Consider the following 57,671-nt stretch of genomic DNA (forward strand, 5'->3'; position numbering starts at 1 on the left):
ACTGACGAAATTGATGCCTTTGTCATCGCTGATTATTTACGATTTGGGCGAAATCAAATGTCCATCGTGAAAGAAAGTCAATACGTGGCATTACAGCAATTAACAAGAGCTCGTTATCAACTCGTTAGAATGTTGACAAAGGAGAAACAACATTTTCTACAACACCTAAGTTATAAATGTAATACGTTCTCACAAGAAGTCGATTCTTCTATATTTGGTAACGCCATGATGGAATTGTTCCTTGAAAAATTCAGTCTAGAAGAGCTAGCTGACATGCCTTTAGAGGAACTCGCTGAGTTCCTACAGGAAAAGAGTAAAAATCGATTTGGTGACCCGAAATGTGTCGCATCAACCATTCAAAAGGCTGTTCGCACGTCGTACCGTTTAGATAAGGTGGTAGAAGACTCAATCGATATTCTTTTAGGAACATCAATCGAAATCATTCGTACCTATCAAAGACAAATTAAAGAACTAGAAAAATCTATTAAGCGGATCATGGCTGGATTAACGCAAACATTAGAATCCATTCCTGGAATCGGGCCTATATATGCCGCTGGTATTATCGCTGAAATTGGCCAAATCGAAAGATTTGACGATGAAACCAAAATCGCAAAATATGCCGGGTTATATTGGCGTACATACCAGTCTGGCCGGTTCACCGCTGAAAATACTTCATTATCTCGTAATGGGAATCATTACTTGCGGTATTACTTAGTTGAAGCCGCCAACTCTGTAAGAAAGCATGTATTGGAATACCAAGAATATTACGCAAAAAAGTATAATGAAGTACCAAAACATCAACACAAACGTGCACTCGTTCTAACCGCAAGAAAATTTGTGCGATTGGTGGATGCGCTACTACGTAATCACCAACTCTTTACGCCTGAAAGGTGTGTGAAAGTGTGACATAAAACTTGTCATCGCTACCTTTCAATCAATTCCAGTATTTTACATGCGGTGCTGGTCTAGTTTCGTGATGTCTTTTTTAAGCAATTTGTCCTTTGATAACTTCAAAATATATTATTTTTCAGTTGACATACTACCGCAGGTCTTTGTATGAAAATGAAATTTCTATAATAAAACTTTATAAGCTTTATATATCCATTCTTCATCTTTGTCTTCTTCCACATAAAAGATTTCTATTTTTATTTCCATACCATTTTCCATTAAAACGTGCGCTTCATATTTCCCATCTACATAACTAGCACAATCAATATTGTCTGCTACTATTTCTCTCCATTTATCAGGTAAACTATCATAAAAACGTTCAATGGCCGCTACTAAAACTAAATCTTCTAAATGAGCAGTTTTAAGGTTGTTTATTTTTAAAAACATCAAAAATGCCAAATCCCTTATATCACAAAGGATTTGGCATTTTTAAGTATTTAGAACACCTGCTAAATTTAAGGAGAAATTAACAGACATGCGTCCGGTATAATGCCGTGTCCACACCCAAGGATCGGTTACATAAAATAACGTATCTAACCTGGGAAGTCTATTAGTCTTTTCCCCTTATAGTAACACTCTCTTCTACTAAGACCTTTTCTTTCTAGGGCCTACAATTAATTTAATCGCTGTTCTCTCTTCATTATTAATAGAAATCTCTTGAAACGCTGGAACAAAAGCTAAGTCAATACCACTTGGAGCGACGAACCCTCTTGCAATCGCAATTGCTTTAATCGCTTGATTTATAGCTCCAGCCCCAATCGCTTGAATTTCCACATTACCACTTGTTCTTAGTACACCTGCTATTGCACCTGCGACTGAATTTGGGCTTGATTTTGAAGATACCTTTAATATATTTTCCATGTAAGTTGCTCCTTCTATTATTTAATCTCTCTTTCGTTACAATTTTAAATATTTTAGCGTATCTTTAATTACTATTCACACCAAAAACAAACGATGCTTCATATGTACATTTATTCTATTTTTTCTGACTTCTTCCTGCCCAGCTACACAAATAAAAACAAAAAATAAATAATCTAATATACATACGATTAAATATCATAGCTTCACCAAACGATAACATCCATACAGCAAAAGATAATATTGCTGTTTTGTCATACGAAATTAATATAGTAAAGTGAAACTTTACTCAGTGGGGGGTTTTGTTCATCCCCACCTAACTTCTTTGCTTTCGCTGAATTTTGAGGTGGGAGTCTTACTGCTCGGAAAATAGCGGGATAAACGTTTCCTCGTTACTTCAATCCATTTAGAAATCCCATTCATTTTTCTATCAAATTCTGAACCTTATCATCTTCAAAAAGTGTTAAAGGTAATACCCCAATACTACATTTCATCATTTGACCACTTTATATTCCAAATCTATCTCCTTTTATAGTACAAGCATACACGCCAATTGTGATTCATTTTCATAAACTATTATGTGTTTTACATTTATTAAGAATAGGAGGTAATATATTGGGTTCATACTATCATTCTTCAAACTCGTATAAAAAATGCTCATGCAAATCTTCTTCCAGTTCAAATAAAAAATGTTCATGTGACCATTCACATAAACGAAGCTGTCCTGCATACGGAACTTTTTGGCAAACTGAATTTATAACTGTTCCTTTTGGCAACCCTTTTCCATTTAATCACGTTGGACCTTTAGCAGGAGGCGTTTCCTTACTAAACCCTACTACTATACAATTTAGACAAGCTGGTGATTATAGAGTTTCGTTCATTTCCAGTATTAATACTACTTTAAATCCTGTATTTCCACATATCCCAGTCATAACTATATTTTTAAATAACAATCCACTTGCTAATAGTCAAGGTGACTTCGCTATTCAAATGAATACTTCATCAAATAACGAATGTCTTCAACTCGTTGGCGAAACGATTGTTACAGTGCCAGCTAATTCAACTCTTCAACTTAGAAATAATAGTGGCTTTAATCGTCAAAGTATTGTAACTTGTGACAATGGTATAAATTCAGTTGAATTAACAGTTACAAAACTAAGTTAATATTATTTCTTCACATTCAGATGCTATTTCAGCATCTTTTTTTATTGAATAACAGTTTTCTTCGACTTTTATTATCTCTCATCACGCAAAAAAAGTGCAGAATTCTTTCTAACACAAGATTTCTGCACTTTTATATTATGCTTATTTATTCTTCCTTATTTCTCTACATAAACCGACTTAACAATCGTACGATTATATGGTTTTCCTTCTTTATTCATCCCTTTTATATCCATCGTAACGTTATATACTCCCGGTTGTTTTATATCTTTCAAAGCACCTGTAAATGTATTCGTATTAACATTTTGTAATTCATTAAATTCAGAGACTAACTTACCTTCTTTATTAACGACTCTTACTGTTATGGAAAGATCCCCTTTCATTTCAGGTGCCATTGGTGATTTTTTCAGTTTATACTCAGGTTTATTTACTTTAACTTTTGTAGGTATTTGAAGAACAAATGGTGCGTCATTCTTGTAATCGCTTACAACTAAATATGCATCTTTCGACTGCTTCGCCATCATTTTGATTTTCCATTCGCCTACTTCCAATTTATCAAACTTAAATGTTCTAATTGTCGCCCCATTAAAGAAAGATTCGCCTTCACCAGTAGTTATAGCGCTATCTTTATTTGCATATATTTTTCCTTTTGGAGATACCATTTGTACTTCTACATCAGAAGAAGCAGTTAGTACAGAAACGATTCCTTCCGCTTTTTTATCAACTGTAACGGTTTGCTCTATCCACTGATTTTGTGGTAATTCGCCTCCTAAAATATTTTGATTTGAAGTTGTATTTAATTGTTCTAGATTTTCATTTGAACTAGTGCTGGATGCTACTAAAGCTGGTAATTCCACATTTGTCGTACGTAAATATGGTTCGATTCGTGTAAAAACAGCTGATCCTTTTCTTATATTGTCATGATCAAATCTGGAATCTGTAAATAAATGTGTACCGTACGATAGCTTCGCACTCCATTCATTTACTAGTCCATCATTTGAACCGTACGATGATAAATATAACCCGCCCATAGATAATGCAGAAAATGTTGGCCCCCAGCTAGTCCCAGTAGCCGTATAGTAACGGTTTAATTTAGCTGCTGGGTTATTATCTATTGTTGAACGAAACTTTGCCATTTCACCTATTTGTAACGAGTACGTACCATCATCTTTTTGACCTAATATAGAAGCTAGCCACCCTGCCCACCAACTATATGACAAATCTGCTAAATTTGAGCCGTGATGCGGTGTAGCAAGTGTAATAACATTTCCAACAAATCGATTCGCATCATATTCAACTAATGCGGCTTGTGTATCAATACCACCTTTACTATGCGCTACAATATTAACTTTTTTACCGAAATGATTATATATTTCTTCAAGTTTTTGTGCTAACAGTTTTCCGTTATCCCACTGACTAGCCGAACCTTTCCCCGCAGCATCATATAATTGTATAAACACTGTTTGATAGCCTGCTTTCAAAGCATAATCATACATATCATTTATATCATGATATACTGTCTTTCCATACCAACTATCCGCATTACCATTTCTTCCTTGTACAAAGAGAATTGGTGGTTTATTCTCATCATAATTAGCAGGTTTTTGGCCTAAAAACCATTCCCCAGGTGTAAATACTTCTGTGTCAGGAAACCCCTTTCCAAGCTCTTTTACAACTTCTGCCTGTACATTTGTGCTAATCGTTGGAGCCATGATAAAAAATACAATTAGTAAGGCCACACATCTTCTCATCAGTCTCATATTACTCCCCCTATTTTTTTGAAAGAAGGTGTTCTTTATAATATTTTATATTTTCCCTTCCTTAATAATAGCTAATCTTTGATTTTAAAAAGATGTTAGCCCTATTTTTAGAAGGTTACTAGTTGTGTACCCTCTTCCTTAACTCTCGTTATTCTCTTTGTTTCTACCTCTTCCTTTTGATAGAATACGACAAAAAAGTTTCTCAATAATTGTTAACTTCGCTACATCCAGATATTTTTTAAATCATTATTGTTTATATAAAGCATACAAATCTTGAAAAAATTTTAGTAAAAAAACATTTTATTACTAGTTAGTTATTTAAAAACATAATAAAGATATGTACTTTCTTTTCATTAAATACAAAATAATTTTAAAGGACCCTATATTGTAAGGCTTTCCTACAATTAAAAATCAAACTGAAATTTCCGAATAAACAATCATATTTCCAGAAACATATATTATGATAATTTCCGCGCACTTGAATTAACCTTGTAGAAGTACTAACCTATCGGTGAGCAGAAGAAAATTCTGTAAAAAGAAAGGAGAATACTTTATGATGACCAATTTACAAAAGGAGTTTTTTGAACGCTTAAAAATTCCTGCAAAAGAAATAACATTTGATGATTTAGATGAAATCTTATTAAAAATGGGAATGATTCTCCCCTATGAAAATCTTGATATTATGGCTGGTACTATTAAAAATATCTCAAAAGATAACTTAATAGAAAAGTTACTTATTCAAAAACGAGGTGGACTTTGTTATGAATTAAACTCCTTATTGTATTATTTTTTAATTGATTGTGGGTTTCAAGTATACAAAGTAGCCGGTACTGTTTATGATCTTTACGATAATAAATGGAAGCCCGATGATGGTCATGTCATTATCATATTAAGTCATGAGAATAAAGATTATGTTGTGGATGCAGGTTTTGCATCTCATCTCCCTTTACATCCAGTCCCTTTTAAAGGAGAAGCCATCTCCTCTCAAACAGGAGAATATAGAATTCGTAAACGAAATACTCGAAAAGGTACGCATATTTTAGAAATGAGAAAAGGAGCTAACGGAGAATCTACAAGTTTCTTACAATCTGAACCTTCAAATGAATGGAAAATAGGTTATGCTTTCACTTTAGATCCAATAGATGAGAAAAAAGTGAATAACATTCAAAAAGTGATTGTAGAGCATAAAGAATCTCCTTTTAATAAAGGAGCTATCACTTGTAAATTAACTACTTATGGTCACATATCGTTAACAAATAAAAATTACACAGAAACCTTTAAAGGCACCAAAAATAAACGACCAATAGAATCTAAAGATTATGCTCGCATTCTTCGTGAATCTTTTGGAATAACGCAAGAGAAATATGTAGGAAAAACACTAGAAAGAGGTTAGTTGACTAGAAGTATTTCATAATAAAGCAGATTCTATATTTAGAATCTGCTTTATTTTATATTTTGTTATAAACTAATTTAATTTTGTTGTTACCCTTTAATTTTCAATTATATACTCATCATCATATTTATCGTATTGTAACCCTTTCCCTATCTTTGATTCTGTAACTTGATCTCTTAAAAACGGTGCAGCACCCATTTTGCTAGTTGCAATTTCAATTCCATATTTTTTCGTTAAATGAGCTAACTCTATTAAAAACCACTCTCTTCGCAATGTAACTGGAATATCAAATGTTTTTCTTTTCATATATAATGGCACCTCTTTTATTTTCATAGCTTAAAAACATCACTGGATGCACTTATTAAAACTACCTTCCACCCCTAACATCCAATGAAACATTATAGTATATGCATGTCCATTTCAAACGTGCTATCACAAATATGATATTAAAGTTTACATAATTATATTATGTAATAACAGAAGAGAAAGGCATGTCCCTTCCTCTTCTATTATAGATATTTAAATTAAGAACATCTTGGTACACCTAAAGCTAAAAATAAACCTGCTACTCCCGCAGTAATCGGTACTTTTAACGTAATAACATCGTCTACCTTCGTTACTAAAAAGTAAGCATTACCTTCTTGTAATATACAAGTTACCAACAATTGAAATTCCATTCAAATCTCCTCCTTTCAATCGATATACTATAATTTATGAAATCTCTTTCAAAAAGTAATAGTAAATATATCTATTTTCCCTTATATGCAAATAAATGTTTATAAGTCTAGTAAAAATATTAATTTTCTAAATTTATATAAAACGTGTAATATCCAATAAGTTCCTATATAATCAATAAGAAAAATCTTACAAATGGAGGTATGAAAATGGCGATTTTGAGTAATATTGGTGCAGCTTTATTTTTTATTGCTTTTATTCTTTTAATCTTATGTATCATTTCATTCTTTAAAAAAAATGGAAAAGCAAAACAATATGGACGTCCTACCGTTATTCTTTTTATGATTTCAATTATATTAATAGTGACTGGTACAACAAAATCTGAACACCCAGTCATCGAATTTTTTGCTATTTTAAGTTTCATTCTATTTATATTCTTCCTTGTACTTGCAATATTATCTGTTATTAAGAAAACAGGTGTAGCAAAAAAACAATTTATTATTACAGCCGTATTATTTGTCATTTTTGTTGCGCTATTAGGTATTTCAGCTCCTTCTTCTGAAAAAACGACAGCAACTAGTACAAAAGTTGCCTCTAACAATGAAGAACAAAAAGATAGCGAAAAGAAAAAAGAACTAGAAAAGAAAGAGGCTGACGAAAAAACTCAAAAGCAAGAAGATGAGAAGCGTCAAGCCGAGGAACAAGCTCGTAAGCAAGAAGATGAAAAACGTCTAGCCGAGGAACAAGCTCGTAAGCAAGAAGATGAAAAACGTCTAGCCGAGGAACAAGCTCGTAAGCAAGAGGATGAAGAACGTCTAGCTGATGAACAGGCTCGTAAACAACAAGAAGAACAAAAACGTCAGGCTGATGAACAAGCTCGTAAGCAACAAGAAGAACAAAAACGTCAGGCTGATGAACAAGCTCGTAAGCAACAAGAAGAGCAAAAACGTCAGGCTGATGAACAAGCTCGTAAGCAACAAGAAGAGCAAAAAGCACAGCAAACTCAAACACAACCTACCTCAGGAAATACTAGTAGTGCATATTACAAAAATTGTGATGCAGTTAGAGCTGCGGGGAAAGCTCCTCTATATAAAGATCAACCAGGATATAGTCGTAAACTAGATAGAGACGGCGATGGAGTTGCATGCGAATAATAGTAATAAAAAAGTAGCTTAGTAAAAGCTTCTTTTTTTACTGTAATGCCTTACATTTAATATCCCTTTCTCTTATTTAGATGTGTTCTTAAATAAATTTCATACTATTATTCTCAAAAATGACACATAATAAGTGATTTCAATCACCACATTGATTTTCATTTATCGCTATTCTTAATTTAGTAATTACATTCAAACTTTATGGAGGCGTTCATATGAAACATACATTTACTGAAACTTCTATTGTCGGTGAGATCGTTACACAATTCCCGAAAGCTAGTGATCTTTTTAAATCATATAGAATAGATTTTTGTTGTGGTGGCAATAAACCGCTTATTGATGCAATTCATGAAAGAAATTTATCAGCTACTGAAGTGCTTACAGAGTTAAATACGCTTTATAATAATATGAAACGATTAAATGAATCTGAAATTGATTGGAAAAATGCTTCTTATCGCGAATTGATTGATTATGTTATAAATAAGCATCATCGCTATTTAAATGAAGAGTTGCCACAATTAAGTCCGTATGTGACAAAAGTATTACGTGTTCATGGGGCAAGTCAGCCTCATTTAGCTCAAATTCATAAGCTATTTCATGAACTAAAGATGGAACTAGAACAACATTTAATTAAAGAAGAAACAGAAGATTTTCCATTAATTTTAGAATTTGAACAAAATCCAACTGAAGAAAACTATGTGAAGTTACGTAAAGTAGTAGATGAGTTGGAAAATGAACATAACCACGCAGGCAACATTATTAAAGAGCTTCGTAAAGTGACGAATGACTTTACTCCTCCAGAAGGAGCTTGCGGCACTTATCGACTTGTTTATCAACGCCTTGAAGCACTAGAGTCTGATTTATTTGAGCATATTCATTTAGAAAATAACATTTTATTTCCACGTGCAATTACGAGAGTGTAAATTAAGTGCAGGACATGAGTGTAAATACTTATGTCCTGTTTTTTCATTTGGTAAAGAATATACACATCCCTCTCGAATAAGTCCGAATTTTAACAATTTGTGAATCATTGTAAAAATGTGATAAATATCACATCTCCCTCTTTTTAAATTTTCTATAATAGAAATATAATCCTTTGTTCAACACTTCACATAAAAAAGGGGAAACGAAAATGAAAAAACGTTTAGTTATGATCGGAAATGGTATGGCTGGCATACGTTGTATGGAAGAAATATTAAAACATGATAGTGATTCATATGAGATTACTATTTTTGGAGATGAACCACATCCAAACTACAATCGCATTATGCTCTCTCATGTTTTACAAGGCAAAACAAATATGCAAGATATCATTATGAATGAATATAGTTGGTATGAGGAAAATGAAATAACTTTGTATACAGATGAAAGGGTTCAAAGTATTAACCGAGAAGAAAAAATAATTATCACAGAAAAAAATCGTACTCTTACATATGACAAACTAATTATCGCAACAGGTTCTAGTGCTTTTATTTTGCCCGTTGAAGGTTCTACTCTTCCTGGCGTAACAGGATTTCGAACTATTGAAGATACACAATTTATGATTGATACCGCTAATGAAAAGAAAAAGGCTGTTGTCATTGGTGGTGGATTACTTGGCTTAGAAGCTGCAAGAGGTCTTATTGATTTAGGAATGGACGTATATGTCGTTCATTTAATGCCAAGCTTAATGGAGCAACAACTAGATGCCAAAGCAGCTTCTCTATTACGCGAAGATTTAGAAGCGCAAGGCATGCAATTTCTAATGGAAAAGAAAACTGTAAAAATTCTTGGTACAGACCATGTTGAGGGCATTCAATTTGAAGATGGTGAAGTTGTAGATTGTGATTTAATCGTAATGGCTGTCGGAATACGCCCAAATACGCAAATAGCAAAAGATGCTGGTTTAATTGTAAATCGCGGTATTGTAGTCAATGACTATATGCTAACAAATGATGAATCCATTTATGCAGTTGGAGAATGTGCAGAACATGACGGTATCGCATATGGACTTGTTGCTCCTCTTTATGAACAAGGTGCGATATTAGCAAAACATATAACGAATTTACAAACTGATGGATATACGGGCAGTATCGTCGGTACGCAATTAAAAGTTGCAGGTTGTGATTTATTCTCTGCTGGCCAAATTTATGAAGATGACCAAACGAAAGCAATATCCATCTTTGATGAATGTAAACGTTCCTATAAAAAAGTATTAATTCGTGACAATAAAGTCATCGGTATCGTTTTATATGGTGACACAGCTGACGGTACACGCCTCTTTAGCATGTTAAAGAAAGAAGAGGATATACAAGAATATACAGCCGCTTCCCTTCTCCACAAAGCTGGTGAAGAAAGTGCACTTGACGTTGCTACAATGAGTGCGGATGACACGATTTGCGGATGTAATGGTGTTACGAAAGGTACAATCGTTCACGCCATTTTAGAACAAGAGTTAACGACTTTTGAAGAAGTTAAGGGCTGTACGAAAGCCGCAGGTTCTTGTGGTAAATGCCGTCCGCTTGTGGAACAAGTTTTATCTCATACACTTGGAGATGCTTTTGATGCCTCAGCGCAATCTGCCGGTATGTGTGGATGTACAACTTTATCCCGTGATGAAGTCGTAGCGGCCATTCACGAGAAAGGCTTAAAATCTCCAAAAGAAGTACGAAATGTTCTTGGTTTTATACATGAAGAAGGCTGTTCAAAATGTCGTCCTGCTTTAAACTACTATTTACGTATGGCGATTCCAGAAGAATATGAAGATGATAAATCGTCCCGTTTCGTTAATGAAAGAATGAATGGTAACATCCAGCACGATGGTACATTCTCTGTTATTCCACGCATGTACGGAGGCGTTACAACAGCTGATGATTTAATGAAAATTGCTGAAGTTGCGAAAAAGTACGATGTTCCTCTTGTGAAAATTACAGGTGCAAGCCGAATCGGCTTATATGGTGTTAAGAAGCAAGATTTACCTAACGTATGGGCTGACTTACATATGACTTCGGGATATGCATATTCAAAATCGCTTCGTAATGTAAAATCATGTGTTGGTTCTCGCTTCTGCCGTTTCGGTACGAAAGATTCATTAGGACTTGGTATGTTGCTTGAACAATCATTAGAAATGGTAGATACACCTCATAAAATGAAGATGGGTGTAACGGGCTGTCCGCGTAACTGTGCGGAAGTACTGACGAAAGATTTTGGCGTTGTTTGTGTCGAAAATGGCTACCAACTTTATATTGGCGGAAATGGTGGTACGGAAGTACGCGAAGCTGATTTTGTAATGATTGTCCCTACTGAAGATGATGTCCTTCGCATCGCTACAGCTTATATGCAATATTATCGTGAAACTGGTATTTATGGAGAGCGTACTGCCTACTGGACAGAACGTTTAGGCTTCGATCACATAAAAGAAATACTGCAAGATGCAAATATGGTCACTAAGTTAAATGAACGTTTCCAAAAAGCTCGTGGCACATATAAAGAAGCATGGGGACAAGCACTAGAAACGAAATCATTAAAAGCGATGTATGAAGTAGAAACTGTGAAATAAGGAGCTGTGATCTATATGATACAAACGAAAGAAAAAATAAAAGTTATGCGTGCGGAAGACCTTCCTATTCAAATCGGTAAAGAGGTGCAAATGAATGGTATGTCTATCGCCCTATTCCGCCTTTCAAATGGAGATATTCGAGCTGTAGAAAATCGTTGTCCTCATAAAAACGGACCGTTAGCAGAAGGAATTGTATCTGGAGAATTCGTCTTTTGTCCACTGCATGATTGGAAAATTTCATTACTAACAGGTGAAGTGCAAAAACCTGATGACGGCTGTATCCAAACATACGAAGTAGAAGTTATTGATGGTGACATTTATATAAACATGTAATTTACGAAAGGAAGCCTCCTCTGGCTTCCTTTTACATAAAAATAGAAGAGGTGCGATTATGAACGGATATGTATATTTAGTTGGTGCAGGACCAGGTGATGAAGGGCTTATTACAAAGAAAGCGATAGATTGTTTAAAGCGTGCAGATATCGTTTTATATGACCGTTTATTAAACCCTTTCTTTCTTAGTTATACAAAAGAAACATGTGAACTTATGTATTGCGGCAAAATGCCAAAGAATCATATTATGCGACAAGAAATGATTAACGCCCACCTCCTTCAATTCGCACAAGAAGGAAAAATCGTTGTCCGATTAAAGGGCGGAGATCCATCTATTTTTGGCCGCGTTGGTGAAGAAGCAGAAACTTTAGCAGCAGCGAACGTTCCATATGAAATCGTACCAGGTATTACATCTAGCATCGCCGCTAGTAGCTATGCAGGTATCCCCCTCACCCACCGTAACTACAGTAATAGCATCACTTTATTAACTGGGCATGCAAAAGGCCCTTTAACCGATCATGGAAAATATAATTCATCCTATAATAGCGACACGATCGCCTACTACATGGGTATAAAAAACTTACCTACAATTTGTGAAAACTTACTACAAGCAGGAAAGAAAAAAGATACACCAGTAGCCGTCATTGAATGGGGTACAACTGGTAAACAACGTGTAGTCACAGGGACACTGTCCACCATTGTTTCTATCGTCAAAGACGAAAATATTTCTAACCCTTCTATGACAATTGTTGGTGATGTTGTTACTTTACGGAATCAAATCGCTTGGAAAGAACGTAAACCATTGCACGGCAAGAAAGTTTTACTTGCATCTGCAACAAATAAAAAAAGCGCAATAAAGCAAATGTTACAAGAGTCCGGTGCAGAAATATATCAAATTCCAATTTTCCAAAAGAAAGAATACACATTAACCTTTGAACAAATTAATAAGATTTTTAACGTTGATCGTCTTGTATTTTGTTCCGCTGAGAGTGTAGACATCTTAGTGCAATCATGTAGTAAATATCATAAAGATATTCGCTCCTTACAGGCAGAGCTTCAGTATATGAACCTTTCTATTCAAGAAAAGCTTATGCAATATGGATTGTTAAGTAAACCTGCGCAATTTTCTTCGAATTCAACGATTTATTTAGGACGAAACATTAACCGAATTGCTGTTATTCAAGAAAAAATTGGTGCTGGTTCCTATATGTTGACTCATGAGTACACAATTGATCATCGCTTCGATGAAATTCATTCCCGTATGCTTTCTGAATTCTCATGGGACAGCATTGTATTTGAAGGTCGTGCTTCTATTGATACGTTTCTAGCAGAAATAAAACGCCTAGGCTTTATCAATATTCTTACTCTCCCATTCTCGTATACCGACGTTCCAACTTTACACTATGCGAATAAAGTCGGTTTTCATAATGTAGATGAGCAATTACAAGACATGATTATGAAGAAAGATTTGGTGGTACGATGAAAGGAATTGTATATGTTGGACACGGGAGCCGCTTGCAAAAAGGTAACGAACAATTCATTCACTTTATTCAATCTGTTATAAAAGAACGTAACGAACGGATTCAAAAAATAGCTTTCCTAGAACTAACGACACCTACCATTTCGGATGCAGTTACAGAAGCAATACTAGAGGGTGCAACTGCAATAATGATTGTACCTGTTTTATTATTTGCAGCAGCTCACTATAAACGTGATATTCCTTTTGAGATAGAGAAAATACAAAAGCAATATCCACATATAACATTTTCAGTTGTACAACCTTTTAGTACACATCCACATATGGTTGAACTTGTAGTAAAAAGAATACGTGAAACTATGCCAATGCAAGGTAGTAGTGTTTTACTCGTAGGGAGAGGCAGTAGTGATCCACAGCCGTTACATGAATTACAACAAATCGGAGCAGTCGTCGAACGAAAACTCAGTATGCCAGTATCGTGCTCCTTTTTAACGAAAGGAACTCCCTCTTTTACTGCTGAGCTCAAGGCTATAACATCGACTTCATCCCATGTATATGTCATGCCGTACCTTCTCTTTACCGGATTATTACTTCAAAAAATTAAATTGCATGCAAAAAAATACGATCACGTTACAACTTGTAACTGTCTTCAGTTTGATAGATACATGAAGTTAACATTATTAGAACGAATGGAGGAATGCATATATGTATAACATGTACCCTCTTATGTTTAATTTAAATAAAAAAGTGGTCGTTATAGTTGGTGGTGGTAAAATCGCATATCGAAAAGCGTCCGGATTAAAGGATACAGGCGCTTTTGTCACCGTTATCAGCCCAGAAATTTGCGAGGAAATGAAGGAACTTCCTTATATTACTTGGAAGCAAAAAGCTTTTAGTAATAATGATATTAAAGATGCTCATCTTATTTATGCAGCTACAAATCAACATGCTGTAAATATGATGGTCAAACAGGCCGCCCATGATTTCCAGTGGGTTAACGTCGTAAGTGATGGTACAAAATCATCGTTTCACACACCTGGTGTCATCCGACATGATGAATATGTTGTCACTATTTCAACTTCAGGTAAAGATCCATCGTTTACGAAGCATTTGAAGCAGGAACTAACATCTATATTTCCTAAACTTATAAACAAGCTTTCTCGTACTCATAAAATGTAATCTATCACTTAGCTAAAATAGTAATTAACTTTGAACAAACGTTTTTTAGAGGCGTTTATTCCTTTTGCTTTAGTTTCGCTTTTTAGGATCAGACAAACAATTGGACAAGAATCTGTGAAGAAAAATAGCGGCAACAATTACGGACAAAAAAAGCAGTTGCTTGAGAGCAACTGCTTCAATACAGGTTTTATATTGGATATTCATTCAACCAAATTAGCGCTTGTTCATAATCATCAAAAAATCTCACAGATTCTTTCGTATTAGATTGTTGTAAATAATCCATTATCTCCCCCTCTTCAAGGAGAAATGCAATTGCCTTACTGTTATTCAAAATGATTTCATTGAAGAACTTCTCTTTCCATACTTTTTGAACAGAAAAATGATTTGGCGTGTATCCTTTTCTATCCACCAACAATTTGTATTTCCGCCCTTCAGAAATGAATTGCTGACAAACCTGCTCAAAACCATTAAACCATTCATACACATCATTTGTTTTTATATTTCCAACTAGATGGGTAACAATTATATCTCCTGAAACTGTTGTGCTGATATTCTGTTTACTCAACTTGGAATCCCTCCTTAGTTACAATTTTGCGGAAAAACCGCATAAAATCAATAAAGAAAAAATTCTTACTTGACACTCCCACCCCATCGCTATCAAACTAAGCTCATGTAACGTCAATTATAAGCGAAATTGTGTCTTTTTTCGCAAGTCTATATGTAGATGCTTTAAAGATTTGCATCCGAAATAACCCCTAATGCGTTTCCTTTTTTTGAATTAAACTGCTTGATTATCAGACATGGTACAATTGTAAACGACACCCAATATATCTAAGACTGTTTTCTTCTCATATCGATGGGATTTCCGTCCATCATTTACCGCCTCAAATCTATTCGTTTTTGCACGTATATTCAAAACAAAATATATGACAAATAAATAACGACAGTTACTGTAACAATGCTGAAAAGTGTTGAAAATAAAACGATTTGTGCATGTAGTTCAGGCTCTATTTGATACTCCATAGCAATGGTTGATGTATTTCTTGAAGTAGGAAAAGAACTTGCAATAAATAATGATTGTGCAACAATACCATCAATGTTTAGTAGATAGATCATGGCAAGTGCTAATAATGGTCCTATCAGTAACCTTCCAATTAAAGCCCATGTTATGACTCGATGGAAAAAATTAAGCTTAATGTTAGATAATTGCGCTCCTAGCAATATGATTGCTATTGCAACAAAACTATTCGCAAGCTGATTAAGAGGTAGAAAGATAGAATTAGGTATTTGAATTTTAAAAGATTGAAAGAGAACCCCTAATACAAGCGCATGAAGTACAGGCAGTCTTAGAAATGATTGAATAATACTTCCGATTGTTTTTGTTGCTGATAGTAAGTTATATATCCCATATGAATAAGTTAAAAGATTCTGGAAAATCACAATAAAAATTCGAATGGAAACCCCCACTGGATTGTGACTGAAAATCAATTGACTTACTGGTAATCCATAATTACCGGAATTCATTAACGAAATACTATTTTTTAGAGCTACACTTTCTCCTTTTTCTAACTTTAATGTTTTTGAAATGAAATGACTTACTATAATCAGACTCAAACTATAAAGCATTAAATAGTATATTATCTGGAGCAACAAACCTGTCTCTATACTAATATCATATATATTCATAAATACAGCCGCTGGCATCAAGCAATAAGTAATAAGTGTAGATAGATGCTTTAAGTTAAATTGGAACTTCCTTTGTAAAATTGCACCAATTAGCAGCAATATTAATATTGGTAATATTACGTCTAATATAATAAAAATAATCATTTAAAACCTCATTCTACATATATTTTAGTTGGATTAAACGCTCTCTTTTCTTTAACATATCAAATATGACTCATAAAGAAAATTATAGATTATTTATACAAATTCATAACTTTATCTTATTGAACTAAACTGTATTCTTTAGTTTAATTGTACTTTTTTCACAATATCCGTTAGCCTTACCAAAAAATCTTGCCCTAAAAAAATCTGATACTGCAGTTACTATGCGAAGAATACTTACATCAATTCCATACTTGTCGCTTGAGTCACCTAACACACCTGATACTTGTTTATCTTGAGTGGACTTATATTTTTTTCATCTAAACATCCCGATTCAATTAAATATTTGCATTCTAAAAATGAGTTCGATCTTTAGAATAGATTTAAGATTTCCTTAACTAATCTGCCCTTTAATTAAATAACTTTTGACATCTATATTTTAAAATAAAATTCCATCAACCTTCTGTTTTTCATTTTAAAAGCACATTCTTATAGAAAACAAGCGTTTGTTGAGATAGCAATAAAAACATGTTGAAGCCTATTACTAAAAGAACCATCCCAAAATACTTTGGAATGGTTCTTTTTCCTTATTAATGATTCTTTAACATCACTAACAATTTCTCTTGGCTATACATCCATACTGTAATGATTAAACAAGCAAGTGCGACTTCTGATAACGCCATAAATCCAATTGCATAATGACCTGTTAATTGGAATAGTAATGTTAAAATTAGTGGCGGGAAGAATCCTCCTAGTCCGCCTAAAGCTGAAACGAGCCCATTTACAATACCGGCTTGTTCTGAGAAGTACATTGGAACGAGTTTGAAGATTGTACCATTTCCAATCCCTGCACAAAATGCGACTAGTAGGCAACCAAATGTATACACGTTCATACTAGGCATAAATGATAAAATAATACCTGAAAGTGTTAAACCGATAAATACGAAGATTAATATTTTAAATGGATTAAACTTATCACCGAGCCAACCACCAATCGGGCGCATAATTGTTGCGAGTACAATGAATCCGGCTGTCCGCATACCTGCATCTACTTTTTCTAATCCGAAGTGAGATACTAAAAAGTTTGGTAAGTATACTGTAAATGCGACAAATGATCCGAATGTTAAAAAGTAAAAGATACATAAAAACCAAAGTTTTTCATTTTTATATACACCTTTTATTTGTTCCATTAATGGTGTATTCACCTTCTTCTCCTTACGATCACCTAATAAAAAGTTCATAAGTGCAAATGCTGCAAGTAAAACTAAATAACATTGTACTGTCGTTCTCCAACCAACTGAAGTTGCGATAACAGGTGCTAAAAACGAAGTGATTGCTGTTCCGGCGTTACCGACACCGTAAATACCATTTACAAAACCGTGGCTCTCTTTCGGAAAGTATTTTGGTAAAGAAGTTACCCCTACTGAGAATACAGCTCCACCAATTCCTACAAATAATCCACCAATAATTAAATCCATCATAGAATTGGCAACACTAATATAAAAGACAGGAAATAATAATAGAATAAAACTAATAAAGAATAATTTTCTTGCTCCGAAACGATTTGTCCAATAGCCAATTGGAATACGAAGAACAGAACCTAAAATAACCGGTACTGCTGTTACCATAGAAATTTGTCCCGCAGTTAATGGAATATCCGCTTTAATATAAGGCATTAATGATGATAAAATAACCCATACCATAAAACCGATAACTAGATTAGAAGTTTGTAAACTTAATTGAAAATTAGGACCTTTCATCCTGTTCCCTCCTATGTATGCATAGTTATATTCATTCCCTCCAGCCTAATCACGTCCTAACATGATTAGGCTGAAAAGAATCAACCACCACTTACTGGCGGAATCATTGCTATGACATCGCCAGTTTGAATGATATCATCCTCATTTGCATACTCTTCATTTATAGCGACCATTATCTCACTTGAAATTGCTACGTTGTATTTCGTAATAAGGACTTCCTTTAGTTCAGCAACCGTAATATTTTCACAACCTATGTGTAATGCTGACTTACTTACTTCTTCTTGTAAATGTGCAAATAATAGTACTTCAATCATATTCTCATCTCCTTTCCAGGCTCACCATTTGCATACGCTACCTTCTCTAACTGATCACCTATCCATGACTCACCATCTTTCCAAAACTCTTTCTTCCATATTGGAACAATTTGTTTTATACGCTCCATAATATATTCGTTCGCCTCATAGGCAGCTTTCCGGTGTGGTGTAGAAACAGCGACGACAACAGCAAGATCAGAAATTTGTAATGTACCAATGCGATGTGTAATGGCGACATTTGTCCCAGGCCACATCTCTCCTACTTCGGTGCCAATTCTCTTAAGCTGTTTCTCCGCCATTGACTTATATGCTACATACTCTAAATATAGCGTACGACGGCCTTTCGTAAATTCTCTAACAGTACCAATGAAAGTCGCAACTGCGCCACATTCACGACGAATTACTTTGTTTGTAACTTCTTCAATTGAAATAGGTGTATCAATTACTTCATAATACGTATGTGCCATCTTGCACCTCTTATCTTTGTATAAGTTAGCAATCTATTTTTCTATTATTTGTATGATCGAAGTGGTTCTTCCCACGGCCACTCACTTCCGGCGCTTGATTCTAATAACAGTACCGAGACAGTTATTCCTGCTTTAAATCCTCTCGTTCCTCCCGGCAGGACGATACATGCATTCGCCCCTGCAAGTGAAGAAATTGCACTAGATTTGTCTAAACCAACTGGTGTAGCTTGCAATGTTCCATCTACAATTTCCACTTTCCCTCGTACAAAACGAGTAAATGGGTTTGCTTTCAGAAAGTCTTTCTGTAATATTGCCTCTGTACGATATACGTGCGAATCTTTTCTATGCAAATATGTTCCAATGACTGGCCGAACATATAATTCACAACCGACATAACAAGCTGAAGGATTACCAGATAGACCAAATAATAGTTTTCCTTCTAGCTCAGCTACAGTTGTCACACTTCCTGGTCGCATCGCTATTTTGTTGAAAAGCACATTAGCTCGTAATTCCTCATAAATAGCAGGTAAATAGTCATAGTCTCCTACCGAAACGCCACCAGTTGTAATTAAAATATCGACTTCTTTTATCGCTTTTTTCACAGTGTTATAACACGTCTCAAAATCGTCAGCGAATTGTCCATAATACTGTACAACTCCGCCCGCTCGTTCAACTTGAGCAGCTATCATATAGGAGTTACTATTTCGAATCTTCCCTGGCTTTAATTGTTCATGTACTTCAAGCAGTTCGCTTCCTGTCGTTACAATTCCGATAACCGGCTGTTTTACAACGTAAACGGTACTATAACCAAACGTAGAAAGAAGCGCCACTACTCCAGGGTTAATAACAGTCCCTTTTTTCACAAGGATGGTATTTTGTTTTACATCTTCACCTTTAAAAGAAATGTTATCCCCAGCAATAAAGGAGCGTTTCAATTTCATATAAGTCTTTTCACTTTCTTCAAATCCTTCAGTTAGCTCTAACATAACAACTGCATTACATCCGGCTGGAATTGCGGCACCTGTCATAATACGGACAGTTTGAAATGGTTTCACTTCTTCTGGAAAAACAAAACCTGCTCCAATTTCGCCAATCACTTCAAACTGAATGGGGTTACTACTACTCGCTTCTTTTGTATCTTCTGCTCGAATCGCAAACCCGTCGTATGGAGAGCGATCAAAGTGAGGGACATCATGATCTGCAATAACATCTTCTCCAAGAATTCTTCCGTAACTTTCTATAAGAGAAACCTTTTCTATTTCACCTTGATGAGCGTATTTCATTACACGTGCCACTGCTTCTGCCACCGGAATTGGTATACGTTTTTCTAACATTCTTTTTCACCTCGTTTTAATAAGGGGCAACGCTCTTTCTGTTCATCCTATATATTTTGCGTATAATCGTTTTGCTATTTTCACATCATTTGTTCCATGAATAAATGCCCTACCGTCTGTAAATAAAACGAAACGATATTCATCAATTAGAAATGATAGTAAGTAAGGCGTTTTTTGGACATGTACACTTTTTTGTAATCGTTTTTGAATTTCGTTTAAATTAAGATCTCTCTTTATTCCTGAACGGATTTGAACTGTATTCCGTCCGCATAGCACTTCCGTTTTCATCTGCGCTTCAAATGCTAGACTTGGATACGTTCGTGATTTCCCACAAGATGGACATGTACTTTTTTTCTGTCTATTTACTTTTAATGAAAGATATTGATTGTTCCAAATATCAAATGATAACATCGTTCCTCTTAACGACTCATAATCATCCACCAATATTTTCATCGCCTCTGTTACTTGGTGAGCAACGACCATTTGTACAGCTGGCTGAATGATTCCGGCTGTATCGCATGTTGCACCGCCCATAGGATGATCCATTAGACAGCGAAAACATGGTGTTTTCCCAGGAAGAATTGTATACGTTACACCGTAACTTCCAATGCATCCACCATATATCCAAGGTATATTTTCTTTTTGTGAAATGTCATTTATAAGTAGGCGCGTATCGAAATTGTCAGTCGCATCTATGATGAGATCCACTTCTTTTGTTAACTCTTCTATTTCTTGCATTGTGACATCCGTTACAACTGGTACAATTTTTACTTCAGAATTAATCTTCCTTACATGTTCTGCCGCTGCAATTGCTTTCGGTTTGCATTGCTGCGCATCTTCTTCTATGTATAACTGTTGCCGCTGTAAATTACTCCATTCCACGTAGTCACGGTCAGCGATTGTCAATTTCCCAATTCCCATCCTAACGAGTGTTTCTGCATTCGCAGCTCCTAATGCACCTGCACCAATTAGGAGCACATGCTTTTCTCTTATTTTTCTTTGTCCTATTTCACCAATTCCAGAAAACAATATTTGCCTTGCATATCGCTCTTGCATAGGGAATCCTCCTCTCACTATCCGCCAATGTAGGACATTTCAACTTTTGGACGTTGATTTGTACTTTCCGCCGTTCTTTCATCTGAATATCGATCTGTTCTATATCGCCATGTATGTTGTAAAATTTTTAATAGTGATGCATCAGAAATATTTCCTCGAAGAAGCGTTCGCAAATCCGTTCCTTTCGTTCCAAATAGACACGTGAAAAACTTGCCGTCTGCCGAGATACGAGCTCTCGTACAAGAAGAACAAAATGACTCAGATACTGAAGTAATAAACCCAACTTCTGCATCGCTCCCTACATATCGATACAATTTCGCAACTTCTCCAAAGTAACGAGGCTGAGCGGGCTCAACTGGATATACGCGATTAATCTTCTCTATTAATTGTTCCTTCGTAATAACTTGTTCAAAGTTCCAGTCGTTTGTACTGCCCACATCCATAAACTCTATAAAACGGAGCTGAATGTCTTGTTCTTTAAAATAACGAGCCATACGAAGAATTTGACTATCATTCATTCCTTTTTTTACGACCATATTTACCTTTACTTCTAATCCAGCAGCCTTTGCTGCTTCAATTCCTTTCAGTACAGGTTTTGTATTTACATTTCGTCCATTAATTTTTTTGAAGACATAATCCTCTATCGCATCTAAACTAATATTTACACGTTTTAATCCCGCTTCTTTTAACGCCTTTGCTTGTTTTGCTAAATGAATACCGTTTGTTGTGAGTCCAATATCTTTTAAGCCTTCTAGCTTTGCAAGTCTTGCAATTAACATCGGTAAGTCTTTACGCAATAACGGTTCACCGCCAGTAAGCCTAATTTTATTGACTCCCAGACTTATAAATAATCTCGCTAATCTTTCTATTTCATCAAACGTTAATAAAAGCTCTTCCTGTAAAAAAGCGTAATCAGGTCCGAACACTTCAGCAGGCATACAGTATGTACACCTAAAATTACAACGATCAATAACTGAAATACGTAAATCTTGAAGTGGCCGTTCTAAAGAATCTTTCATGTTCTCGTGCATCTATATCCCTTCTTTTCTGCTGTAATCCTTAGTAAGCTTTCATTTTTTTATTTGCCTTCATTATAAAAAAGAAGCTACATATTCAATGTGACTTTTCTCACATTACTTTCCCCATTCAAAAATTCTTCACAAATCCGTTCGAATTTTGTTCACATCTTTAATCTCATCCACTTTGTCTATTGAATTTTTCAAACTAAAAATTGAAAATCACTTCCCCCTTACGGTCATTGAAATTTCAATGTATTTTTAAAATAGCTCTTGCATTTTCATCATACTTACACTCAAAATAGGAAATGTATTGCTTATAAGAAGAAAGGTGATCACTGTGGCAAACAGTATGACATTATCTCAAGATTTAAAAGAATTACTTGCATCTGTTGAATATAAAATGCAAATTAAAAAAGGTAGTTTTATTTTTCAAGAAGGTATGGAGGCAACAGAGCTCTATATCATCCACTCAGGAAAAGTACAAATTAGTAAATTAAGTGCTGACGGGCAAGAATTAACACTCCGTATTTGTTCGGCATACGACATTATTGGAGAATTAACATTATTCACGGACAATGCGAAGTATTTATTAAATTCAAAATGCCTTGAAGATGTTGAAGTAGGGGTTATAAAGCGTGAAACCTTAGAAAAAGCATTGCTCCAAAAACCCGCACTTGTATTTGAATTTATGAAATGGATTAGTGAACATTTAAGAAGAATGCAAACGAAGTTCCGAGATTTAGTATTACACGGCAAAAAAGGTGCCCTGTATTCTACTCTTATACGAATGACAAATAGTTACGGTGTATTAAAAGAAAATGGGATTCTCATCGATTTACCATTAACGAATCAAGAACTTGCTAATTTCTGTGCAACTTCACGTGAAAGTGTAAATCGAATGTTAAATGAATTAAAAAAGCAAGGTACAATTTCTATTCATAAAGGAAAGATTACAATCCACGATTTACAATTTTTAAAATGTGAAATTGCTTGTGAAGATTGCTCTGCCTCTGTTTGTAGCATTGATTAGCATCTTATTTAGATGCTAATCTTTTTTCAATTTAAGCTACTTATTAACGGTTATTCCCTATATAAACAAAAACGAGGCCTTCCATATTAGACCTCGTTTCGTTTTAACCATTAGCTCCTATCCGTTTACAGCAGTATTATTTTTTCAACTCATTAGGAATACGTCTTCTGTAAATTACATAACTACGGCTTACATATTTAATTGGGGCACTAAATACATGTACAAGTCTTGTAAATGGCCATACTGCGAATAAACCCATTCCTGCAAGAATATGAATTTTAAACCATACTGGTACTTCCATCATATATTCAACTTTCGGTTGGAGAATAAAGAGACTTCGGAACCAAGGGCCAATCGTTGTACGATAATCAAATCCTTTTGAATCTATATTTAAAAATGTTGAAGAAAGTCCTGCTAGCATTACGATAAGTAATAAAATAAGCGCAATATAATCTCCCTTTGTACTCGTTGCAATGATACGCTTTACTGTTACACGGCGGTACGTTAATATAATTAAACCGATAATAGAAGCAATACCTGCCGGAAGCCCAAAACTAATTGCTACTACATGATACATATGCTCAGAAATACCTATTGAACGATATACAGCTTCTGGAATTAAAATCCCCATAACATGGCCGCCAATTACGAACATGATCCCAAAGTGGAATAATAGACTTCCGACCCGGAGCATCTTCTTTTCTAATAGTTCACTAGATTTTGATGTCCATCCAAATTGATCATAGTTGTATCTAAAAATATGTCCACCGATAAAGATCGCAAAAATGATATAGGGAAACAATACCCAAAGAAATTGATCCATCATTTTGACAACGCTCCTTTCTAATTTGTCTGTACACCCCATGTTTCGATAGCGAGTAGCACAGACGCAAGAATTGGTTCATACATACTACCCGCTTCTTTTAATTGAACATGTAATGCTTGTATATTTTCCGTGTATTTACTCATAATTGGTTCACTGTCTTGCTCATTTGCATTTGCAAAAAACTCAAGTAAAAGTGGTAAATAGTCAGGTAGTTCTTTATCTGTTACGCTAAAACCTGATTTTTTATAATGTTGTTTTAACTCTAGTAATTCAATACCTCTTTCTCTTTGTTCACCAGTGTTCATATAAGTAAGATACATATTTGTTTTCTTCCCAAAATCGAATGTATATACGTAACTATCAATGAATTGATCATTCGTTTTATCTAGCGCTTGCTTTATAAAGCCTGTAAGTGACGCTTTAACGTCTTCTTGTTCTATTGTTTCAACCTCTTCTTGCAATTCAGTTAAAGCTTCTCTCCACCCTAGTTCAGGATAGGAGAGAAGAAAAGAAGAACAAGAAAAAGCTGTTTGTAAACTTTGTTTCATAATTTTCTGCCCCCTTTATTTAAGAAATTGTCATACAAGAGCCTGGACCACCTGTGAATGATAAACCACAGCTTCCTTGTTCGCTATATAAATCTGCCACTTGTTCACGGTGAGATGTCGGAATAACGAAGCGATCTTTATATTTCGCGATAGCAAGAAGACGATACATATCTTCTACATCCTGTTTCGTTAAACCAAGTTCTTTTAATACAGCTTCATTTGGCTCTTTATTAATTTGAAGTGCTCTCATATGCGTTCGCATAACAGCCATTTTCTTCAATGTAAGACGAATGTGTGATTCATCCCCCGCAGTGAGTAAATTCGCTAAATATTGAATTGGAATACGCATATTATCAATAGCAGGGAAAATCTCTTCTGCTTGCCAGTTACTACCTTTTCCCTCCACCATATTCATAATCGGGCTAAGCGGCGGGATATACCAAACCATTGGCATTGTACGATACTCTGGGTGAAGAGGTAGAGCAATTTTCCAATCGATAATCATTTTATAAATTGGCGATTGTTGCGCCGCTTTAATCCATTCTTCAGGAATTCCTTGTTTTTTCGCTTCAGCTGCCACTTCTGGATCATTTGGATCTAGAAAAACAGTAAGCTGAGATTCATATAAATCTTTTTCGTCTTCAACAGAAGCTGCTTCTTTTACTTTGTCAGCGTCATATAGCATTACCCCAATATACCGAATACGTCCTACACATGTTTCCGAACAAATCGTTGGCATACCCGCTTCAATACGTGGGAAACACATTGTACATTTTTCAGCTTTATTCGTTTGCCAGTTAAAATACACTTTTTTATATGGACAAGATGATACGCAGAATCTCCATGCGCGACATGCATTTTGATCGACAAGAACAATCCCATCTTCTTCACGTTTATACATCGCACCAGATGGACAAGATGATACGCACGAGGGATTCATACAATGTTCGCATATGCGTGGTAAATACATCATAAAGACGTTTTCAAAATCTGTTTTAATTTCTTCTTCCATTTTCTTTACGTTCGGATCTTGCAATCCTGTTATATGTCCGCCTGCTAAATCATCTTCCCAGTTTGGACCCCATTCAATTTTGTCGATAAATTCGCCTGTAATTGCTGATTTCGGACGAGCAACTGGTTGATGCTTACGTTGCGGACTATTTGTTAACGTTTCATAATCATAATTCCAAGGTTCAAAATAATCATCAATTGTTGGTTGATCTGGATTGTGGAAAATGTTCATAAGACGTTTCATTTTCGAACCAGATTTCAGCTGAATTTCACCATTTTTCAATTCCCAACCGCCTTTATATTTCTCCTGATCTTCCCATTGTTTCGGATAACCAATTCCAGGCTTCGTTTCTACGTTATTGAAGTACATATATTCAGCACCTGGACGATTTGTCCAGGTGTTTTTGCACGTTACGCTACAAGTATGGCAGCCGATGCATTTATCTAGATTCATTATCATTCCGACTTGTGCTTTAATCTTCAAGCCAATCTACCTCCTTCAGTTTGCGAATTACAACGTTTAAGTCACGCTGGTTCCCAGTCGGGCCGTAATAGTTAAATCCATAACTTAATTGACCATATCCACCAATCATATGTGTCGGTTTTACGTGAATTCGAGTTGGACTATTATGCGTTCCCCCGCGGTTACTTGTTAATTTCGTACCAGGTACGTTAATGTGACGATCTTGTGCATGGTGCATAAACGCCATTCCTCTCGGTATACGATGCGTTACAACAGCACGGGCTACAACAACACCGTTACGATTAAAGCACTCAATCCAATCATTATCTGCTACACCAGATTCTTCAGCATCCTCTTTATTCATCCAAACAGTTGGACCACCTCTAAACAGCGTTAACATCGGTAATGAATCGAAATACATACTATGAATGGACCACTTATTATGCGGCGTTAAATAATTTAACGTAATCTCTTTTCCTTCTACTTCAGGTCGTGATTTACGGAACGGTTTATGTTGCAGAATCGGTTTAAACGTTGCCATCGTTTCACCAAATTCTTTCATCATGTCATGATCTAAGTAGAAAGATTGTCGTCCAGTGATTGTTCTCCAAGGGATGAGGCGTTCCACATTTGTTGTAAACGGTGAGTAACGACGTCCACCTTTTTCAGAACCTGTAAAGGCCGGAGAAGTAATTACTGTTTTTGGCTGCGCTGTAATTTGTTCAAATGTGAAGCATTCTTCTTCACGTTCTTCTGCTAAATCACGTAATTTTAAATCCGTTTGTTTTTCAAGTGCTTCCCATGCTTTTACAGCCATATGACCATTTGTTGTAGAAGAAAGTGTTAATACCGCTTCAGCAGCATTGATTGCTTCTTTTATGTCTGGGCAACCTTTTGCAATAGAATCCGTTCGAACAACTCCTAATCGACTCTTTAATTGCTCATACTCTTTTTCTGCGGACCAAGAAATCCCTTTCGTACCAATCGGTTGTTTTCCCGCATTTGGTCCTAACGAAGTCATTTTGTCATAAATTGTTTTATAATCTCTTTCAACAACATGAATTTGTGGCATTGTTTTACCTGGTATTGGCTCACACTCACCTTTGCTCCAATCTTTAATCTTGCCAAGTGGTTGCGCTAATTCTTGCGGTGTATCGTGAAGAAGTGGCGTTGCAACAACTTCTTTCATTGGTTCAAGATCAATTTTCTTCGCTAAATCTGACACAGCTTTAGAAAGTGAAGTGAAAATATCCCAGTCAGAGCGCGCTTCCCACGGTGAACCGATTGCTGGATTAAATGGATGCACAAATGGATGCATATCTGTACTACTTAAATCATGTTTTTCGTACCAAGTTGAAGCAGGTAAGACGATATCAGAATAAAGCGCTGTTCCAGCCATACGGAAATCTAAGTTAATGAGTAAATCTAACTTCCCTTCTGGTGCTTCTTCATGCCATTTAATTTCTTCTGGTCGTAATGAATCACTATCGTCATTCATTAACCCGTTTGTTGTACCTAATAAATGTTTTAAGAAATATTCGTGTCCTTTACCAGAACTTGAAATTAAGTTCGCACGCCATACGAATAAGTTGCGCGGGAAGTTGTTTTTGTTATCTGGATCTTCAATCGCAAATTTTAGTTCTTTTTCTTTTAATCTTTGTGCAACATATTTTCCGATTTCTTCTTGCGTTGTTGCACCAGCAGCAACAGCTTCTTTATATAATTCAATCCCATTTTTCTCGAATGTCGGATACGAAGGTAGCCAGCCAAGTCGTGCCGCTAATACGTTGTAATCACCGTGATGTTGATAACGAGAGTTGCCTTCTACTGGTGATGCTAGATGTCCAACCGGTGTATCTTCATAGCGCCATTGATCTGTTACGAAATAGAAGAAAGATGTACCATTTTGTAATTTCGGTGGCCCTTGCCAATCTTTTGCCATCGCGATTGTTTGCCATCCTTCTGCTGGTCGTAATTTTTCTTGCCCAACATAATGCGCCCATCCCCCGCCGTTTACTCCTTGTGCTCCAACTAGAAGAACAAGATTTAAAACTGCGCGATAAATCGTATCAGAATTAAACCAATGGTTAATACCAGCTCCAACAATAATCATCGAGCGACCATTTGTATCAACGGCATTTTGTGCGAACTCACGAGCGATTTGAATAATTAGTTCTCGTTTCACTCCTGTCATTTTCTCTTGCCATGCAGGTGTAAACGGTACATCATCATTGAAGTCTTTCGGCTCTTGTCCGCCAAGCCCTCGGTTCACGCCGTAATTTGCTAACGTTAAGTCGTATACAGTTGTAACGAACACTTCGCCTTCTTCTGTCATAACCTTTTTCACTGGAATTGTACGTTCTAATACTTTGTTTCCATCATCAGAGAAGTACGGAATTTGTACAGTTCCAATCGATTCTTCCATTCCAAGTAAAGAAAGACGTGGGTCAATCTTTTCACCTGTTTCTTCATCTTCTAAACGCAAGTTCCATTTCTTTTCGTTATCCCAACGTGAGCCCATTGTGCCTTGAGGTGTTGCAAAATCATTCGTATTCTCGTTCCAAAGAACAGGCTTCCATTCTCCTAACTTCGTTTCGCGTCCAATATCAGAAGCGTTTAAGAAACGATCAGCAACGAATTGATCTCCTTTTTGTTTCAATGTGACAAAGAAAGGAAAATCAGTATATTGCTTCGCATACTTTGTGAAATATTCCACTTGATTATCTACGTAAAACTCTTGTAAGATCACATGCCCCATTGCCATCGCAAGTGCACCATCTGTACCTTGTTTTACACTAATCCAATCATCGGCAAACTTTGTAGATTCAGCGAAGTCAGGACTGACAGAAACGACTTTCGTTCCTTTATATCGAACCTCTGCTAAAAAGTGAGCATCTGGTGTTCTCGTCATCGGTACATTTGAACCCCATGTCATAATGTAACCAGAGTTATACCAGTCACTACTTTCTGGTACATCTGTTTGATCGCCCCAAATTTGAGGAGAAGCTGGTGGTAAATCTGCGTACCAATCATAGAAACTAAGCATTGGCCCGCCCATAAGTTGCATAAAACGACTACCAGCAGCATGACTTAACATCGACATAGCTGGAATTGGTGAAAAACCAACATTTCGGTCTGGACCGTATTTCATTACTGTGTAGAGTAATGAAGCAGAAACAAGTTGTAACACTTCATCCCAATTCGCACGAATGAATCCCCCTTTACCACGTGCCTGCTTATACTTGCGTGCTTTTTCAGGGTTTTCCACAATGCTTTTCCAAGCATCTAGTGGTGACTTGTTATTTTGTAATTCCTCTTGCCACATACTCCAAAGAACACCACGTACATACGGATATTTCACACGAAGTGGACTATAAATATACCAAGAAAAACTCGCTCCACGCGGACATCCTCGTGGTTCAAAATCAGGCATATCTGGACCTGTAGTTGGATAGTTAAGCTCCTGTCCTTCCCAAGTTACGATTCCATCTTTCACATATATATTCCAGCTACATGAACCAGTACAGTTCACACCATGTGTAGAACGAATTACTTTATCATGCTGCCAACGCTTTCTGTACACATTCTCCCATTCACGATCTTCATATGTTTCTTGAGTATGATTATCGTTATAACGATCTATTGGTGAAAAATATTTTAAACGTCTCATTAGTGCTGAAGGTTTCTTCTTCATACTGTTCACTCCTTTAATACGTCTCTCTTACATACCCTTACTATAAGAGAGGTTGTAAAATACAGATGTGACATTTCGCACAGTTCAAGAGATTGTCAAAAATTCAGTAGAAAATAAGTTTGTGAGAAAATCTTTTATTCCGTTTTGAAGGGTTATGATTAATCGTGATTATTAGGAGAATGGTATTTTGAGGTATCGACTATTTTGCAAAAGAAAAACGCAGGAGAAATTCCTACGTTTTTCTTTATAAATATATAAAAAAGAGTTTTGATATTATTTCAAAACTGCCATAAGAAAGAGTTTAGAAATTGTATATAAGGAATTTTTTCTTTAACAATACTATTTTATATCCAGACATATTTTACATAAAACTACAAATCATTATTTACTGTATTGCCCTTAGTTACGGAAACAATTATACTAGATGTAATCGAAATAAATATTCTGAATATTCTTAGAATTAATGACAAAATTTTTACTACCTGCAAATATAATTATAAATTTGTCCACTAAATAGATTAGAAAACGATAATAAAATTAGGAGGATTACGATGCCCCAGCTTGATTCATTACATCCCACTGTAGAAAAAATAATCAATAATATTGAAAAAATAATGGTCGGAAAACGAAAAGAAACAATCTTAGCTTTGACAGCTCTCTTAGCTGAAGGTCATGTGCTATTAGAAGATGTTCCTGGTGTCGGCAAAACAATGCTAGTACGTGCTCTTTCTAAATCCATTGATGCGGATTACAAGCGAATTCAATTTACACCTGATTTACTGCCATCAGATGTAACAGGAGTTTCTATTTATAATCCGAAAGAGCTCCAATTTGAGTTCAAGCCTGGACCAATTATGGGGAATTTTGTACTTGCTGATGAAATTAATCGTACATCTCCTAAGACACAATCTGCTTTACTTGAATGTATGGAAGAAGGCAATATTACAATAGATGGCATTACAAGGCCTTTACCAAAGCCGTTCTTTGTCATGGCTACACAAAATCCGGTCGAATATGAAGGAACATATTCTCTACCAGAAGCTCAGCTCGATCGTTTCTTATTGAAACTAAAAATGGGATATCCTACACCAGAAGAAGAATTTGAAATTTTAAACCGGATGGAAAAAACAAATCCACTCTCTCAATTACAGGCCATTACTACAATAGAAGAATTACTTTATTTACAACAAAGCGTACGGGTAGTAAGTATGGACAAAGCAATTAAGCATTACATTGTAAAGCTTGTTAATCAGACTCGTACGTATAGCTCTATACAGCTAGGAGCAAGTCCACGTGGCTCAATTGCTTTAATGAAAGCTTCACAAGCTTATGCATTTATCCATGGCAGAAATTATGTTATTCCAGACGATGTTAAATTTTTAGCTCCTTACGTTTTAGCGCATAGGATCATTCTAAAAATGGAAGCAAAATTTGAAGGGATAACAGGAGAACAAGTTATCGCAAAAATCGTTGCACGAACTACCGTGCCGACTCAAAGGACGATGAACCCTTGATGAAACAAATGCTGCGAGCGCTATATCACGTTATGAAGTTATTGCTACTCCCTTTATGCCTAGTCTTAACATTTGTGTACGCTATGTTTCAAGGAGGGTTTGTAAGTTGGTTTTTATTTTACAGCACAATTCCCATTGCTCTTTATTCACTACTACTCCCCTTCTACGCTTTACGGGACGCTGAAGTAAAACGAACAACAAACCAAAATGGATATGTAGTAGGAGAACAATTTGTAAGCACGATTACAATAAAAAGAAAATTTCCTTTTCCCTTACTTTATTTAGTTATAGAAGATGAACTGCCACCACAATTTATAAGTTGTAAACAAACAAAGATGAATAAGGTAGTACTCTTCCCAGGATTGAAACGAAATATTTCGTTTCAATATGTTATTGACACAATCCCTAGAGGCGAGCACACTTTTTCAAGCGTTCGTGTCAAAACTGGCGATTTATTCGGCATGATGGAGAAAGAAGTAACTTTTTCAGTTCCAGATACATTTTTAGTCTATCCCCAGTATGTAGATATAGCGTATCGACAATTGGAAAATCATTTCGAACAAGGAGCGCTTTCAGCAAATATAAATTCTGCAAAAGACTCTACAATCTCTGTCGGTGTCAGAGACTATAAACCTGGAGATCGCTTTTCATGGATTGATTGGAAAGCAACTGCACGAACAAACAATATTATGACAAAAGAGTTTGAACAACAGCGCAGCCATAATATCATGATATTCATAGACAGAACCGAGTCTCCTCTATTCGAATCAGTCGTCACATTTACTGCCTCTATCGTAAGGGCTGTCTTGAAACAAAATTCACCAGCATCATTCGTGTCTATCGGAAAAGAACAAACTATTTTCCCTTTAGATAATGGAGATACGCAGTTACAACAAATCCTTTGTCATTTAGCAAAAGTACAAGCAGACAGTGTATTCCCGCTCTCCCAGAGTGTAGAAATAGAACTAAGAAAAATTTATGAGCCCGTCACGGTTATACTCGTGACAAATAATCTTTCTCCCGATATTCAAAAGGCGGCTGATTGTGCTGCTATAAGAAATAGAAAATGTATGATTTTTGTCGTGAAAGAAAAAGCGAATCAACTTTCACACCGAGAACTCAGTATATTAGAAACTCTAAAAAAACGACAAATATTTGTAAACACGGTTTATGAAAACCGGTATACAAACGTGTTTTTTGAGATAATATGAAGTGACCTCCTAGATTATCAAGTCAGGGATTTTAACCCATAATAATGAATGAAAACATTATGAATGGGGTTATACCCTATGATAATAGGAGGCCACTATGGAAAATATAATATATATTGGGATGGATGTCCACAAGGAAAGTTTTAGCTTATGTGCACTACACGGAACAACTGGGGAAATTGTAAGAGAAGCACGATGTGCTTCAAATGTATCTCTCGTAAAAAAATTCGTTGAGAAACTGAAAACAAAATATGGTGAAGATATAAAAATTAAAGCTGGATATGAGGCTGGTTGTTTAGGGTATTCACTTCATAATCTTCTTGAACAAAATGGAATTGATTGTGATATTTTAGCTCCCACAACAATGTACAGTTCATCAAAAAACAAAATGGTGAAAAATGATAAATTCGATGCCAAAATGATTGCTCTTAATTTAGCAAATGGCACCTATAAAGAAGTATATGTTCCAGAAGAAGAGGATGTTGCCGTGAAAGAGTATATCCGCATGTTAGGTGATTTTAAAACATCTTTGAAAAAAATAAAACAACAGATAAAAGCATTCCTTTTAAGACATGGCTATGTGTATGAAGGGAAATCAAGCTGGACAATCGCTTATATGAAATGGTTAAAGAATCTTGATCTACAAGGATTATTCAAAGAAACGTTAGGCGAATACCTATTACAGTATGATGTTCTAGTCGATAAAATTGAGCGGTTCAGTTTGAGATTAGAAGAATTATCTCATCGTGAAAGGTACGAAGAACCAATCGCAAAGTTAAGATGCTTAAAAGGTATAGATACAACATCGGCAATGACTGTTCATGTGGAAATTGCAGACTTCACTCGTTTTCCCACGGCTAAAGCATTTATGGCTTATGTAGGATTGACGCCAAGCGAAAGCTCAAGTGGAGAGAAAATCAGTCGACGTTCGATTACAAAACAAGGAAATTCGACCGTTAGGTCTACTCTTGTAGAATGTGCAAATGCGTTGGTAAAAGGAGCAATCGGATTAAAATCGAAGCGAGTGAAAGCAAGACAAAAAGGGCAACGAAGCGAAGTGATTGCTTATGCGGATCAGGCTGTAGAAAGGTTACAAAGAAAATATTATCGCATGATATATCAAGGGAAGCCTAGAAATGTTGCCGTTACAGCTATCGCAAGAGAACTGGGGTGTTTTATATGGGGATTAGAAACAGGTAAAATTCACCGAAAATAAAGAGGGAAGGATATGAAGTTGATTGATTCATAGTTAGAAATCAAAGGTATCAATTGATGGCATAGATGAGCTTCAGAGATAGTGAATTACAGGTCTGGCTATCTATGACTCACCTCTTCTGGCATGGCTGAAATTCTGATAAACAAGCTATTTATTAGAATTTGAAAAGGTGTGATCCACGCAGTGAGATTATAAGAGCCTAACGACGAACCATTAACCTGAGGTAACCAATCCACGAATAACAGAGTGGTTAACTGTCGATAGATCTTATTTCTGAAGCTTTTGTATGCCATCAAGAAAAATATTATGGGTGAAAAACTATTGACAAAGGTCACTTCATAACAGGTGAGCAAATGATAACATTACAAGCAAAATACAAGTGGGATACGAACAAATTCTTCATGCATGCATGCATGTGTATTTCTTCTTTTACTAGAATGGATAAGACCTCTTATAGGTATTACAAATGTAGGTAGATTAGATATTTTCGTAACATTTATAGGAATTTGCTTCGCTCTCTCTTTTTTTCAAACGAGGTGGCAGATTCCAATAAAAATTGTCACAGTCCTATTTATCATTCATTCCCTATATTATAAAAATGCTTTTATAAATCCATCTTGGCTAACAACACTCTTTTCTGATATGTCTCGAAATTCCTCCCTATTTTTCCAAGGGAATTTACTAGATATTTCTCCAGTTTTTCCGACGGTTTTATTTTTTCTCTCATTTTGGTTTTTGAGTTCTTTCACTTCATTTTGGATTATTCATAAAAAACGTGGGTTTTTATTTCTTGTATTGACTATTATTTATATCGCAACTTTTCATAACTTACATTTATACACTGCAAACTACGCTATTATTCGTACTGTTGTCATCGGCTTTTTTATGCTTAGTCTTCTTCAAGTAGAACGAATAAAAGAGCGCGAACACTTACAAAATTATGCTAGGGAAATCTCAAAATTACTTAGACCACTTACAATATTTATTGTATTATTAGCAACCATCGCATACTTTGCTCCAAAATTTGGCCCTCAATGGCCAAACCCAATGGATTTTTTAAAATTCAACACATCTGAAGCAAGTAAAGAACAAAAAGTTTCTACAATTGGGTATGGTTTAGATGACTCGCGATTAGGTGGTCCTTTTAAGGCGGATCCTACAATTGTTTTCACAGCACGAACGCAAAACAAACAATATTGGCGAGTAGAAACAAAAGATTTTTATACAGGAAAAGGCTGGGAAATTTCTGAAAATCCGAAAAAGGTTTCTTTTAAAAATAAAAACGACGTCGTAAGCTGGTACGAACAAAATACAAAAACGGAAACGACTGAGGCAACAATTACCATGCTAAAAAGTTATCCTCACCTTACCTATCCAGCAGGATTAGTATCAGTTGAGGCTTCTTCTGATGTATCATACAGTGTTAACTCGTTTTCAGAAAAAATTTATACAATGAATGGAGACTCTTCTACTACTTTACATTCGTATAAAGTAACATATGAGATCCCTGAGTTTTCCATAGAAAACTTGAAAGCTGTAAAAACAAATGAAGGTCAAGAAACAAATCCTTATTTTATGACAAAGTACACACAACTTCCCGAGTCATTACCACAGCGCGTAAAAGACTTGGCTGCCAATCTTACAAATGATAAAGACAACCGATATGATAAAGTATTAGCTATTGAAAATTACTTCACAGACAACTCTTTTACATACGAATCAACGAATGTCTTATTTCCTGCCAAAAGCCAAGATTATGTAGATCAATTCCTTTTCGATACAAAAAGCGGCTACTGTAATAATTTTTCGACGTCTATGATTGTACTACTTCGTTCTGCCGGGATTCCTGCTCGCTGGGTAAAAGGCTATACAGAAGGAACTCTTGACAATACACTTGCCTCTGCAGAAGGTGCGGATGTTTATACAATCACGAACGATAACGCACACTCTTGGGTCGAAGTATATTTCCCAGGATACGGATGGATTCCATTCGAACCAACAAAAGGATTTACCAATCCCTATAATTTTATAAATAATACGCCTGCTCCTATTTCACAAAATAGCGAAGCAAATAATTCTAATAACGAGCAAATACACCAACGAAATAATGAAGCAAAACTTAAAAGTTTAATAGAACATACAGAAGAAGCTTCTACTAAAAAGGTCACAAATTCTAAAACTAGTTTTTCTTGGTGGTACGTATTCCTCTCTACGATACTAATTAGTATTGTGGGATACATTCTCTTTATCACTAGAATGAAATGGATGACATTTCTTATTATTCATTTCTATAGATACCGAAAAGATGATGCTGTTTATCAAAAAGCTTACGGTGCACTTTTAAAACAATTTGCGAGAATTGGCATACCACGGGGTGAAAGTCAAACATTCCGAGAATACGCTCTCCATATCGATACACTTTACAAATCGGCCGATATGCAACAACTTACTGCCAGTTATGAGAACGCTATATATCAACAGGGGCAGGCTGCAGCAGAATGGAAGACATCCGTACACTTATGGGAAGTGCTTATGAAAAAAGCAGGTTCTCTACCTAAATCAGATGGCTTTGATACAGTTATTTAATCTTGAAAATGTGAGTTTAAAGAAAACGTCTCAAAGAACTACATTGTTCTTTGAGACGTTTTTTAATAAAGTGAAACTCCTAATTATTCTCCAAGTACCTTCTCAATCTCAACCTCTAAATCTACCGGCTTCGTCTGCGGCGCAAAACGCCCTACTACTTTCCCGTCTTTTCCGATTAAAAACTTCGTAAAATTCCATTTCACTGCTTTCATACCGAGTAAACCTGGTGCTTGTTCTGTCATGTATGTATATAAAGGATGAGCCTTATCACCTTTCACATCAACCTTTGCAAACATTGGGAAGTTTACACCGTAGTTTAATTCACAAAAACTAGTAATGTCCGCTTCTGTACCTGGTTCTTGTCCCCCGAATTGGTTACAAGGAAACCCGAGTATTTCGAGTCCTTGGTCTTTATATTTATCATACACCTCTTGTAATCCTTTATATTGCGGTGTGAAACCACATTTACTAGCTACATTTACAATAAGAAGTGCTTTTCCTTCGTAATCTTTTAACGATTTTTCTTCACCTGTAATTGTTTTAGCTGAAAAATCATAAACTGTCATTGTCTTTGCCCCTCTCTTCACTATCATTCTATGTTTATACTATACTACATTCGTGAATATACAGCTCTTATTACGTACTTATACGCTATAATGATAGCGCTTTATTTCCGTTCGAAAATTCGGCACAAACTACTAGACTTTTATGATGGAAAGTTTTACAATCGAAATGTGAACAAAATGTGACAGTTTATATTCCATTATAAAAGAAAAGGATGGTGTTCATTATGAAAACTGCACAACATGAAACGATTTCAAATCGCGAGTTTTATTTCGTACTATATATGATGTTATTGTATGTTACTGGCTGGGTAATCGATGTAAATGGTTTATTCTTAAGCTCCTACTTTAATTTAGCAGGAGAAATTATGCTTCCATTAGTTGGTGGGATTGTTGGACTGTTCATTATGTCTATTAATAAACAACAAACGAAATAATAGTATTACAAAAGGCAGAAGACGAGCTTTCGTTTTCTGCCTTTTTTCTATTTTAGCGTATAATAGAAACATGTAATATATAAGGAGTGGTAAATATGAAAAAAGTAGAGCAATTATCTTCTCACCTATATCTTATTGATGATTTCGATTTACAGCATAATGAACGAACAGGTACGTACGTTTTATTAGGTGACGATATTACTTTAATTGAAACTTGTGCAGCCCCTTCTCTTCCGTATATTTTAGACGGCTTACAACAATTACATATTGATTTAAACGAAGTTAAAAACATTATCGTTACACATGTTCATTTAGATCACGCCGGTGCTGCTGGTTTAATAATGGAAAAATGCCCAAATGCTACGTTATATGTGCATTCTCGTGGTGCTCGTCATATGATTGATCCAACAAAACTTATTTTAGGTGCAAAAGCTGTGTACAAAGAAGATTTCGATAAACTCTTTGATCCAATTCTTCCAATTGAAGAAGAACGTGTTCATATTGTACAACATGGTGATACGTTAAAAATTGCAGAAGACCGCATCCTTACATTTTATGATACACCAGGGCATGCGAAGCACCATATTAGCATTCACGATTCATTAACAAACGGGATTTTTACTGGCGATACAATTGGAATTTATTATAGAGAACTCGCAGACGTTGATGTAGAGTTATATCTACCATCAACGTCCCCTTCACAATTCCAACCAGATGCGATGATTGCTTCTAAAAATCACATTCAAAGCATGAATGTAGATACTATTTATTTCGGTCATTACGGCGCATCCTCTCATGTTACAGAAATATATAATCAACTGGAACATTGGCTACCTATTTTCGTTCATACTGGTAAGGAAGTCTTTGAACAGTATAATGATTTCGATGAAGCGACTAAAGCTTTACAAACTTTATTAATGGATAAAATCTCTTCTCATCTTACAAAGTTAAACGTTCCAGCAGATCATTCCGTTTATAACATTTTACATCTAGATATAGAAATTAGTGCGATGGGCATTATTGATTATTTCACGAAGCAAGAAAAAGCAAACTCCACTATTAACTAACAGTAAAAGAAGAGATATACAACAGTAGTTATTGTATATCTCTTCTTTTTTTGAATATATTTTGAGTAAAGGATGGTGGAATATAATGCAAAGAGTAATGCTATACCTCTGCTTCACATTATTTATCGTCTTATTATTATTTGTTGGAGTGAAGATTCAATTTTATTTAGATACAGACGCGCAAGTGAACTTTAACGTTTATCCAAGATTATTCTACTTTACACTCTTTCCTCTTTTGGTCGGCATTTTATTACGATTCCTTCAATCCATTAATCACGAAACAAGTAAACAAAACTGGCGTTTTCAACCGGATAAGTTTATCGCTATTACAGTGCCTACAATATTAATTTCCTTTTCTCCAGCACTACTTTTCTCACCACTTGGCGAATACCTACCTTATTTAGCTAATGTTATTCTTATAAATACAACTTTTGTTACGATAATTAGTTTAATAGCTGGTTATTCACTATTAGATTGTTTTATACAAAAGGACAATGCAACGATGAAAAAATATAATTGAATGCTCTATTTAATCGTGCAAGTCAAGGATTGTACCTCCTTGGCTTGTTTTTAGAATAATTATATTCCTGTATAATACAGTTATCGAATAAAATTCGGAGGAATGATACAATGTTTTTTCAATTTTTTCTACTAGCAATCATTATGTCTTTTATTAGTGGTCGACTAATTGGTACAAAACTAAATCTTTTCAAACAAGCAAGTGCAGCAACTTTAGGTGTTTCACTTACGTCAGCTCTGTATTGGTTTTTATATTTACGCTATCAAGATGAATCGGTTGTCGGTGTTGATAGATATTTTTGGCTAGGAAGCTCATTAATTGTATCCATGCTTTGTTACCTAGTTTTTGAATTATTTGATCCTATTAGACGAGGCGAAATGGATGACGTAGTAACGGAAAGCCGAAATCCTATTTCAAAATTCTTCGCAAAGGTTGGTAGACAAAAAAGATATATGCGTGTCTCTTCTATTGCAATAAAACACGGAATGGGTAAATATTTAGCTTTAAAGCGCTCGCCAGAAGCAGATCGTAAGCTCGCCACTTCACTTCGAAATACACTAGAAGAATGCGGCGGTGTATTTATTAAATTCGGACAAGTTTTATCAACTCGCTCTGATTTATTACCACCTGCTTTTATTCACGAGTTATCAAACCTTCAGGAAAATGTAACGCGTTTATCACAAAAACAAGTTGAAGAAATATTAAAAAAGGAACTACATATACCAAAAGATGAAATTTTCAGCTCCTTTGAAATGGAACCGTTAGCTGCCGCCTCTATTGGCCAAGTACATAAAGCGAAGTTGAAAGAAAACGACCAGGATGTCGTCGTTAAACTACTACGTCCTAATATTTCTGAGACAATTAAACGTGACTTAGATATTTTAATTCATTTTTCTTTATGGATTTCCAACAAATCAACTTGGGCTAAAAATATCGGATTTCTTGATTTAGCACATGGCTTCTCCATCGCAATGAAAGAAGAAATTGATTTCAAAATTGAGGCTCGTAACTTCGAACAAGTGTCTGATTCACTAAAAAATAGCGAAACGAAAGTAAAAATACCGAAAGTATATAAAGAATACAGTAATTCAAAAATACTTGTGCTTGAATTTTTAGATGGAGTAAGTGTTAAAAGTGGGTCAGCATTATTAAATGAATTACAAATTGATACGAAAAAAGTACAACGACAACTCTTTGATTGTATTTTAGAGCAAATTTTCTTTAAAGGTATTTTCCATGCAGACCCTCATCCAGGTAATGTGTATATTCTTCGTGATGGCACACCTGCATTACTTGATTTCGGTTCCGTCGGGCGATTAGGAACACTACAACAAGATGCATTCAAGCGACTACTTATCGGCTTTGAGCGCAAAAATTCTTATGTCTTGCTTGATGGACTGCTTCAATTAGTTGAAAAGAAGCCAAATGTTGATAAAGAGGCATTAGAACAATCTATCAGTCAATTATTAATCCAAAGTACGTATGGTTCTACAAATGGTTCTGAAGAATTCATTCAGGGGCTATTTCAAATAATCGCTGAGTTTGAATTAGCATTTTATCCAATGGTTGCAGGGGCTTTCCGTTCTCTAATTACGCTAGAAGGAACGATGCTGCAACTAAATCCCGAATTCAATTTAATGGACGAAGCGAAACGCTTTGCGAAAGATCATGCAGCTAGTTTCATGTCAGTTAACAATTATTCTAGTTTAAAAGAAGCTGCAACAAACGAATTACTCGCTATGTTACCTGCCATGCGACGCATTCCTAGAAAACTAGATGATTTAAGTTCAAAACTAGAAAACGGAGAACTATCCGTTAAGGTTGGCTTTTTCTCTGACGAAACAAATGCATCGTTTATTACTACATTTATCTCACAATTCCTCATTGCATTTATTGGAACTGCATTTGGTGGGATTTCGGTAGGCGTATTGCATTTAGCAAACAGTGCGACAGAGCCAAATGATCAATTTTTAAGTGTCGTTGGTTACGGTGGTTTATTTATAAGTGCGATATTACTTGTAAGAGTCGCTATTCATGCGGTAAGGAAATTTAAGTAATAATAAAATGAGTATACAATCACGTAGATTGTATACTCATTTTTTATTGTTTACATATTCAATATGTAATAGTTAAACGAAAGAAAGCTTTGAGCTTTTTTACTTATCTCACCTTTTCATCTACATACTCCATAAACTGCTCCGCTTTAATAAATCTTTCTTTGTACGCCTCAGGTACTTCTTCTACTGTTATCCCGCCACTCGATTTCGTTTTTACTAACACAGTTTGATATGACATTAATGCCTCCATATATTGTTCATACTCTTCAGGAGTTAGTACTTCTTTACTAGATTTATGGCCATTTAATTTATCAAAATACGGATGAAGCTCCATTACTACCTTTTTCAATTCCTCTTTTTTAGCTGGTGATAATTGATCGTAATCTATATTACCGTTCGAATCTCCGTACGCAAGCTTTGCACTAGTTAATTTTTTCATTTCTTTTGTAAACTCTTCATATTCCTTCGTACCCATTTCATCTTTCGCTTCTGATAATTTTGCATTAAAACGCATATACGTTTCTAATGTCATTGCTCCAGCATGTTTTTTTAAATTCTCAAAAGATCCGTATATACCATCCGCCATAATAGATTGATACGCAAAACCAGTCGTCGGGATTAAAAGAGCTGCTGCAAGCACTCCTGCAATAAGATGTTTCTTTCTCTTACGCCCTCCTTGATTCATTTTAATTTGAACGATTACTTTTTCTTTTAACTCCGGCGGGGCAACAATCCCCTTCGCTTCTTCTCGTATAGATTCTCTAACTCTACAATCTAAACTCATTTCACATTCCCTACCTCTCCTAAAAAGATTTCTTCTACTTGCTCTTTTTGACGTAGTTTCTTTAATGCCGAATGAATTCTAGATTTCACAGTACCAATTGGAATATGTAATATTTGTGCTACTTCTTCTTGTGAATAATCGTGTAAGTATCTTAAGATAATAACTTGTTTCAATTTATACGGTAATTTATGAATGAGTTCAATTAGTTTTTTGTTTGATATTTTACTTACAACATCGTTAGAAAAATCAATTTGTACTGGTTTTCTTTGCTCTTCTGCTTTTTTTATAATGCGTAGTCGCATCCACCTCTTTCTTCTATAAGAGTGAATTTGTTTAATCGCAAGTCCAATTAGCCAAGGACGAAATGGCTTCTCACTATCATACTTACGAAGCGATTCATATAGTTGTATGTATATTTCTTGAACGACATCATCTACATCTGTTTTATCTTCAATTAAAAAATGTGCTGTTTTATATACTTCTTGAATCGTTTTATCATACAATTCGCTATACGCTTCTTTATTTCCTGATAAAGTCAATTGGATTAAATTTGTATACACTGTTTCATCCTTCACATACCATCCCTCCTTTGTCCTACACTATATATTGGCAAGTAATTACTATTTCGTTCGATTTTTTAAATTTTTTATATAGATTAATATAATGATTCAATATGTACATAAGCTTCACTTATAAAGTCGCATAACTATTATATAATTTCCCAATTTCTAATGAACATTTAAAATGTTTTATATAGTCAAATTTAGGAGGACATATAATGAAAGCTATCGTTGTAACGTCGTTCGGTGGTCCTGAAGTGATGAAATATACAGATGTGGATATACCCGCTATTTCAGAAGATCAAGTTTTAATTCGTGTTGTTGCTACTAGTGTGAATTTCGCCGATATTAAATCCCGTTATGGTAAAAAAGGAAATAAAGCACTACCTTTTATACCAGGGATAGATGCCGCTGGTATTGTAGAACGTGTCGGTTCTCAAGTGAAAAATATTCATCCTGGACAACGTGTCATTGCTTTTCCTCAAAATGGATCTTACGCAGAATACGTTGTCGCAAACGAAAACCTTACTTTCGTTTTACCTGATGAAGTCGATTTTCAAACTGCAGCTGCTTGTCCGATTGTATCTTTTACAAGCTATAATTTACTCGCAAATGTTGCAAGGCTTCAACAAGGCGAGTCTGTACTCATTCATGCTGCGGCTGGCGGAATTGGTACAACAGCTATTCAACTTGCAAAACGATTAGGGGCTGGAACCGTTATTGGTACTGTCGGAAGTGAAGTAAAAAGAAAAATAGCTTTAAATGCTGGAGCTGATTATGTTATTTGTCACCAAGATGAGGATTTTGTAAAGAAAGTCAACGAACTGACAAACGGTGAAGGGGTTGATGTAATTTTAGACTCTATTTCTGGAACGGTTTCAGAAAAAAGTTTAAATTGTCTCGCTTATTATGGTCGCCTCATTCATTTCGGTAATGCTAGCGGTGAAATTGGTAATTTCCAAACGAAAGATTTACACGCAAGTTGTCGCTCTATACTCGGTTTTAGCTTTGGCACTACACGAAAAAAACGTCCTGAACTACTCCAAGAAACTGCAAATGAAGTTTTCCGTTATTTACGTGATGGCAGTCTAAAAGTAAAAGCAACGAAATCTTTTCCGCTTCAAGATGCAGGGAAAGCACATGAATGGGTCGAAAGTAGAAAAAGTACAGGGAAAGTAATACTAACTGTTCAGTCCTCTTCCTGAAATGAATACTTGAAACCGAGGTGTCATTCATGGGATCACGAATTATGCATGCTATTATCGCTATCAAGATTGCCGAAAAACTATATATCCAAGATAAAACTTCTTTCATACTTGGAGGTGTAGCCCCTGATGCGGTTCATTCAGCAGAAGAAAAAGGAACTTCACACTTTTACGCTGGTACAACGAAAAACTATACGAGAAGGATAGATTTCAATTCTTTTTTTCAAAAATATAAAGCTCATATGGATTCCCCTTTTCTCTTAGGCTATTACACCCATCTCATTGCCGATGACAATTGGCTAAGCGGCTTTTTTCTACCTTGGCTAAAAAATAGAATCGAAAATGACGAAACGATCGCACCCCTGTACTATAACGATTTTAAATTATTAAATGCAAAGTTGCTTCATCATTACGATACAGAACAGCAACTCTTCTCTCTTCTCAACCAAGAGGCTCACATCATGGATATTGAAGAAGTTTCTAAAGAAAACGTTTTTTCTTTTCGAAAGTATCTTTTTGAAGATATGTTGTATCCGGAGCAAAATTTGCATGAAGACTTACAAGTGTTTACGTTTGACCAAATCGTTGGTTATATTGAGACAGCCATTGAAAAAGGCGTATTTTATATTAATCAATTCTCTAATGAAAAATCCACTTCAAACATGTAATCCCCCTCAATATATTTGAGGGGGATTTTCACATAGTAATATTACTATTTGTTCTTTTCCATAACCGCAAAATAATTCCCTTCGCTATCAGCAAAGTTAAATACTTTACCAGAAGGCATAGTTACCATTTCTCCAACAGTAACATTTTTATTTTTTAAATCTGCATATAATTGATCCAGATTTTCTGAGAAGAACATTAAGGACGGTGTACCAAGATTTAATTCTGGGCTCATTTTCGAAATAACTTCTTTATTATGTAGTATAATGCTCGTTTCAGCACCATTAGTCGGAGCGATTTCAATCCATCTCATTCCTTGCTTGTTATCTTCCTCTGCTACTACATGAAACCCTACCTTTTCCGTCCAAAAATTTACTGCCTCATCTTGATTATTTACATACAGCATAATTTGTCCAACTTTATGGATCATTTCATTTCCCCCTAATGGTTTTTTATATTCTATGTAGGTTTCCACAGGTGCTATCGTTATTCCTTTTGAGTTGGTATGTACTTCTTTGCAAAATTTATCGACTGACTCATCCCATCCAGTTCGTCAAAATAATCATTTCTTTCAATCATGTTATATCCGTCGAATCCAATTTCATCTAATACTTTGAAAAATATATCGAAATCCACTTCACCATTTCCTACTGCTACTTCTATATACTTACTTGAACGATCGCTTTTCACTTCTTTACAATCTTTAATATGAGTTTGTACTATATAATCTTTTAATAGTAATAAACTTTCTTCCGGATTTTCATTTACATCACTTATTAAATTTGCTGGGTCAAAGTTAACAGCTAGTCCTTTCGAGTTTACAGTTTCTAAAAATTGTTTTAATACTATTGTTTTTTCAGATCCCGTCTCAATAGCAAAGACTCCCCCAAGTTTGAATGCTAATTCCCCTATCTCATAACAAACCCGTATCATTTTATCATAGTACTCACTTTTTTCATCATCTGGAACTTTCCCAATATGAGCTGTTATTATCTTTGCTCCCAGCTCCAAACCTCTGTCAGTAATATATTTAATCTGATCTATTGCACTGTCAACTTCTGTTCCTGTAATTCCATTTTCTCCAAAACTAATTGCTAATGATGGAATCTTTATTCCATTAAAAGATAAGCTTTTCTTTAAAGCAGTCCATTCTACCACTGGAATATTAGCTAAGTTGAAGTTTTTATTCATAGCATATAATTGAATATATTCTAAATCCCATTCCCTTGCTTTTTGTATTCCTTCGTTTACTTCAATATGTTTCGTATTCAAAAACATTCCTAATTTCCTATCCATATATGTACCTTCTTTTTATTATTTCGCATCAATTTAATATTCGACTTTTTTTATATTACTTCCTTTTACATATGTTGATTTAAAAAATGATGATAGATACATTTTAATAACCATTAATAAACCTCCTTGTATTATTCAATTGCAAATAAAAAAAGACGTAACTACAAATAGTTACGCCTTCCCCATTATTTATCTAGGCTTTTTCTTCCCAGTAAATGCTGGTTTCTTTTTCTTTGGTGCTTTCGGTTTCGTTTCTACGAATGATCCGTTGAACATTTCTTGCTTCGTAAATACGATGCCTAGTTTTTTCGCAAATTGCAGTAATTTACGTTCTTCTTGTTCTGTTACAAGAGAAACTACTGTTCCTTCTTTACCCATACGTCCAGTACGTCCTGAGCGGTGAATGTATTGGTCTACTGTGTCTGGTAACTCTAAGTGAATTACATGTGTTAAATCATCAATATCGATACCGCGTGCTGCAATATCAGTAGCAAGGAGAATCTCTAGTTTCCCACCACGGAATGCACGCATCGTCGCTTCACGCTCTTGCTTACTTGCTTCTGCATGAAGAGCTGCTGCTTTCATTTTACGGAATTGCAATTTCTGAGTAATTTCATCTAAACGGAATGGGTCATTTAAGAAAGCAACTGCTTTTACATCGCCCATATGCATAATTCTTCTTACGTAATCATTTTTTTCGCGTCGCTCACAAATGATATACGTATGTTCAACTAAGCTTTTTGACTCTGCACGTGTTATACGCACTAATTGTGGTTCAACTGCTAAATCGCGTGCAGCATCTTCTGCCGCTTTTGTAATTGTCGCCGAGAAGAATACTAATTGACGATCTCGCATTGTAGATTTAATTACATCTTGTACTGCGCCCATCATCTTTTGTTTTACAATTTGATCAAACTCATCAAATACAATCGTTTTTACTTCATGCATCTTTAACTTTTTCATTCGAATTAATTCTAAAATACGTCCTGGTGAACCGACAATTACTCTCGGGTGTTTCTTTAATTTTTCAACTTGGCGCTTAATATCTGCACCACCAATTAAAGATGCCCCTGAAATTTCAGTTCCTGCTGTAAACTTTTGAACCTCTTCATGAATTTGCATGACAAGTTCACGTGTTGGTGCTAAAACAACAACTTGTGGCTGTTTTACTTCAGGATTAATTTTATGTAAAAGGGGTAATAAGTACGCTAATGTTTTTCCTGTTCCAGTTGGAGATTCAGCTATAACGTCTTGTCCTTCTAAAATAGTTGGAATCGCTTGTTTTTGAATTTCAGTTAATTCTTTAAAACCAGCCTTCTCCCAAGCTTCTTGTAAAAATGGTTGCATATCTTTTATCATTTGTTTTTCTCCTTTATCTCTATTTTTGAAGAAAATGCTGTATTGTTCGCACCGTTTCTATCATGTGTGAAATAACAGCTATTAAATCATCAACATGGTCTTCTGTAATCGCTTTTTGAAATAGAACCTCTACCTTATTATGATATGAAATCGCTTGCTTATTATATTCGTATGAAACTTTCTGCATAATCATTCTTTCTTTTCCCCATATAGAACGCATTAAAGTTTCAATTTCTTCGCATCCTACTTCTGGTTGTTCTAACGGGAATGAAAATGCTAGCTTCATTTCACAACCTGGTGTAAACTGAGGCACTTCTAGTATTTCACCAGACAAGTTCTTTGCATCCACAGATAATGAAAATGTTGCTTCTACTAATGGTTCAAACGGTTCTGTTAATTGAAATGAGATATGATATATACGACTTAATGAAGCAAGGTCCATCATATCTTTTCGATCTGTTACAAGAATATCTCCATGTAGATCAAAATCATACACAGCACCTTCTACGATTACTTTTAAATTGTCAAAAGCAGTTGGATCAAACATAATTTCCTCCAAAAAACAGGCGCCTTTCGATGGAAAGGCGCCACTTGATGTATATATAGTTTACAGATAAACGAGATGAATTACAACCTTTTAGAATAAACCTACTGCTTTTCCATCTTCATTTACATCCATTTGAAGTGCTGCTGGTTGTTTTGGAAGACCTGGCATTGTTAACATTGTACCTGTTAACGCAACGATAAAGCCTGCACCGATAGATGGTTTTAACTCACGAATTGTAACGATAAAGTCAGATGGACGACCTAATTTTGTTGCATCGTCAGAAAGAGAGTATTGAGTTTTCGCCATACAAACTGGTAGGTTACTCCAACCTTCTCCTTCATATTGAGCTAATTGCTTACGTGCTTTCGGAGCAAATTCAATATCTTTTGCGCCATATACTTTTTGAGCAATTGTACGAATTTTTTCTTCTAAGGGTAATTCTAATTCATAAAGTGGTGCGTAGTTGTTTTCACCTTTTTCGATTTCTTTTAGTACTTTTTCAGCAAGATCAACTCCGCCTTGGCCACCTTTCTCCCAAACTTCTGTTAAGGATACTGCATAGCCACGCTCATTACACCACTCTTGTAAGTATGTAACTTCTGCATCTGTATCTGTAATGAATTTATTAATTGCAATTACGAAAGGCACACCGAAGCTTTGAATTGTTTCAACATGCTTCTGTAAGTTTTCCATACCTTTTGCTAATGCATCTACATTTTCTTCTTTTAATTGATCTTTTGCAACGCCGCCATGCATTTTAAGCGCACGAATAGTCGCAACAATAACAACTGCTTCTGGTTTAATACCAGCTGCACGGGCTTTAATATCTAAAAACTTTTCAGCGCCTAAATCAGCACCGAATCCAGCTTCTGTAATAACATAATCACCTAATTTTGCTGCCATTGTCGTAGCGATAACACTGTTACAACCGTGAGCAATATTCGCAAATGGTCCACCATGAATAATAGCTGGTGTATTTTCTAACGTTTGTACTAAGTTTGGCTTTAATGCGTCTTTTAATAATAGCGTTAACGCACCTTCTACACCTAAATCTTTAACCGTCACAGGTTGATTTGCAAAGTTATAAGCAACTACGATGCGAGATAGACGTGCTTTTAAGTCTTGAATATCTGTTGCAAGGCAGAACACGGCCATAATTTCAGATGCTACTGTAATGTCAAAACCGTCTTCACGTGGTACACCTTGTACAGGTCCACCAAGACCAATTACTACATTACGAAGGGCACGATCATTTAAGTCAACACAGCGTTTCCAAACGATTTTACGCGTATCAATTCCAAGTGTGTTTCCTTGTTGGATATGATTATCAATAAACGCTGCTAATGCGTTATTGGCAGTTGTGATCGCATGGATATCTCCAGTAAAGTGAAGGTTAATGTCTTCCATTGGTACGACTTGTGAAAAACCGCCACCTGCTGCTCCACCTTTTAATCCCATCGTTGGTCCAAGAGATGGTTCACGAAGTGCAATTACTGTTTTCTTACCAATTTTATTAAAAGCTTGACCTAAACCAACTGTTACTGTTGATTTACCTTCTCCAGCTGGAGTTGGGTTAATCGCTGTTACTAAAACAACTTTACCGTCTTTCTCATCTTGTAAGCGCTTAAAAATATCAAGAGATAACTTACCTTTATAATGCCCGTATGGCTCTAATTCATCTTCTAAAATATTTAAATCAGCTGCAATTTCTTGAATCTTCTTCATACTCGCTTCTTGTGCGATTTCAATATCGGATTTCACTGTTGTAGTAGTTGTCATATACCCTAGTCCCCCTTTAATTGGTTCTGATGATATTGTATCAGTTTTTTGTATTTTCTGCACTTATTTACCTCCTAAAAATTCTTTCATTTCTTTATACGTTTTTTAACATAAATACCCATAAGAATGTTAACGATTGTTGTAACTCTGTAGGTAGTTGACCTAGCATCTTCTCATTTACTCCGCGCTTATATACGCCGATGCCATCTACAACTTCAAAACCTTGTTCTTTCGCTAACTGTTCAAATTCCCAAGGCATCATCGTATTACAAACAACGTCTTTTCCATACAAGCGAGGATAACTGTTCTCTCGTGGCTTTGCTGTCGGTCCTAAAATTGCAATACATGCATATCCATCTTTCTTTAACACACGCTTTATTTCATTTAACGCTCGTAATGGCTCTTCCGTCCATTCTAAAGAATTAATTGCCATAATTGATTCAAATTGCTCATTTTCAAATGGTAATGCAGAAAGATCTCCTTTTATAAAAGATAAATTTGGTCCTTCTCCGCGCTCCTTACCTTTTTGAATCATCACTTCCGATAAATCTACTCCCACTGCTTTATAGCCTGCGCGACTTAATTTATATGTACCGTACCCATCACCACAACCAACATCGAGCACTTGTGCTTCTTTCTTCACGTATTGTTCAAAAAACGGAATAATTGTGCTCCTACTCCCGCTATCCCACATTTCCTGACTATTTTGATTCCAAAACTCCGCACTACTATCCCATTTCTTCTCTGCTGATTCATGCCAATTAAATGTTGTCATACATTCCCCTACCTTCACGTATTATCATTCATTTCATTCTACATCATTTTCCAAAATTCCTGTTTTATCCCGCTTGCAGTAAGACACCTACCCCAAAATTCAATGGATGCGGACCAGTTAATGGGAGAGAATTGCTCATAAAAATCCAATTGTCGCTGGCTGATAATCAGTCCTAGTGGAAAAAATTCCACACTTTATCTTCAATAGGAGATGGATATGTTAACGATGGAATGCGTATTCTCCAATTTTTGCTTTACTTGGGTTTAACTCATACTCATGCTCTTCTCATTTTGAAAGATACTATAGATACACCCAATTGAAAGAGAGGGATGTACATGCGAAGAAAGAGAAATCATCATTTTAAAAGTGGTGAAAAAAACGAAGAGTATGCTGCTGAAATATCACCAGCTGGCATTCCAATTAGACATAAGCGTAAAGAAATTGCAAATGAGATAGAAGGTACAAATACCGGCACAATGGTAGGCTATGTCGCCTTATTTCTTTCGTTATTCTCCATTGCTTTTTATCCCGTTACGCTCGGCTCCCTAGCAATTTTAGTTGGCCTATTAGCTGTCAATTTCGGAGCAAGAACACTTGGATATACAGCAATTGGCTTTGGTAGTTTTTCTGTTTTATTTACTTTACTTTATCCGCTTGCTTTGTCAGCGTTTTAAAAAAACACACCAAGTTATACTTGGTGTGTTCATTCATGATACAACATAATATGACCGCATCCACAACAATGTTTCGCTGTAATTTCTTGAAACACTGGATAATTTTCTTCATCTCGATGCTCAATAAATACTTTTTCAAATCGATACATGTTTGGTGCATATGCCCAATCTTGTTTCGTACGTGCATATAACGTTGAGGAAAAAAACTCCTCACCACCGCAAACGATACATGTGTTCTTCATCGCTATCCCTCCTATGCTTGTCTTACTTCATCTATATGAACATAAGCATAAAAAAAAGACCTTCTATTACTAGAAAGTCTTCTCTGAAACAAAAAGAAATGTACCAAACATTCCTACTCCGCTATATTCTTTTGAAACACCAGCTTCTGTTTTAAATGTTTGCTTTACAGTCATAAAGAATACACCATTTCGTGCATCTGTACTTTCAAATTGTAGTTTTTCTTTTTTACCATCTACATTTTGCGTGCATTCAAAACTACTCTCATTACAATTCAACGCATACTTATCCTCTACATACACTTTAAAATCTGATTCTTTCGGACAAGTTATAAGTAATATTGCCACGAGAATAATACTTATAATACCCACAATTGTATAATATTTCTTCATTTGTACTCCTTTCAAATGACAAGAAAACTTGACTTCATACGCCAAGTTTTCTTAGTCAACAACCCATTGCCACTCTTGTTCTTTCTTATCAAAAATGAGCCAACCTGTTTCTGTTGCTTCCTCTTTCAATTCATCGATATTATCTAACACCTCATCCGTACTTTCATACGAACCAACTACATATACCGGAATTTCAAGACCTCTTCTTGACTCAATCTTCCCTGCTAGATCTATGTAAAGACCATCTTCCATTAGTGGAATCAGCCCCATGATCAATTCTTTTGAAATTGCTGGGAAAATTTTTGATTTTTGGAAGAAAGAAAAACGTTTCTTACCGAAAGCACCGAGTTTATACGGAATGACTTTACTTAACATTCCTACAAAATCAGCAATTCTACGATAATACACTTTGTTGTACCATCCGTCATCATGTGAAAAATAAACAAATCGATTTTTCAACAGCGGAAAGAATGTTCTTGCAAGTGGTTCTTTTTTGTGAGCCAAATATAATAATTCTGCAATTTCTTTCGGCTCTAATTCATCTAAATCGCTTGCATCATCAAAATCTACCCAACAAAATTCATCAAATTCATCAATCTCTGCTTGAATTAACTTATGTATATTTTCTTCCTCAACATATTCAAATAAAGTATGATAATGAAAATCCGTCCATTCAAAGTTGTGCTTCAAAAGCAACACTTGATGAAGCGGTGAAGGGATGTTACTCGCAAACTCTTTAAACGTAATTCCTGATGTAATAAAACAATGACCTCGACGATTACCATTAATATATATCATATTCTTTACTTGGTCAGATCCTCCAGACAAAGCACCTAGCCACCTTCGTTTTATATGTTTCAATTCTATAGCATATTTTAACATGAAAAATTTTAGAAACATAGAAAAAACTTCAAAAACTATTTACAATTTCATGTGTTTTATTACATAGTGATTACAAGAAAAAACGCCTGCTCATAAGCAGGCGTTTTTAAAGGATTTCATCAGGGTTTTGAGGATGATGATTTCCCTCTTTCTTTTCTTCTTTTTGGAACATCGATTGAATTTTATCAATTGTTTGCGGAGCTAATTCAATCATTTTTTCTGCTAAATGTGTCGCATTTTGTAAATGAAGAATATTTACTCCATCTTTATTCACCACAAGAAATGCTACTGGTGTAATCGAAACACCACCCGCGCTACCGCCACCAAATGCAGCGTTACCGTTCGCTCTTTGTCCATCATTCGTTTGGAAATCAGAACCTCCTGCTCCAAAACCGAACGCTACTTTAGAAACCGTTAACACCACACCACCGTCAGCCGTTTGAACAGGCTCTCCAACAATCGTATTTACATCAACCATTTCTTTTAAATTTTCCATTGCTGCTTTCATTAACCCTTGAATTGGATGATCCACCGTTCATAACCTCCTTTGTCATATCTTTCCTAGTTTTTCCGAAAGTTTGTGAACTAAACATAAAATTTTATATTGATTTCAAAAAACTTAAGTTGTAATATTTAGAAAAATAAAAAAGAGGTCGATTCGTTATGATGCGAAAATTAACAAAGAAAGATCATGAACAAGTATTCGCTTATCTAAAAGAAGAAGCAGCCCTTAACTTGTTTATTATTGGAGATATTGAAGCTTTCGGTTATGACACAGATTTTCAAGAATTATGGGGAGTATTTAAAGAGAATGGAACATTAAAATCAATTCTACTCCGATTCCACGATTCATTTATACCCTATAGTAAAGAAGAATTTATTACCACTGATTATGAGGCACTTCTTTCCGCATATAAGCCACTTAAACTCTCTGGTAAGTCGACTATCGTAGAACAATTTGAAACTGCTTCAAATATACAACTAGGTACTAAAAATGAAATGTATTTTTGCGAATGTCTAAATGACAACAACTTACCTAGCACACCAATTCATGAAACAATTAAACTTGCCTCACTCGATGATATAGAACGAATTATGAAATTACGAAGTGACATCGCTGAATTTCCGACTACCAATGAATCAGAGAAAATATTAAGTCAGACTATCGAAACAAATACAGGACGCACATACTATATTGAAAAAGATGGCGTGATCATCGCATCCGCCTCTACTTCCGCTGAAAATTCATTATCCGCTATGGTAGTTGGTGTATGTACACACCCGAATTATCGCGGAAATGGCTACGCTTCACTCATATTACAAAAAATGATCCAAGACTTTACGAAAGAAGGCCGAACACTTTGTTTATTTTATAACAATCCAGCTGCTGGACGAATTTATAAACGACTAGGATTTAAAGACATTGGAATGTGGACGATGTATCGATAATAAGAAGTACTCTATAAGAGGAAATAGTTGTAACTTAGCAATAAAAGCCGATTACACAAAAACTTCACACCGTTATTATGAAGAAACTACTTGAGGAGCGAGGACTCTAACTAAAAAATGGTATGCATTCAAACTAAATTTAGACAGATAAAGTGAAACTTTAATCAGTGGGGGGTTTTCTCCATCCCCCACTGATTATTAGTTGAACCAATCGGACTTTTATGGGCAGTTGATCCCCCACCTAACTTCTTTGCTTTCGCTGCATTTTGAGGTGGGGGTCTTACTGCCCATTAAAGCGGGATAAACGCCCCAGTTGCATCTACTCCAGCAATTGGGGCGTTTATCCTCAAATTCTTTCCACTATATTTATGAAACACTTATCACACTTATATCGCTATTATCTTTCCGTACAAATGCCCTTCTAAATATTACTGCGTCTCATTATACTTTGCTTTAAAATCAATATATTCCTGTTTCGCATCTTTGTTATTACCTTGGTGACTATCAAAATATGTATGTATTTGTGATATGTGTTCTACTAACTTTCCTTCTTCATTTCTCTTATTATAATTCATTACAATACTTACTTCCAATATCTGCTCTGAACCCTTTGTAAACTCAATATGCAGTGCGATCGATCCACCACCATATTCATCATATTGTATTTTCAACTTATCATTAATAATACTTTGAAACTCTGATTCAGTTAGTTTATATCCAACAGTACTAGGCTGACCAAACTTTTTTATATCATCTCCTAGCTTCATCTTTAGTTTCCCAATCCCTTTTAAACGATCTACAATTAAGTTCACGTATGAAACATCCAGACTTGAATCCGTACTTTGTACCTGTCCATTCTCATAACTAATATTTGTACTATAATTAACTTCTTCTCTATAATTTTTATTATCTACTTTCGAGGTAATTTCTTGTGTTGTATTTCCATATAAACTTTTATCTTTCGTATTATATATACCTTTCGAAGTTTGATAAATTGTTTTACTGTGCTCTCCATCTTCCTTTTGCTCATATGTACTATATATACCTCTTTGTTTCACATACGCATATCCATCATCACTCGCAGACATAACCTTTTTCATGTCACCTTCATCCAAAGCTTTGACAAACGGCTCATAATCTATCTTTTTTTCAAAAAAACTACATGCTTGTAATAGGCTGATTGCTATTATGATAGTAATCATTTTAGAAACCCTTTTTTTGTTCATTTCATCATCACACTACCCACTCTATATTTTCAATTAGATAACCTACTAATCACTTTTATCACCTTACATAAGTAAATTTTCTTTTCGTAGTTCAAATACTCTCCTATAAATTATTACTTTTTCATCATCAAAACTTACAATACACACTTTCTTTATGCCTTACGTTTCGATTTACTTTTTTTATTTTTCTTTCGATATCTTGGAGTCTCTCTTTTATGTTGCTCCCACGTTTTATTAAATGACGGAAATTTAAATCTGCAATATGCTAATAGCTGAAATTCAGCTGCACCGATTGCTATCGTATACATTAAAAAGGTCCCTACTACATACATAAATAAATCATCAAACCCATAATCGTTATGAAAATATATCAAAATAAGAATAGTTACTGCGTATAGTGTAGCCCACTTCATCATCTTTCCTTTTGTTTTACTAAAGAAAGAAGCAGACCTCTCATCCATACTAAACGCACCTTCACTTGCCAATTTAAATGTATCTATTGTTGTTACGATATGAAAAATTACTGCTCCTAAAAGCAATAAACCCGCATACAGTATTGTAATCCAATCAATTGAATTATTAGCCATTTTAGTAACAGTCAAAGCAATAGGAGCTATTGTTGCCAATTGGAATGAACATAATAATACGACAAGGGTTTGTAGTTTTTGAAATTTAAATTGAGCTATCGGAAATGAATAAATGACGAAAAGAATTATTTGTATAATATATAAGAATACTTCTAACTTAACAATTCCTATATTAAAGAGAAGCATGCAGTAATCCCACCCGGCTGATAAAACAATAGAAAAAATGGTTATTGAACTAAATAGTATTCCTCCAAACATAAATCCTGTAGCCCCCTCAGGACTTAAACGATCATTACATGTCATCCTAAACTTATCTAAATCTTCTTCTTTTATATTCCACACCTTGACATTTCACCTTCTATACAGTTTAAATAATTTCCATTTACTTCAATTCTATTTCACTCTTATTTACTTTTCGATTTGGATTTTGTATTTCGCTTTCGAATTCTCCCTCGCATTCTCTCATTCTCTTCCCATGACATATTAAATGACTTGAATTTAAATCTACAGTACACCAATAGTTGAAATTCTGCCGCTCCAATGGCTACTGTATACAGTAAAACAATACCTACCGCATAAAGAACTAAAACATCAATTCCATAACCATTATGAAAATATATCAAAATAAACAGGATTAGCGCATATATTGTAGCCCACTTCATCACATCTCCTTTTCTTTTACTAAAAAATGAGATGGATCTTTCATCCTTACTAAACGCACCTTCACTCGCTTGTTTAAATGTATCAATTGTTGTCACAATATGAACGATAGCTGCTCCTACAAATAATAACCCTACACAAATTAAAGTCATTTGGTCAATTGAATAATCAGATATCCCAGGAAGAACTAACGCTGTAAATGTTATTGTACCTAATTGAAATGCATATAATAATACAACGAGCGTTTGGAACTTTTGAAATTTATAACGTGCTTTTGGAAATGAATATAGAATTAAAAAGATGAATTGTAAGCTATATAAAACAATTTCAGTTTTAACAATTGTTTTATCAAAAAAAGTATGATAATAATCCAAACCTCCTACAAAAATAAAAAACATGAATACTGAACTATAAACTATTCCTCCAAACATAAATCCTGTAGCACCTTCAGGGCTTAAACGATATTCACATGTCATCCTAAACTTATCTAAATCTTCTTCTTTTATATTCCACATCCTGGCTCTTCACCTTCTATACGTTTCAATTATTTTTCTAGCACTAAAATTTTATTAATATATTATTTATTTTTCGTTTTGAATTTCTTATTTTGTTTTCGAATTCTCCCACGCATTCTCTCATTCTCTTCCCATGACATATTAAATGACTTGAATTTAAATCTACAGTACGCCAATAGTTGGAATTCTGCCGCTCCAATGGCTACTGCATACATAACAACATTACACATAACATAACCAAACATTGTGTTTAATGAGTAATTATTATTTATATAAATCAAAACAAGAAGAATTAACACATAAATTACAGCACCTTGTATAACATGTCCCTTTGTTTTACTAAAAAACGAATCTGATTTGTCCCCACTACTAAATGCACCTTCGCTTGCTTGTTTAAATGTATCAACTGTTGTCACAATATGAACAATAATTCCACCTAATACTAATAGACCTACATAAACACGTGTATTGAGATCAATTGAATGCTCAATCATTCCAGAAAGAACAAATAACGTGCATCCGATAGTTCCAAGTTGAAATGCATATAATAATATAACGAGCGTTTGTAATTTTTGAAATTTATAACGAGCTTTAGGGAATAAATATAGAATTAAAAACATTACTTGCAAACCATATAACACTAATTCAATCCTAACAATTACCTTATCAAACAAGGTAGTATAATAATCTATTCCTCCTATAAAAATAATAACCATAAATAATGAAGTATAAAATATCGTTCCGAGCATAAATCCCGTCGCACCTTCAAGACTTAAACGCCTTCTGCATGTCATCCGAAATGCTTCTAAATCTTCCTCTTTTATATTCCACATCCTGACTTTTCACCTTCTATACAGTTTAAATAATTTTCATTCACTAAAATCCCATTACATTCCTAACTTTTTAAGTACATTCATCTTTGTGTAACTATATTCAGATAATATTATCTCTATATTAATTACCGTACATAATCAGAATACTTTTGATAGTTCAAATAGCCTTCTTTCTCCTCAAAAGCTCTAAATATTCTTCTCTCTTTCACTTAAGCATATCCCTCATACTCTATTTTTGTTTCCCCC

General features: G+C 35.2%; 55 protein-coding genes and 2 pseudogenes (1 of these 57 only partly in view). 23 read left to right on the forward strand and 34 right to left on the reverse strand.

Annotated features, from left to right (window positions below; translation table 11 throughout):
- Positions 1-906 (forward strand): annotated as a pseudogene (locus MHI28_RS05995) (IS110 family transposase) (it extends 323 nt beyond the left edge of the window).
- Between the two features lie 165 nt (positions 907-1,071).
- Here MHI28_RS05995 and MHI28_RS06000 read toward each other — a convergent pair.
- Positions 1,072-1,335 (reverse strand): hypothetical protein, encoded by a 264-nt coding sequence (locus tag MHI28_RS06000; RefSeq protein WP_000478848.1) that lies wholly within the window; start codon positions 1,333-1,335, stop codon positions 1,072-1,074.
- 198 nt (positions 1,336-1,533) lie between these two features.
- A complete protein-coding gene (locus MHI28_RS06005; protein ID WP_000427801.1) occupies positions 1,534-1,809 on the reverse strand; it encodes a stage V sporulation protein S in 276 nt (91 codons plus the stop codon).
- A gap of 612 nt (positions 1,810-2,421) precedes the next feature.
- On the opposite strand from MHI28_RS06005, the gene MHI28_RS06010 reads away from it, so the two are divergent.
- Entirely contained in the window at positions 2,422-2,970 is a 549-nt protein-coding gene (locus MHI28_RS06010; protein WP_000536156.1) for a hypothetical protein, read from the forward strand.
- 155 nt (positions 2,971-3,125) lie between these two features.
- On the opposite strand, the gene MHI28_RS06015 is transcribed toward MHI28_RS06010, so the two are convergent.
- Positions 3,126-4,727 (reverse strand): esterase/lipase family protein, encoded by a 1,602-nt coding sequence (locus MHI28_RS06015; RefSeq protein WP_001238698.1) that lies wholly within the window; start codon positions 4,725-4,727, stop codon positions 3,126-3,128.
- Between the two features lie 553 nt (positions 4,728-5,280).
- Between MHI28_RS06015 and MHI28_RS06020 the strand changes: the two genes are divergently transcribed.
- Positions 5,281-6,120 (forward strand): arylamine N-acetyltransferase family protein, encoded by an 840-nt coding sequence (locus MHI28_RS06020; RefSeq protein WP_000988895.1) that lies wholly within the window; start codon positions 5,281-5,283, stop codon positions 6,118-6,120.
- Between the two features lie 96 nt (positions 6,121-6,216).
- Here MHI28_RS06020 and MHI28_RS06025 read toward each other — a convergent pair whose 3' ends face one another.
- Both MHI28_RS06025 and exsG read right to left on the reverse strand, forming a co-directional pair.
- A complete protein-coding gene (locus MHI28_RS06025) occupies positions 6,217-6,426 on the reverse strand; it encodes a hypothetical protein (protein WP_000824195.1) in 210 nt (69 codons plus the stop codon).
- A gap of 218 nt (positions 6,427-6,644) precedes the next feature.
- On the reverse strand, positions 6,645-6,797 hold the full coding sequence (gene exsG / locus MHI28_RS06030) for an exosporium protein ExsG (RefSeq protein ID WP_000395679.1): 153 nt from the start codon (positions 6,795-6,797) through the stop codon (positions 6,645-6,647).
- 207 nt (positions 6,798-7,004) lie between these two features.
- Here exsG and MHI28_RS06035 point away from each other — a divergent pair, with 207 nt between their 5' ends.
- The 7 genes from MHI28_RS06035 to MHI28_RS06065 all read left to right on the forward strand — a co-directional run bounded on the left by MHI28_RS06035 (position 7,005) and on the right by MHI28_RS06065 (position 14,476).
- The gene (locus tag MHI28_RS06035; protein ID WP_044784199.1) at positions 7,005-7,949 is read left to right on the forward strand and encodes an excalibur calcium-binding domain-containing protein; all 945 of its coding nucleotides are present in this window, start codon (positions 7,005-7,007) and stop codon (positions 7,947-7,949) included.
- A gap of 215 nt (positions 7,950-8,164) precedes the next feature.
- Entirely contained in the window at positions 8,165-8,872 is a 708-nt protein-coding gene (gene ric, locus MHI28_RS06040; RefSeq protein WP_000683171.1) for an iron-sulfur cluster repair di-iron protein, read from the forward strand.
- A gap of 209 nt (positions 8,873-9,081) precedes the next feature.
- A complete protein-coding gene (nirB, locus tag MHI28_RS06045) occupies positions 9,082-11,487 on the forward strand; it encodes an NADPH-nitrite reductase large subunit (protein ID WP_086412931.1) in 2,406 nt (801 codons plus the stop codon).
- Between the two features lie 15 nt (positions 11,488-11,502).
- Entirely contained in the window at positions 11,503-11,820 is a 318-nt protein-coding gene (nirD, locus tag MHI28_RS06050) for a nitrite reductase small subunit NirD (protein WP_000616697.1), read from the forward strand.
- Positions 11,821-11,878: 58 nt separating this feature from the next.
- Complete coding sequence (locus MHI28_RS06055) at positions 11,879-13,303, forward strand: uroporphyrin-III C-methyltransferase (RefSeq protein ID WP_086412932.1); 1,425 nt, start codon at positions 11,879-11,881, stop codon at positions 13,301-13,303.
- On the forward strand, positions 13,300-14,010 hold the full coding sequence (locus MHI28_RS06060; protein ID WP_000676489.1) for a sirohydrochlorin chelatase: 711 nt from the start codon (positions 13,300-13,302) through the stop codon (positions 14,008-14,010). Before MHI28_RS06055 ends, MHI28_RS06060 begins: the two co-directional genes overlap by 4 nt.
- Entirely contained in the window at positions 14,003-14,476 is a 474-nt protein-coding gene (locus tag MHI28_RS06065) for a precorrin-2 dehydrogenase (protein ID WP_000282583.1), read from the forward strand. The genes MHI28_RS06060 and MHI28_RS06065 overlap by 8 nt, the downstream gene beginning before the upstream one ends.
- Before the next feature lie 187 nt (positions 14,477-14,663).
- Here the strand turns inward: MHI28_RS06065 and MHI28_RS06070 are convergent, their stop codons facing one another.
- The 8 genes from MHI28_RS06070 to moaA form a co-directional block, all read right to left on the reverse strand.
- Positions 14,664-15,041, reverse strand: coding sequence for an STAS/SEC14 domain-containing protein (locus tag MHI28_RS06070; RefSeq protein ID WP_340827687.1), 378 nt, complete (start codon positions 15,039-15,041; stop codon positions 14,664-14,666).
- Between the two features lie 347 nt (positions 15,042-15,388).
- A complete protein-coding gene (locus MHI28_RS06075) occupies positions 15,389-16,306 on the reverse strand; it encodes an AEC family transporter (RefSeq protein ID WP_340827688.1) in 918 nt (305 codons plus the stop codon).
- 587 nt (positions 16,307-16,893) lie between these two features.
- On the reverse strand, positions 16,894-18,063 hold the full coding sequence (gene narK / locus MHI28_RS06080) for a nitrate transporter NarK (protein ID WP_000678170.1): 1,170 nt from the start codon (positions 18,061-18,063) through the stop codon (positions 16,894-16,896).
- Positions 18,064-18,143: 80 nt separating this feature from the next.
- Entirely contained in the window at positions 18,144-18,377 is a 234-nt protein-coding gene (moaD, locus tag MHI28_RS06085; RefSeq protein ID WP_000573687.1) for a molybdopterin converting factor subunit 1, read from the reverse strand.
- Positions 18,374-18,844, reverse strand: a complete 471-nt coding sequence (locus MHI28_RS06090) for a molybdenum cofactor biosynthesis protein MoaE (protein WP_000951544.1) — start codon at positions 18,842-18,844, stop codon at positions 18,374-18,376. The genes moaD and MHI28_RS06090 overlap by 4 nt, the downstream gene beginning before the upstream one ends.
- Positions 18,845-18,888: 44 nt before the next feature.
- Positions 18,889-20,178, reverse strand: coding sequence for a molybdopterin molybdotransferase MoeA (locus tag MHI28_RS06095; RefSeq protein WP_000890797.1), 1,290 nt, complete (start codon positions 20,176-20,178; stop codon positions 18,889-18,891).
- 42 nt (positions 20,179-20,220) lie between these two features.
- Entirely contained in the window at positions 20,221-21,234 is a 1,014-nt protein-coding gene (locus tag MHI28_RS06100) for a molybdopterin-synthase adenylyltransferase MoeB (protein WP_001158062.1), read from the reverse strand.
- A 17-nt stretch (positions 21,235-21,251) separates the two neighbouring features.
- Complete coding sequence (gene moaA, locus MHI28_RS06105) at positions 21,252-22,265, reverse strand: GTP 3',8-cyclase MoaA (RefSeq protein WP_000545009.1); 1,014 nt, start codon at positions 22,263-22,265, stop codon at positions 21,252-21,254.
- A 325-nt stretch (positions 22,266-22,590) separates the two neighbouring features.
- Here moaA and MHI28_RS06110 point away from each other — a divergent pair, with 325 nt between their 5' ends.
- Entirely contained in the window at positions 22,591-23,283 is a 693-nt protein-coding gene (locus MHI28_RS06110; protein ID WP_000013863.1) for a Crp/Fnr family transcriptional regulator, read from the forward strand.
- A 136-nt stretch (positions 23,284-23,419) separates the two neighbouring features.
- Here MHI28_RS06110 and narI read toward each other — a convergent pair whose 3' ends face one another.
- From narI to MHI28_RS06130, 4 genes are read right to left on the reverse strand one after another with little or no spacing between them, the layout of a single operon-like run.
- Entirely contained in the window at positions 23,420-24,109 is a 690-nt protein-coding gene (gene narI, locus MHI28_RS06115) for a respiratory nitrate reductase subunit gamma (protein ID WP_000969224.1), read from the reverse strand.
- A gap of 17 nt (positions 24,110-24,126) precedes the next feature.
- Complete coding sequence (narJ, locus tag MHI28_RS06120; RefSeq protein ID WP_000814226.1) at positions 24,127-24,657, reverse strand: nitrate reductase molybdenum cofactor assembly chaperone; 531 nt, start codon at positions 24,655-24,657, stop codon at positions 24,127-24,129.
- 19 nt (positions 24,658-24,676) lie between these two features.
- Positions 24,677-26,152 carry a nitrate reductase subunit beta gene (gene narH / locus MHI28_RS06125; RefSeq protein WP_000692656.1) on the reverse strand — a complete coding sequence of 492 codons (1,476 nt, stop codon included), beginning with the start codon at positions 26,150-26,152 and terminating at the stop codon, positions 24,677-24,679.
- The gene (locus MHI28_RS06130) at positions 26,142-29,825 is read right to left on the reverse strand and encodes a nitrate reductase subunit alpha (protein ID WP_086412935.1); all 3,684 of its coding nucleotides are present in this window, start codon (positions 29,823-29,825) and stop codon (positions 26,142-26,144) included. The genes narH and MHI28_RS06130 overlap by 11 nt, the downstream gene beginning before the upstream one ends.
- 551 nt (positions 29,826-30,376) lie before the next feature.
- On the opposite strand from MHI28_RS06130, the gene MHI28_RS06135 reads away from it, so the two are divergent.
- The 4 genes and pseudogenes from MHI28_RS06135 to MHI28_RS06150 all read left to right on the forward strand — a co-directional run bounded on the left by MHI28_RS06135 (position 30,377) and on the right by MHI28_RS06150 (position 36,352).
- Positions 30,377-31,339, forward strand: a complete 963-nt coding sequence (locus tag MHI28_RS06135; protein WP_001135802.1) for an AAA family ATPase — start codon at positions 30,377-30,379, stop codon at positions 31,337-31,339.
- The gene (locus tag MHI28_RS06140; RefSeq protein ID WP_340827689.1) at positions 31,339-32,550 is read left to right on the forward strand and encodes a DUF58 domain-containing protein; all 1,212 of its coding nucleotides are present in this window, start codon (positions 31,339-31,341) and stop codon (positions 32,548-32,550) included. The genes MHI28_RS06135 and MHI28_RS06140 overlap by 1 nt, the downstream gene beginning before the upstream one ends.
- A 97-nt stretch (positions 32,551-32,647) precedes the next feature.
- The gene (locus tag MHI28_RS06145; protein ID WP_277548338.1) at positions 32,648-33,766 is read left to right on the forward strand and encodes an IS110 family transposase; all 1,119 of its coding nucleotides are present in this window, start codon (positions 32,648-32,650) and stop codon (positions 33,764-33,766) included.
- A 353-nt stretch (positions 33,767-34,119) separates the two neighbouring features.
- Positions 34,120-36,352: pseudogene (locus MHI28_RS06150) on the forward strand (transglutaminase TgpA family protein).
- Between the two features lie 83 nt (positions 36,353-36,435).
- Here the strand turns inward: MHI28_RS06150 and bsaA are convergent.
- Positions 36,436-36,918 carry a glutathione peroxidase gene (gene bsaA / locus MHI28_RS06155; RefSeq protein ID WP_000219434.1) on the reverse strand — a complete coding sequence of 161 codons (483 nt, stop codon included), beginning with the start codon at positions 36,916-36,918 and terminating at the stop codon, positions 36,436-36,438.
- Positions 36,919-37,142: 224 nt separating this feature from the next.
- Here bsaA and MHI28_RS06160 point away from each other — a divergent pair, with 224 nt between their 5' ends.
- The 4 genes from MHI28_RS06160 (at position 37,143) to MHI28_RS06175 (ending at position 40,996) form a co-directional block, all read left to right on the forward strand.
- Complete coding sequence (locus MHI28_RS06160) at positions 37,143-37,352, forward strand: DUF3925 domain-containing protein (RefSeq protein WP_000844984.1); 210 nt, start codon at positions 37,143-37,145, stop codon at positions 37,350-37,352.
- A gap of 95 nt (positions 37,353-37,447) precedes the next feature.
- Positions 37,448-38,419, forward strand: coding sequence for an MBL fold metallo-hydrolase (locus tag MHI28_RS06165; protein WP_000754981.1), 972 nt, complete (start codon positions 37,448-37,450; stop codon positions 38,417-38,419).
- 85 nt (positions 38,420-38,504) lie between these two features.
- Positions 38,505-38,939: a hypothetical protein gene (locus tag MHI28_RS06170; protein ID WP_001190001.1), complete on the forward strand. Its 435-nt coding sequence runs from the start codon at positions 38,505-38,507 to the stop codon at positions 38,937-38,939.
- Positions 38,940-39,049: 110 nt separating this feature from the next.
- A complete protein-coding gene (locus MHI28_RS06175; protein WP_000465998.1) occupies positions 39,050-40,996 on the forward strand; it encodes an ABC1 kinase family protein in 1,947 nt (648 codons plus the stop codon).
- 103 nt (positions 40,997-41,099) lie between these two features.
- Here the strand turns inward: MHI28_RS06175 and MHI28_RS06180 are convergent, their stop codons facing one another.
- Positions 41,100-41,780 carry a DUF3600 domain-containing protein gene (locus MHI28_RS06180; protein ID WP_000050700.1) on the reverse strand — a complete coding sequence of 227 codons (681 nt, stop codon included), beginning with the start codon at positions 41,778-41,780 and terminating at the stop codon, positions 41,100-41,102.
- Complete coding sequence (locus tag MHI28_RS06185; protein ID WP_000651123.1) at positions 41,777-42,355, reverse strand: sigma-70 family RNA polymerase sigma factor; 579 nt, start codon at positions 42,353-42,355, stop codon at positions 41,777-41,779. The genes MHI28_RS06180 and MHI28_RS06185 overlap by 4 nt, the downstream gene beginning before the upstream one ends.
- Before the next feature lie 203 nt (positions 42,356-42,558).
- Between MHI28_RS06185 and MHI28_RS06190 the strand changes: the two genes are divergently transcribed.
- Together MHI28_RS06190 and MHI28_RS06195 are read left to right on the forward strand one after the other, a co-directional pair.
- Positions 42,559-43,545 carry a quinone oxidoreductase family protein gene (locus MHI28_RS06190; RefSeq protein ID WP_000644643.1) on the forward strand — a complete coding sequence of 329 codons (987 nt, stop codon included), beginning with the start codon at positions 42,559-42,561 and terminating at the stop codon, positions 43,543-43,545.
- 29 nt (positions 43,546-43,574) lie between these two features.
- Positions 43,575-44,213 (forward strand): zinc dependent phospholipase C family protein, encoded by a 639-nt coding sequence (locus MHI28_RS06195; protein ID WP_000535582.1) that lies wholly within the window; start codon positions 43,575-43,577, stop codon positions 44,211-44,213.
- Positions 44,214-44,257: 44 nt separating this feature from the next.
- On the opposite strand, the gene MHI28_RS06200 is transcribed toward MHI28_RS06195, so the two are convergent.
- The 6 genes from MHI28_RS06200 to MHI28_RS06225 form a co-directional block, all read right to left on the reverse strand.
- Positions 44,258-44,641, reverse strand: a complete 384-nt coding sequence (locus MHI28_RS06200; protein WP_000581472.1) for a VOC family protein — start codon at positions 44,639-44,641, stop codon at positions 44,258-44,260.
- Between the two features lie 56 nt (positions 44,642-44,697).
- Positions 44,698-45,507 (reverse strand): sugar phosphate isomerase/epimerase family protein, encoded by an 810-nt coding sequence (locus MHI28_RS06205; RefSeq protein ID WP_000375201.1) that lies wholly within the window; start codon positions 45,505-45,507, stop codon positions 44,698-44,700.
- A gap of 189 nt (positions 45,508-45,696) precedes the next feature.
- Positions 45,697-46,866, reverse strand: coding sequence for a DEAD/DEAH box helicase (locus MHI28_RS06210; protein WP_000588599.1), 1,170 nt, complete (start codon positions 46,864-46,866; stop codon positions 45,697-45,699).
- A 19-nt stretch (positions 46,867-46,885) separates the two neighbouring features.
- On the reverse strand, positions 46,886-47,413 hold the full coding sequence (locus MHI28_RS06215; protein ID WP_000460216.1) for a hypothetical protein: 528 nt from the start codon (positions 47,411-47,413) through the stop codon (positions 46,886-46,888).
- A gap of 90 nt (positions 47,414-47,503) precedes the next feature.
- Entirely contained in the window at positions 47,504-49,192 is a 1,689-nt protein-coding gene (locus MHI28_RS06220) for a formate--tetrahydrofolate ligase (RefSeq protein ID WP_014482011.1), read from the reverse strand.
- A 94-nt stretch (positions 49,193-49,286) separates the two neighbouring features.
- Positions 49,287-49,967 (reverse strand): class I SAM-dependent methyltransferase, encoded by a 681-nt coding sequence (locus tag MHI28_RS06225; RefSeq protein ID WP_000206579.1) that lies wholly within the window; start codon positions 49,965-49,967, stop codon positions 49,287-49,289.
- Positions 49,968-50,302: 335 nt separating this feature from the next.
- On the opposite strand from MHI28_RS06225, the gene MHI28_RS06230 reads away from it, so the two are divergent.
- On the forward strand, positions 50,303-50,641 hold the full coding sequence (locus MHI28_RS06230) for a hypothetical protein (protein WP_001253202.1): 339 nt from the start codon (positions 50,303-50,305) through the stop codon (positions 50,639-50,641).
- A gap of 29 nt (positions 50,642-50,670) precedes the next feature.
- Here the strand turns inward: MHI28_RS06230 and MHI28_RS06235 are convergent, their stop codons facing one another.
- From MHI28_RS06235 to ytfJ, 4 genes are all read right to left on the reverse strand, one after another.
- Positions 50,671-50,883: a hypothetical protein gene (locus MHI28_RS06235; protein ID WP_000798747.1), complete on the reverse strand. Its 213-nt coding sequence runs from the start codon at positions 50,881-50,883 to the stop codon at positions 50,671-50,673.
- A 69-nt stretch (positions 50,884-50,952) separates the two neighbouring features.
- Entirely contained in the window at positions 50,953-51,273 is a 321-nt protein-coding gene (locus MHI28_RS06240; protein WP_000761171.1) for a hypothetical protein, read from the reverse strand.
- A 51-nt stretch (positions 51,274-51,324) separates the two neighbouring features.
- Positions 51,325-52,101 carry an oxalate:formate antiporter gene (locus MHI28_RS06245; protein ID WP_000014087.1) on the reverse strand — a complete coding sequence of 259 codons (777 nt, stop codon included), beginning with the start codon at positions 52,099-52,101 and terminating at the stop codon, positions 51,325-51,327.
- A gap of 160 nt (positions 52,102-52,261) precedes the next feature.
- Positions 52,262-52,687 carry a GerW family sporulation protein gene (gene ytfJ, locus MHI28_RS06250; RefSeq protein ID WP_000349986.1) on the reverse strand — a complete coding sequence of 142 codons (426 nt, stop codon included), beginning with the start codon at positions 52,685-52,687 and terminating at the stop codon, positions 52,262-52,264.
- 131 nt (positions 52,688-52,818) lie between these two features.
- Here ytfJ and MHI28_RS06255 point away from each other — a divergent pair, with 131 nt between their 5' ends.
- Positions 52,819-53,604 (forward strand): GNAT family N-acetyltransferase, encoded by a 786-nt coding sequence (locus MHI28_RS06255; RefSeq protein ID WP_000984757.1) that lies wholly within the window; start codon positions 52,819-52,821, stop codon positions 53,602-53,604.
- A 428-nt stretch (positions 53,605-54,032) separates the two neighbouring features.
- Here MHI28_RS06255 and MHI28_RS06260 read toward each other — a convergent pair whose 3' ends face one another.
- From MHI28_RS06260 to MHI28_RS06275, 4 genes are all read right to left on the reverse strand, one after another.
- Positions 54,033-54,806: a DUF3952 domain-containing protein gene (locus MHI28_RS06260; protein ID WP_340827693.1), complete on the reverse strand. Its 774-nt coding sequence runs from the start codon at positions 54,804-54,806 to the stop codon at positions 54,033-54,035.
- A gap of 176 nt (positions 54,807-54,982) precedes the next feature.
- Positions 54,983-55,759, reverse strand: coding sequence for a hypothetical protein (locus tag MHI28_RS06265; RefSeq protein ID WP_000267122.1), 777 nt, complete (start codon positions 55,757-55,759; stop codon positions 54,983-54,985).
- A 62-nt stretch (positions 55,760-55,821) separates the two neighbouring features.
- Entirely contained in the window at positions 55,822-56,592 is a 771-nt protein-coding gene (locus MHI28_RS06270) for a hypothetical protein (RefSeq protein WP_000267113.1), read from the reverse strand.
- Positions 56,593-56,654: 62 nt separating this feature from the next.
- Entirely contained in the window at positions 56,655-57,425 is a 771-nt protein-coding gene (locus MHI28_RS06275) for a hypothetical protein (RefSeq protein WP_000267147.1), read from the reverse strand.
- Positions 57,426-57,671: the final 246 nt, after the last annotated feature.

The sequence above is a fragment of the Bacillus sp. FSL K6-0268 genome (assembly GCF_038005425.1).
Lineage (GTDB): Bacteria > Bacillota > Bacilli > Bacillales > Bacillaceae_G > Bacillus_A > Bacillus_A thuringiensis_S.

Coding starts and splice junctions, on each gene's coding strand:
- MHI28_RS06090 (WP_000951544.1), bottom strand. CDS start 18,844: ATGGCACATACGTATTATGAAGTAATTGATACACCTATTTCAATTGAA.
- MHI28_RS06060 (WP_000676489.1), top strand. CDS start 13,300: ATGAAAGGAATTGTATATGTTGGACACGGGAGCCGCTTGCAAAAAGGT.
- MHI28_RS06230 (WP_001253202.1), top strand. CDS start 50,303: ATGCGAAGAAAGAGAAATCATCATTTTAAAAGTGGTGAAAAAAACGAA.
- MHI28_RS06260 (WP_340827693.1), bottom strand. CDS start 54,806: ATGATTACTATCATAATAGCAATCAGCCTATTACAAGCATGTAGTTTT.
- MHI28_RS06145 (WP_277548338.1), top strand. CDS start 32,648: ATGGAAAATATAATATATATTGGGATGGATGTCCACAAGGAAAGTTTT.
- MHI28_RS06210 (WP_000588599.1), bottom strand. CDS start 46,866: ATGATAAAAGATATGCAACCATTTTTACAAGAAGCTTGGGAGAAGGCT.
- MHI28_RS06005 (WP_000427801.1), bottom strand. CDS start 1,809: ATGGAAAATATATTAAAGGTATCTTCAAAATCAAGCCCAAATTCAGTC.
- MHI28_RS06140 (WP_340827689.1), top strand. CDS start 31,339: ATGAAACAAATGCTGCGAGCGCTATATCACGTTATGAAGTTATTGCTA.
- MHI28_RS06190 (WP_000644643.1), top strand. CDS start 42,559: ATGAAAGCTATCGTTGTAACGTCGTTCGGTGGTCCTGAAGTGATGAAA.
- MHI28_RS06180 (WP_000050700.1), bottom strand. CDS start 41,780: ATGAGTTTAGATTGTAGAGTTAGAGAATCTATACGAGAAGAAGCGAAG.
- MHI28_RS06075 (WP_340827688.1), bottom strand. CDS start 16,306: ATGATTATTTTTATTATATTAGACGTAATATTACCAATATTAATATTG.
- MHI28_RS06235 (WP_000798747.1), bottom strand. CDS start 50,883: ATGAAGAACACATGTATCGTTTGCGGTGGTGAGGAGTTTTTTTCCTCA.
- MHI28_RS06205 (WP_000375201.1), bottom strand. CDS start 45,507: ATGGATAGGAAATTAGGAATGTTTTTGAATACGAAACATATTGAAGTA.
- MHI28_RS06035 (WP_044784199.1), top strand. CDS start 7,005: ATGGCGATTTTGAGTAATATTGGTGCAGCTTTATTTTTTATTGCTTTT.
- MHI28_RS06015 (WP_001238698.1), bottom strand. CDS start 4,727: ATGAGACTGATGAGAAGATGTGTGGCCTTACTAATTGTATTTTTTATC.
- MHI28_RS06240 (WP_000761171.1), bottom strand. CDS start 51,273: ATGAAGAAATATTATACAATTGTGGGTATTATAAGTATTATTCTCGTG.
- MHI28_RS06135 (WP_001135802.1), top strand. CDS start 30,377: ATGCCCCAGCTTGATTCATTACATCCCACTGTAGAAAAAATAATCAAT.
- MHI28_RS06270 (WP_000267113.1), bottom strand. CDS start 56,592: ATGTGGAATATAAAAGAAGAAGATTTAGATAAGTTTAGGATGACATGT.
- MHI28_RS06215 (WP_000460216.1), bottom strand. CDS start 47,413: ATGTTTGATCCAACTGCTTTTGACAATTTAAAAGTAATCGTAGAAGGT.
- MHI28_RS06160 (WP_000844984.1), top strand. CDS start 37,143: ATGAAAACTGCACAACATGAAACGATTTCAAATCGCGAGTTTTATTTC.
- MHI28_RS06000 (WP_000478848.1), bottom strand. CDS start 1,335: ATGTTTTTAAAAATAAACAACCTTAAAACTGCTCATTTAGAAGATTTA.
- narI (WP_000969224.1), bottom strand. CDS start 24,109: ATGATGGATCAATTTCTTTGGGTATTGTTTCCCTATATCATTTTTGCG.
- MHI28_RS06255 (WP_000984757.1), top strand. CDS start 52,819: ATGATGCGAAAATTAACAAAGAAAGATCATGAACAAGTATTCGCTTAT.
- MHI28_RS06225 (WP_000206579.1), bottom strand. CDS start 49,967: ATGACAACATTTAATTGGCATGAATCAGCAGAGAAGAAATGGGATAGT.
- MHI28_RS06220 (WP_014482011.1), bottom strand. CDS start 49,192: ATGACAACTACTACAACAGTGAAATCCGATATTGAAATCGCACAAGAA.
- MHI28_RS06200 (WP_000581472.1), bottom strand. CDS start 44,641: ATGATCCATAAAGTTGGACAAATTATGCTGTATGTAAATAATCAAGAT.
- MHI28_RS06130 (WP_086412935.1), bottom strand. CDS start 29,825: ATGAAGAAGAAACCTTCAGCACTAATGAGACGTTTAAAATATTTTTCA.
- MHI28_RS06100 (WP_001158062.1), bottom strand. CDS start 21,234: ATGCAAGAGCGATATGCAAGGCAAATATTGTTTTCTGGAATTGGTGAA.
- MHI28_RS06095 (WP_000890797.1), bottom strand. CDS start 20,178: ATGTTAGAAAAACGTATACCAATTCCGGTGGCAGAAGCAGTGGCACGT.
- narJ (WP_000814226.1), bottom strand. CDS start 24,657: ATGAAACAAAGTTTACAAACAGCTTTTTCTTGTTCTTCTTTTCTTCTC.
- MHI28_RS06165 (WP_000754981.1), top strand. CDS start 37,448: ATGAAAAAAGTAGAGCAATTATCTTCTCACCTATATCTTATTGATGAT.
- ric (WP_000683171.1), top strand. CDS start 8,165: ATGAAACATACATTTACTGAAACTTCTATTGTCGGTGAGATCGTTACA.
- MHI28_RS06055 (WP_086412932.1), top strand. CDS start 11,879: ATGAACGGATATGTATATTTAGTTGGTGCAGGACCAGGTGATGAAGGG.
- MHI28_RS06025 (WP_000824195.1), bottom strand. CDS start 6,426: ATGAAAAGAAAAACATTTGATATTCCAGTTACATTGCGAAGAGAGTGG.
- narK (WP_000678170.1), bottom strand. CDS start 18,063: ATGAAAGGTCCTAATTTTCAATTAAGTTTACAAACTTCTAATCTAGTT.
- exsG (WP_000395679.1), bottom strand. CDS start 6,797: ATGGAATTTCAATTGTTGGTAACTTGTATATTACAAGAAGGTAATGCT.
- moaD (WP_000573687.1), bottom strand. CDS start 18,377: ATGATTGAAGTACTATTATTTGCACATTTACAAGAAGAAGTAAGTAAG.
- MHI28_RS06170 (WP_001190001.1), top strand. CDS start 38,505: ATGCAAAGAGTAATGCTATACCTCTGCTTCACATTATTTATCGTCTTA.
- moaA (WP_000545009.1), bottom strand. CDS start 22,265: ATGCACGAGAACATGAAAGATTCTTTAGAACGGCCACTTCAAGATTTA.
- MHI28_RS06275 (WP_000267147.1), bottom strand. CDS start 57,425: ATGTGGAATATAAAAGAGGAAGATTTAGAAGCATTTCGGATGACATGC.
- MHI28_RS06020 (WP_000988895.1), top strand. CDS start 5,281: ATGATGACCAATTTACAAAAGGAGTTTTTTGAACGCTTAAAAATTCCT.
- MHI28_RS06175 (WP_000465998.1), top strand. CDS start 39,050: ATGTTTTTTCAATTTTTTCTACTAGCAATCATTATGTCTTTTATTAGT.
- MHI28_RS06195 (WP_000535582.1), top strand. CDS start 43,575: ATGGGATCACGAATTATGCATGCTATTATCGCTATCAAGATTGCCGAA.
- bsaA (WP_000219434.1), bottom strand. CDS start 36,918: ATGACAGTTTATGATTTTTCAGCTAAAACAATTACAGGTGAAGAAAAA.
- nirB (WP_086412931.1), top strand. CDS start 9,082: ATGAAAAAACGTTTAGTTATGATCGGAAATGGTATGGCTGGCATACGT.
- MHI28_RS06065 (WP_000282583.1), top strand. CDS start 14,003: ATGTATAACATGTACCCTCTTATGTTTAATTTAAATAAAAAAGTGGTC.
- nirD (WP_000616697.1), top strand. CDS start 11,503: ATGATACAAACGAAAGAAAAAATAAAAGTTATGCGTGCGGAAGACCTT.